The organism is Quadrisphaera sp. RL12-1S (assembly GCF_014270065.1).
Lineage (GTDB): Bacteria > Actinomycetota > Actinomycetes > Actinomycetales > Quadrisphaeraceae > Quadrisphaera.
The window spans coordinates 1-57,671 of sequence record NZ_JACNME010000002.1; the positions used below are offsets into that span (position 1 = coordinate 1).

A 57,671-nucleotide genomic window follows, 5' to 3' on the forward strand; every position below is an offset into this window, starting at 1 on the left:
GCCTCGTGGTGTCGCGGGGTGGGCACCGGTGGGCGACCACGGGACGTCTCGGCAGCCTGACCGGCGGCCTGGTCGGTGGGGTGGGGAGGGGGCTGTGCAGTTGTGGGGCGGGGTCGTTCTCGTGGTGGGCAGGGTGGAGCGCTGCTCGGTGGGGTCCCAGAGGTGTCAGAGGTCCCGGCGGTGTCAGAGGTCTCGGTGGTGTCGGCCAGCGGCGGGCTCGGGCTGCTCGGGCCCGGCGGCGGGTCTTCACCGCCTGGGCCGTCCCCTGGGCCGTCATCTGGACCGCTGCTCGGCCCGTCGGGGCCGTCTGGGTCCTCTGGGCCCCCGGGATCCTCGGGGCTTTCGGGGCCGTCGGGGTCGTCGAGGTCGGCGAGGTCATCGGCCAGGACCACGATGTGCACCTCCGAGAGCCGGGCCCGCTGCTCAGGGGTGGGGATGGCCACCGGCTTGCGGGTGTCCGGGACCAGACCGCTCACCGGCGCCGGCGGCTGGACTCCACCGCCGAGACCATCGGAGTCCTCGTCGCCGTCGTCGCCGTCCTCGTCGTCCTCGACCTCGTCGCCGTCCTCGTCGTCAGCGGCGTCGTTGTTGTTGTCGATGGGGTGGGAGGTGAACAGGTCATCCGCACCGGTGGGCCCGCCGGTCCTTGCGCTGGGCGGGGCGGGCTCACCCACGACCTCGGCCAGGACCTGCGGGGTCAGGCTGAAGTCACCGACGACCAAGCTCACCAGCACGTCCGCGCGCAGCTGCCCCAGCGACCGCTGCTCCTTCTCCTGGTCCTGCTGGGCCTGCTGGCCCTGGTCGCCGGCAGCACCAGCATCAGCGCTGGGCTCGGCGTGGGTGTAGGTGTCTCCGTCCTTGGCGTTGGCGGCCACCTGCTGCAGCACCTGCCACACCCGCGCCGCATCAGAAGCTTCCAGCGTGGCCACCACCTGCCGGCACCCCGGCACCGCAGAACGGCGCAGCACCACATCGCGCTCTTGGATCCCGGCGGCCATCGCCCGGGCCGCGTACCCGGGGTCAGCAGCCAACGCTGCTTCCTCCAGCACCCCTGCTAACCGGGCCCGGCTCAAGGTGGCCGCTGCGGCCACCGCCGCGGCCTCCACCTGCGCCCGGGCTGCCTGCCCGGCTGGGCCCTCAGGTAGGCGGCGGCAGACCTCGGCGAGCACGTCCAGCTGGGTGGGGGTCATCACTCCCCGGGTCAGTGCTTCCTCGGCTGCTGGGAGCTGGGTGAGCTGGCGGGCCAGGCCCACCAGTGCGGTGGCGGTGCGTCCGGCGATGCGCAGCACCGGGGCCAGTTCATCAGAGGCTGGGCGGCGGGTGTCCTTGGCTGCAGCGCGGGTGGGGTTCTCGGCGAGCTTGGCTGCGTCCAGGCCGTTGATGAGGTTCAGGTGCAGGGCGTGCAGGTAGGAGGTGCAGCGGGCGGAGGCGGCGACCACCTCGGTCCACTCCCGGCTGGACAGTCCCAGCCCCGTCACCGGCGCCTGCTCACCACGCCCACCACCGGTCCCGCCGCCGGTCTCGCCGTCGCTGGCGTCGTCGTCGAGGCACCCTTCCCCGGCGGTGACGGCGGCCAGCAGCGCGTCCAGGGCCGCCATCTGGGCCGGGCCGGGCTCATCGGCCAGTGCGGCGGCGATGGCGGGGCGGATGCGGCGCCGCTCGGCGATGGAGCCGGTCAAGGGATCGCTCAGCAGCTGCTGGGTCCACCAGGGGCGGCTGAAGCGGACCGGACCCCCGCCGTCGCCCTCGGGGTCGGCGTCCAGGTCGGCGTCGGGGTCGGCGTCCAGGTCGAAGGTGTGCGCGTCCCCGGTGCCGGGCTGGTCGGCGTCATCGCCGACCGCCCAGTCCGGGGGTGCGCTGGTGGTCATGGCGATGACGTTAGGGGTCACCACCGACAGTCCGGTGGTCCTCGTCCCCGCAGGTCAAGACCGTGATCACAGTCTCACGGAACGTGATGCTGAGGCCCGTGGGCCTCAGCACCACCGATCTCAGGCGGGGCCGTAGACGAGGTGCGCCACGCCGTTCTCGAACGGCGTCGCCCGCTGCAGCGACAGCTCCACGCGGGCACCGTCGGCGAAGAGGCGCAGACCCTCGCCGAGGGCCAGCGGGTAGGTGAGCAGGTGCAGCTCGTCGACCAGCCGGTCCGCCAGCAGCGCACGCACCAGCTGCACGCTGCCGCTGACGTAGAGGTCGCCGGCCGCCTCGTCCTTGATGCGCTGGACGGCGTCCGCGGAGTACTCCACCGCCGTCGACGGGCCCCAGCCCAGGCCGTCCGGGCGCGAGGTCACCACGTGCTTGGGGGAGCCGTTGAAGAACGGGGCGCCCGGGTCCTCCTCGGCGGTCCGCGTCGACCACGCGGGCGCGAACATCTCGTAGGTCGTGCGCCCCAGGAGGATGTCGCTGCACCCGGCGGTGATGCTGCCGACCGCGGCCATCATCGGCTCGGTCCACGGGTAGGCGGCCGTCCAGGACGGCGTCTCCACCACCCCGTCCAGCGACATGAACTCGTGCACCCTGATCCTGCCCACGCTCGTGCTCCGTCCGTCCGGGAAGGCTGTCGTGCTGGTGGGACCGCCGCGGCGGCCGGGAGTCATCGGTCCGGCGTCAGAAGCCGAGGGTGAGGCCGTCGTCGTCGTCGCCACGGGCCGCGGCGCGGTCGGCGGCGACGCGGGCGCGGTACTCCTGGGCCAGCGACGGTGCGTGCTGGGACAGCCACAGCTCGAGCTGCTGGCGGCAGCCGTTCTTGCGGCACCACCGCTCCCACCGCTCGGGGGTGGCGTCCTCGTGCTCGAACGTCGACAGGCGCCGGTCGCACAGGGACCTGCCCGTCAGGCGCGGGTCGGGCCAGTGCACGCGGCGGTCCGCGCCGTCACCGGCGCCCCAGGTCAGCCTGACGACCCGGTCGGCGGAGGGGCCCGTGGTGGTCACCGGGCCATCTCAGCACGCGCTCAGCACAGGCAGGTGCCGCTGGCCGACCTCACCGTGAAGCAGTCGGGGCAGATGCTCGGCGGGGCCGCCGGGAGGGGAGCCGCCTTCTTCGGCGCGGCGGCGCGGGTGGTGCTCGCACGCGGTGCGGCAGCGGCGCGCGGCGCCTTCGGCTCCCGGGGAGCGCTGGGTGCGCTGGGAGCGCGGGGGGTTCGGGAGGCCCCCGCGTGACGGGTGAGGCGCTCGACCACGTCGACCTCGTCCTGGGCGCCGGACTCGACGGCGGCCTGGCCGCCGAAGTGCATCCACACCCGGCGGCGCGCGCCACCCCCGGTGTCGGTGCCGTCCACGAGGGTGGACTCGCGCACCACCAGCGCCCCCAGGTCGGGCTCGCCGCGACGCGCGCAGTCGGCGCTGATCACCTCGAGCGCCTTGCCGAGGCCGCGGGAGGTCACCGCACCGTCGGTGGCCTCGGAGGCCTCCGACGGAGGCACGACCCGCCCCTCCTCAGCGGCGGCCAGCAGGGCCTCGCGCAGCTGGGGGATGGCCTTGAACAACCGCGCGGGGAGGGCTTCGGATCCGAGCGACGTCACGGACCCACTGTCGCACCTCAGACGGGCGCTGAGACACCCGCCGCGGGTGACTCCTCGGTGTACTCCTCGGTGGACTCCTCGGTGGACGGGGAGGGTCGCTCGTCCAGCGCGGCGTGCACCACCCGGTCGCGCCCGGCGGCCTTCGCCTCGTATAGGGCGCCGTCGGCCTGGTCGACCAGCGCGCTGACGAGCTCGCGCAGCTCCTCGTCGGAGGCCCGGGCACCGGGACCGATCCCGCCCGCGGGCACCCAGCACCGGTCCGTGCCGATGCTCACCGTGACCGGCGGCAGCCCCTCGACCCGCAGCCTGGCCACCGCGGCGCGGAGCCGCTCGCCGACGACGACGAGGTCGGAGTCGTCGTCGACGGCCGTGACCACGAGGAGCTCCTCCCCGCCCCACCGGGCGACGAGGTCGTGGGAGCGCAGCCCGTCGCGCACGCAGCCCGCGACCGCCTGCAGCACGCGGTCGCCGGTGCTGTGCCCCCAGGTGTCGTTGACGGCCTTGAAGTGGTCGACGTCCAGCAGCAGCACCGCCAGGGCGCAGCCGGGCCGCGCGGTGGACCGCACCAGGGGCGGGATGGCCTGCGCGGCTCCGTGCCGGTTGAGCAGCCCGGTGAGGGGGTCGGTGCGGGCGGCGGCCTCCGAGGTCGCACGAGCCCGTTCCAGGGCTCCCGCCAGCGCGGACACCACCACCGCCGGGGTGGCGGTGAGGACCAGCACCACCGCGGCGACGAGCAGCAGGTACGGCGTCGCGAGGTCCAGCTGGGCCAGCAGCCCGACCGCCGTGGCCGAGGCCCCGGTCACGAGGCCGACGAGCTTCCAGCCCCGGTGGTGCACCGTGGCCACCGCCGCCACGAGCGGCAGGGTCGAGACGGACAGCCAGCGCCAGTGGACGTCGGGCACCAGCGTGCCGCACACGCCCACCAGCGCGATCGCGAGCACGACGGCGGCCGTGGCCTCGCGCGGGCGGGCGTCGCGGCGCGCCGCGAAGGCGAGCCCCAGGGCGGCCCACACCGCGGCCAGCACCAGCAGCTCACCGCGGCGGGCGCCGAAGGCGGGGGCGGCCGACGCGGGCAGGGTGGTCACAGCCACCAGCGCGGCGGCGTCCAGCAGCATCAGCACCGCCATGAGCGCCGTGCGCCACTCGACCACGGCGCGGAGCTGGTCCACGGCTCGGCTCCACGTCACGGCTCTCCATCGGTGGGCCGTCCTCGGGGGCTTGAGCCCCCGCGCGGGTCATCGCCCGATCGCCGCCGGGCGCTCTGGGTCGCGCGACCACTGGGACCAGGAGCCCGGCCACAGCCGCGCCCCCGCCAGACCGAGGTGCTCCAGCACCAGCAGCCGGTGGCAGGCGGTCACGCCTGACCCGCAGGAGGAGACCACGTCCTGCGGGCGGGAGCCGTCGACGACGACGCCGGCCGCCGCCAGCCGCTCGCGCAGCACGTCGTCGGGCAGCAGGCGACCGCGGGCGTCGACGTCGTCGCGCACGGGCAGGCCCACCGCCCCCGGCACGTGCCCCGCGCGGGGGTCGAGCGCGTCGGGTCCGCCCGCGAAGCGCTCCGCGGGGCGGCCGTCGAGCAGCACGGCGCCCGGGTCGGCGGCGGCGCGGGCGGCGTCGTCGACGTCGGCGAGCAGCTGCGGTGGCCAGGCCGTGGGCACCGGCCCGGCCACGGGCAGCGGCGTGCGGGGAGGGCCGTCGCCGGTCTCCAGCGGCCGGCCGGCCTCGCGCCAGGCCAGCAGGCCGCCGTCCAGCAGCGCCGCGGGACGGCCCAGGGCGCGGAGCATCCACACCAGGCGCGCGGCGATGACGCCGCCGGCGTCGTCGTAGGCGACCACCACACCGTCGTCGTCCCCGTCGTCCCCGTCGTCCCCGTCGTCCCCGTCGTCCTCGCCGGTGGGGAGCCCGAGCTCGGCGAGGGCGCGCAGGAACGCGTCCGGCGCGGGCAGGGGGTGGCGTCCCTCGGCGTCCGAGGGCGGCCCGGCGAGCACGCGGTCCACGTCCACCCGCACGGCGCCCGGCAGGTGGCCGGCGGCGAACGCCTCCGCCGGCGCCCGGCCGTCGGGGTACCAGCGGACGTCGGCGAGGGCGGCGCGACCGCCGGGGAGGTGGGCGTCGAGCCACGCGGCGTCGACGAACGGCGGGACGAGCGGGTGGACCGGGTGGAGCGGGGGAGCGGCGGGCACCGTCCGATCCTGCCCGTCGGCCCTCCCGGGTCGGCACCCCCGGCCGGTACGGTCTGGTCCTCCCTGTCGCCCGGAGGCCACCGTGTCGGACCCGACGTCCCGCTACCCCGAGCAGCCCGACCAGCGCCCGCAGCCGGAGCAGCCGCCCGCCTACGTGCCACCGCCGGGCTACGAGGAGTACGCACCGCGCCAGCAGGCCCCCCACACCGGTGACCAGCAGCCGTACCAGCAGCCGTACCAGCAGGGCTACCAGCAGGGCTACCAGCAGCAGCCGTACCAGCAGGGCTACCCGCCGCCGGGCGCACCCGCGCGGCCGACGTCCGTGGTCGCGGTGGTCGGGCTGGTGCTCGCGTTCCTGCTGAGCCCGGTCGGCGTCATCGTCTCCGCGATCGGCATCAGCGACACCCGCGGCGGCCGCAAGGCCGGGCGGGGGCTGGCGATCGCCGGCGTCGTCGTCGGGCTCGTCTTCACCGTGCTCTGGGTGGTGGTGATCATCGCCGCGACCCTCCTCCTGCAGCGGACCGCCGAGTCGGCCTCCGACGTCGCGTCGGCCCTGTCGACCGCCACCGAGCTGCCCAGCGGCCTCCCGTCGGACCTCCCGACCGACCTGCCGAGCGACCTCCCGAGCGACCTTCCGACCGACCTTCCGACCGACCTGCCCAGCGACCTCCCGAGCAGCCTCACGGACCTGCCGGGCGCCGAGGACGGCGCCGCCGACGTCACCGTGGACAGCTGCCGGGCGGTCTTCGGAGGTGCGGCCACTGGCCGGGTGACCATCACCAACAGCACCGACACCACTGCCTCGTACGTGGTGAACATGGACGCCCTCGACGCCAGCGGCCAGAAGGTCGGTGAGCTCTACGCCGTGCAGGGCTCGGTGGAGCCCGGCCAGAGCGCGCAGGCCGAGGCGTTCGGCTACGCGGACTCCGGGGCCGACATCGCCTCCTGCGAGGTCACCCAGGCCGCGCGCACCGCCGGCTGACGGCCGGGAGGGGCCCACCTGCACGACGGTGCCGGTCAGCAGCACCGCACCGGCGCGCGTGGGCAGCCGTCCCACCGGACTCCGTCGACAGCGTCTCCCCACCGCGTGACGGCCGTCAGAGCGGTGTCGCGGTCTGGACGGAGCACGACGCCGCGACCGCCTCAAGCAGGACCCCGCGCGGTGCCGAAGCCGCGGCGTGGTGACTGGACTGACCGCGCGGCACGTCCACCCGAGCCTGCAGACTCGGCGTGCTCGGCGGGTGCTGGTGCTGGTGGCGTGCGCCGCCGTCGTCCTCGGGCCCCTGGTGCTCGTCGTGGTGGTCGGCGCGCTGCTCGTCCGGTCGTGGCGGGCCCGGCCGGAGCCCAGCCAGGTCGTCAGCCCGGTCGTCAGCCCGGTCATCAGCCCGGCCGTCAGCCCGGGACCGACGCAGAACTACACCGACCCCGACGTGGTGCCGCGGCGCGCCCGGCCGGGGCTGGCGCTGGCGGTGCGCACCGCCGTCGTCGTCGGACCCCTGGTCCTGGCCCTGGTGGTCGGGGCCGTCGCCGCGGTGGTCCTGCCTCCGGCACAGGTGGGGCTGCCCGTGTGGCTGTGGCTCGTCAGCGTGGTGGTGGTCACCTCGGTGGTCCTGTTCGCCTGCTCGCGGCTGCTGCGCCGCCTGGCCCCGCTGTCGGCGCTGCTCCGCCTGAGCCTGGTGCTGCCCGACGACGTGCCCCACCGCTTCGCGCTGGCGCGACGCCGATGGTCGCCCGAGGCCCTGGAGGGGTCCGAGCGCGGGGGCGAGGGCTCCGGCCAGCGGGTGCTGGCCCTGGTCGCGACGCTGGCCGCCCACGACGGCAGGACCCGCGCCCACGCCGAACGGGTGCAGGCCTACGCCGCCCTCATCGGCCAGGAGATGGGCCTGTCCGCAGCCGACGTCGACAGGCTCAGCTGGGCCGCGCTGCTGCACGACGTCGGGAAGGTCCACGTCCCCGTGGAGGTCATCAACAAGGCCGGCCGCCCCAGCGAGGCCGAGTGGGCCCAGCTGCAGACCCACCCCCACCACGGCGGCGAGCTCGTCGAGCCGCTGCGCGGCTGGCTGGGGGACTGGCTGGACGGGGTCGAGCAGCACCACGAGCGCTTCGACGGCACGGGGTACCCCCGCGCGCTGGCGGGTGAGGACATCCACCTCGCCGCGCGGATCATCGCGGTCGCCGACACCTACGACGTCATCACCTCCGCGAGGTCGTACAAGAAGCCGATGTCGGCCGAGCAGGCCCGCGCGGAGATCACCCGGTGCGCCGGGGCCCAGTTCGACCCGGTGGTGGTGCGGGCGCTGCTCGGCGTCGGCATCGCCAAGCTGCGCCGCGTCGCCGGTCCGGCGACGCTCCTGGCCGCTCTGCCGGTGGTCGTCGCCGCCCCCGCCCAGGCCGCCCCCTCGGTGGGAGCTGCGCTGCAGGTCGCCGGTGGACACGCGGCGACGGCGGTCCTGGCCGCCGGGGTGGGGGTGACCGGAGGGGTGGCCACCGCCGACGTCATCGCCGCGCCGCCGGGTGCGGCCGTGCTCGTGGTCCAGGAGGCCCCGGCCCCTCCCGCCGCCGTGAGAGACGCCGCCCCTCCTGGCGGGGAGGCCCGTCCTGGTGCGGAGGGGTCTGCTGGGGCCACGGGCACCACCACGCCGTCCGGACCGCCTGCGGCACCGGGTGCTCCATCGGGCGACCCGAGCGCGCTGCCCACGGCGGACGGGTCCGCAACGACCTCGACGGCCCCCGTGGACCTGCCGTCCCCGACACCCCCGCTCGATGCGGCCCCGGTCGCCTCCGACCCCCTGCTGCCTGCCGGTCCCTCGCGTCCCGCCAGCGGCCCCTCGTCACCAGCAGCAGTCACCCCGCCCTCGGTCGCGGCGCCGCGCGGGCCCTCCCGGCCGGTCCCGGCGCCGAGCGCGTCTCGCTCCGCGGGCGAGGGAAGGTCGAGGGGCCCCGCCGCCCCCACCGCTCCGGCGAGGAAGGCCGACGAGGCAGTTCAGAAGGCGACCCAGGAGGCTGCCCGCAAGGCGGCCGAGCAGGCCGCCAAGGACAGGGCGGACCAGGCGAAGGCCGCTGTCGACGCGGCGGACAAGGCGGACAAGGCGGCCAAGGCGGCCAAGCAGGCCGCCGAGTCAGCCGGCAGGCTCACCGGGGCGATGCCGGGTGGCCGGACGCTGGCCCCGTCGCCCGCCGCGCCGCCGGTGCCAGCCGCCCCGCCGCCAGGCCCCCGCGGCGGTGGGTCCGTCGCCGGCCCGGGCGGCAAGAACCGCTGAGCCAGCCGGCGCCGGCGACGCCGGAGGGTCAGCGGGTGCCCAGGAGCCCCGCCTCCCGCAGGTGGTGGAGCAGCACGTGCCCGTCCGGCCCGCGCAGCACCGGGACCACGAGCCCGTCGTCCTCGTCCGGCGCTGGCCCGTCCGCCGTCCCCGCCGCGTCCCCGCCGCCACCCCCGCCGACCTGGCGCAGGGCGATGGCCAGGACGTGCTGCGGGTGCGCGCGGGCGAAGTCACCGTAGACCGCCGGGTCGTGCTCGCCGTCGTCACCGACGAGGAGCCACCGCACCCCGGGGAAGTCCGACCGCAGCCGCTCCAGGCTGCGCCTCTTGTGGGCGCGGCCGTCGCGGAAGACCCCCTCGGCGCTGGGGCTCCACTGGGTCAGCAGCAGCGGGCCGGCGGGGAAGCCGCAGCGCGACAGGAAGCGGGACAGCGGTCCGGTGAAGTTCCAGGGGCCGTTGCTCAGGTAGACCACCGGGCTGTCGTCACCGGCCTGGCCGGCGCGGGCAGCGGTGAGCAGGTCCGCCATGCCGTCGACCGGGAGCCGCCGGGCGAAGGCCTGGCTCAGGGTCGTCCACGCCGCCCGCAGCGGGTGCCGCAGACCCGTCAGGAGGGCGGTGTCGTCGATGTCGCAGACGATGCCCGTCGAGGCTCTCGGGTCGGCGACGTGCACCACCGCCTCCACCGGCAGGCGGTCGCCCACCTGGAGGGTCACGGCGTTCGGCCCCGGCTCGAGCTCCCACGGCACGGTGGCGTCGACGAACCCGCCCGGGCCGCTGCGCACCCTGTGGGCCGCGCCAGCGCCGGGCGGTGCGACGTCCACGGTGACCCCTGACCGCTGCAGGGTCACCAGGCGCCGCCAGGCGGCGACGCCCCTGACCGCGCTCGGCTCCCGTCCCGGTGGGGCCAGCACCACGCGCGCCAGCAGCCTGACCCGCCCGTCGGCGCCGTACCCCGGGTACGGCAGGACGGCGCAGCTCCACCCGCGCCGCTGCAGGAGTGCGGCCAGCACGTCGCGGCGGGCTCGACCCAGGCGGAAGAGGACCCGTCCGGCCGGTGAGCCCGGAGCCGCTGCCGCCCGCCCGTCTCCGCTGGTGGTGCCGCTGCTGCCGGTGGTGCTGCCGAGCACGGTGACCGCCTAGGGGTGCCGAGGACGTGCCCGGAGGACGCTAGGGCCGCTCCGTCACCGGAGCGACTCGATCAGTGGTCGCGTCCTCGAGCAGGGCCTTCTCGTCGTCGGTCAGCGCCGTGGTGCGCAGGAGGTCGGCTGCGAGGTGCACGCCGCCGCTGTCCCGGTCCTCGCGGGCTCGGTGGTGGCTGGTGCGCGGGAGCTGCTCAGCGCGCTCGGCCGGTACCGTCACGCGGCCGGCGGCAGCCGTCCGCTCCACCAGGGTCCGCACGACGGCGTCGACGGTGTCCGAGGCGCTGCGCGCGCCGCCCGTCCTCCGTGACGAGCGAGGACGTGCGCGCCACATGGGGCAGGGTGGGCGGATGGCTGCACCGGACCTGCGCACCGTCGAGCTGCACCTGCCCGGGCTGCGGGTGCTCGAGCACGAGCTCGACGTCCCGCTCGACCACTCAGCGCCCGACGGTCCCGCCGCCGCGTCGCTCACGCTGTTCGCCCGGGAGGTGTCCGCGGTCGGCAGCGGCCCCGACGGGCCGGCGCTGCTGTTCCTCCAGGGCGGTCCCGGCCAGGAGGCCACCCGCCCCGCCGGTGCTCCGCTGACGTCCGGCTGGATGGCGCGGGCGCTGCGCGACTTCCGCCTGGTGCTGCTCGACCAGCGCGGCACCGGCCGCTCCACGCCCGTCGGCGACCTGCCCGGCACGACCCCGCAGCAGCAGGCCGACCACCTCGCGCACTTTCGCGCCGACAGCATCGTCCGCGACGCCGAGGTCCTCCGCGAGGCCCTGGGCGTCGACCGCTGGAGCCTGCTCGGGCAGAGCTTCGGCGGGTTCTGCGCCCTCACCTACCTCTCCCTGGCGCCGCAGTCGCTGAGATCGGTGCACGTCACCGGCGGGCTCCCGCCCGTGGGCCTGCACCCCGACGAGGTCTACGCCGCCACGTGGGCGCAGATGCGCGCGCTCTCGGCCCGGTACCACGAGCGCTACCCGCACGACCTCGAGCGGCTGCGCCAGCTGCACGCGCACCTTGTCGACCGCGACCTGAGGACGACGACGGGGGACCGCGTCACCTCCCGCACGCTGCGCGCCTCCGGCCACTCCCTGGGCATGAGCGACGGCGCCGACGCCCTGCACGCCCTGCTCGAGCGGCCCGCGGGTTCCCCGGCGTTCCGCGCGGACGCCGCCGACCCCCTCGGCCTGGCCCGCAACCCGCTCTACCTGCTCGTCCACGAGGCCTGCTACGCCGACGGGGCCACCACGGCGTGGTCGGCGGAGCGCACCCGGCCCGACGACTTCCGCGACCCCGCTGAGGGCGGTGACCCGGCGCTGCTGTCCGGGGAGCACGTCGGTGACTGGCTGCTCGACCCCGAGCGCGGTGGCGTCGGGGCGCTGGCGCCGGTGGCCGGGGCGGCGCGCCTGCTGGCGGAGAGGGAGTGGCCCCGCCTGTACGACCCCTCGGTGCTGGACGGCGTCGCCCGCGGGTCCGACGGCGTCCCGGTGGCGGCGGCGATCTACGTGGACGACCCGTACGTGCTCGTCGACCACTCCCGCGCCACCGCGTCGCTGCTCGGCGCTCGCACGTGGGTGACCGACGAGCTGCTCCACAACGGCCTGCGCTCCGACGGCGACCGCGTGCTCTCACGCCTCCTCGACATGACCGCCGGCCGCCTCTGACCGCTCACGACGGGGCATGGTGGCGCGCAGGCGTGTGATCGTCGCGGAGGGGGGAGGGGTCCCCCTCCGCGACGATCATGCGCGTGAGCGCCAGATCCGGCGCGGGTGCCGGGTCAGAGGGGAGCGCCCTCGCGGGGGAGCTCGACGACCTGGTGCTGCTGCTCCACCACCTGCTCCTCGGCGGGGAGCATCTCGTCGAAGACGCGGAGCCTGTCGAAGCGCAGCGCGTGCTCACGGGCGCGCTGCTCCATCTCCAGGCGCTCCACCTCGCCCATGTCGAGCACGGCCCGGTCGAGCATCGCGGTGATCCCCGGCACGTCACCCGCCTCGATGATGAGCGCGGTGTCGCCGACGGCCTCGCCCGTGCCCCCGACCAGCGTGGTGATGACGGGCCCGCCGCCGGCCAGCATCTTCTCCGTCAGGGCGATGCCGAAGGTCTCCACGAACTCCGGCACCGGCTTGGTGGGCAGCGCGTAGGCGGCGCACCCCCGCATGAGCAGCGGCTTCTCCGCGTCGGAGACGTCGGTGAGCAGGAGGATGCGCTCGTCGTCCCCGGGGACCTCGGCGATCTGCGCCCGCACCGTGTCGACGGCGTTGCCGGCGCCGGCGATGACGAGCTTCTTGGTGGCCTGCGTGCGCGATGCGCGGTAGGCGTTGATGAGGTCGTCCACGCCCTTGGCGCGGGTGATCCGCGAGAGGAACAGCACGTAGCCGTCGCGCTCGAGGCCCCGGGCGGCCAGCGCGGCGTCCACCGCGGACGGGTCGAGGTCGAGGAAGGCGGAGGTGTCGATCGGCGGGTAGCTGATGCGGACCCGCGCGGTGAGCTCCTCGGCGAAGCGGGTGCCGGTGCGGGCGTCGACCTGCTCGGCCCAGCGCACCACCTCCTCCTTGGTGAACTCCGACACCGCGAGCAGGTCGTCGTTCTGCAGGTAGGTGGACAGCACCATCGCCGCGGCCCCCCACGCCCCGGTGCGCAGGGCGTTGGAGACCACGTTGGTGATGTCGGAGCCCACGGCCTTGGCCAGCGTGCGCACCTCGGGGGCGAAGCCCGCCACGCGCGCCCCGGCCACCGCCTGGACGACGACGTCGGTGTGCGGCGTCAGGTACATCGACAGCACCACGGTCGGCACGCCCTCGGCGAGCAGCTCCACCAGGCGCCCGGTCATCCCGGCGATGTACCGGCCGTCCGGCACGCGGTTGTCGCCGATCGGGTCCGGCCGCTCCACGGTGATGCCGGGCGAGTAGGGCAGCAGCGCGTCGAGGGGCTTGAGCGGCAGCCCCGCCGCCTGCAGCGCCTCGAGCGGCCAGGTGAGGATCCGCACGTCGTCGAACCCGCGCAGCAGCGCGGCCTCGGCGAGGTTGCGGGCCTCCCCGGAGTGGCCGCAGATGACCGGGTCGGCGCGGACCAGGATGACGAGACGGCGCTCGGGCTTGCTCATGCCGGTCATGAGGTCCTCCTCGGGTGTGGGTGCTGCCGCGGCCGGGACCGGCCGCGGGGTGGAGCGGGTGGAGACGGTGGAGCGGGTGGGGCGCGAGGGTCAGCGGTGGCGCGCGGCCGGCGAGGGCGGCCGCACCGCGCGCCCGTAGCCGTTCGGTTCCTCACCGAGGTGGAGCACCAGCCGGCCGCCGCGGTGCACCCGCGCCATCGACAGGTGCGGTCCGGGGAGCGGCTCGCCGTCGAGCGTCGCCGAGAGCAGGTGCTGCGGCCGGGTCTGCGCCGGGGAGCCGTCGAAGCCGTCGTCGGAGCTGATCGGCTGCTCGCGGTGCCCGACCGCCTCGACCACCAGCTCGCCGTCGGGCACGGCGAGCACGGAGCGCTCGAAGGCCGGCGCCGAGAGCAGGAACGTGTCGAGCCCGGCCACGGGGAACAGCCCCAGCGAGGCCCACACGTACCAGGAGGACAGGCCGCCGGAGTCGTCGTTGCCCGGCAGCCCGCCGCGGCCGGTGCCGAACTGGTGGGTGAGCGCCGCGTGCACCACCTGCGCGGTGCGGTCGGGCCGGCCGGCCCAGTGGTAGGCCCACGGGGCCTCCATGTCGGGCTCGTTGTTGAGGCCCTCGAACCGGTTGAGGGCATACCCGGCGGCCATCTCGGCGGCGTTCGGGCGCAGCCCGGGCTGGCGCACCGGCGGCGCCCCGAACCCGAAGAAGCCGTCCAGCATCTGCGTGAACGCCGCGTCCCCGCCGGCCAGCGCGATCCGGCCCGCCATGTCGTGCAGCAGCCGGAACGAGTAGTTCCACTTGCCGCCCTCGTAGAACTCCGAGTCGCGCAGGAGCCCGGTGGTGGTGTCGAAGGCGTTCACCCAGCGCAGCGAGCGCTCCGCCAGGTCCTCCGCGAGCCGGTGGTCTCCCACGGCCCGCGCCACCTGCGCGGTGCAGTGGTGGGCGAAGGCCAGGTCGAGGGTGTGGGAGATCGGGTGGACGACGCCGTTGTCGATGAACATCTCGCCGTAGCCGCGGCGCAGGTCGTCGTCCATGTGCACCAGCGCCCACGACCAGTCGATCGGGGCCAGGTCCACCGCGTGCGCGTCCGCCAGGGCCGTGTGCGCCAGCGCGCTGGCCTGCCGGAAGAACCGGTCCGCACCGCGCGCCATCCGGTAGCCGATGGGGAAGTTGCCCTCCTCCTCGCTGACCCTGATGAGCGACTCCAGCAGGTCCGCCGCGCGCCCGGGCGCGATCGCCGCGAGGAGCGGGACCTGGGTCTTGTAGATGTCCCACATCGTGGAGATGTCGAACGCGAACGGGCCGTCCGAGGGCCAGAACGGGCTCTCGTCATCCGCGATGCACGGCTTGATGAGCGAGTGGTAGGTCGCCGTCGCCAGGACGGTGCGGCGCGCGGGGGTGCCGCCCTCCACCGCCACCCGGCCCACGTGGTCGGCCCAGCGGGCGCGCGTGCGGTCGCGGACGGCGTCGAACACCGGCTCCCCGGGCGCCCCCGGCAGCCGCGAGGCCCGCTCGGCCTCGAGGTTGGCCCGCGCCTGCTCGACCCCGCGCAGCGAGAAGCCGATCCGCACCTCCACGGTCTGGCCGGCGCGGGCCGGACCCATGAAGAGCAGGCCGAACGGGCGCAGCGTGGTCTGGCGGATCCTGTCGAAGTCCAGCCGGGTGCCGCCCTCGATGAGGCGCCGGTCGTGCCAGAGCATCGGCCGCCACGGCGCCGAGTGGCGCGGCGGGCCCGACGGCCCCGGAACGTCGGTGTCCACCTCCAGCGCGAAGGACAGCGGCACGCCCTCCACCACGAGGGTGCCCTGCGCGCGGCCCTGCCCGAGGTTCTCCACCTGCGCCCGCAGCGGCACGGTCCGCCCGTGCTCGATGGCCAGGCCGCCGCAGGAGGCGTCGACGACGACGCGCGCCGAGCGGTGCGCGGGGAACGTGTACCGGTGCACGGCCGTCTTGGGGCCCACCGTCAGCTCGCAGCGGATGCCCGAGTCGAGCGTGGCGGCGTAGTAGCCGGCCTCGGCGACCTCCTCGGACAGGTCCCAGCTCTGCCCGAGGTCGTCCAGGGGCGCGACCATCGGCGTGACGCGCAGGTAGTTGTAGTACTTGCGGATGGCGCCGGTGCCGGACTGCTGGAAGTGCGTGAAGCCGGACGCCTGGAGCGTGTCGAAGACCTCCTGCGGGAGCCCCTCGAGCGACTTGTCGTACTGGCCGTACCCGGTGGGGTACGCCCCCGAGTAGGCGCAGGCGCTGACCATGCCCAGCGGGCTCGTGGCGCCGGGGTGGGTGTTGCCCACCTGCGGCTTGGGCCACCACCACGCAGCAGCGAGACCGCGCGGCGCCGGCAACCGGGTCGCTGCGGTCCCGACGAAGGGATCGATCTCGCTGAGGATGGCGCGAACCTAGCGGCATCCGCGGGTCGCGCGGGTTACCTCCACGTGAACTGTGGACAGGGACGCCGGCCGGCCCGTCGACCAGCCGTCCTCAGCCCGCGGGACCGCCGCGCAGGGTGAGGCTGATCTCGTCGGCGTCCACCACGTCCAGGGCGTGCGAGAGCGCCTCGGCGTCGAAGGAGCCCTCGTCGCGGGCGTCGAGCAGCGCGTCGCGCTGGGCGTGCAGCTGCGCCAGCCGGACCTGCCGGCGGGAGGCCTCCTCGGGGACCTGCGCGGCCCTGCCCGCGTCCACCACCAGCTGGAGCAGCGCCGCGCGCTGCTCCGCCACCTCCACCTCACCCCGCTCGCGGGTGGACCCGACCGCCAGCACCACCCGGCGCAGGGTCAGGCCCTGCAGCAGCAGCGACCCTGCGGCCACGAGGTAGGCCACCAGCACGAGCAGCTCGCGCTGCGGGGCGTCCTCGGGGAGGGTCTGCGCCGCGGCCACGGTCACCGCGCCGCGCATGCCCGCCCAGACCACCACCACGCCCTCGCGCCAGCCCAGCGGCTCGTCGAGGAGGTAGTCGAGGTCGGCGCGCACCCGCCGCAGGCGGGTGCTGATCCTCGCCACGGCCTCCTCGGTGACCGGCCGCCGCTGCGCGGCGCGCCACGCCCCGCGCAGCCCTCCGCGCCGCAGGCCGCCCCGCACCCGTCCCGCCGGTCCGTCCAGCGCGCGGCGCGCGGTGATGGCGGCTGCCACCTGGGCCGGCGTGCGCTCCTCGAAGCGCTGGGCCACGGCGCTGAAGCGCTCGCGCGCCCGCTGCCGGTGGTCGCGGCGCCGGTGCGACAGCCCCAGCAGACCCGCCACGAACAGGGCGCGCACCGCCAGCACGGCCGCGAGCGCGGCTGCCGCCACCAGGGCCGCCGGGCCCAGGCCGACCCGGCCCACGCCACCGCCCACCTCGGGGTCGGCGGCCACCGCCGCGAGCACCGCGGGCAGCTCCAGCCCCATGAGCAGGAACACCCCGCCCTCCAGCAGCAGCGACGCGGAGCGCCACGTCTGGGCGTCCGACAGCCGCGCCTGCGGTGGCAGCACGCGCGGGGCGTGGTGGTTGGTGACCAGTCCCGCCACCACGGCCGCCACGAGCCCCGAGCCGCCCAGGTGCTCCACCGGCAGGGAGGCGGCGAACGGCACCGCGAACGACAGCAGGGTGCCGGCGGCGGGGTCGTCCACGCGGCGGCGCACCGCCAGGTCGAGGTGGCCCACCACCAGGCCGACGACGACGGCGAGGGCCACCGCCCACGCGAAGTCGCCGACGGCGGAGCCGACGGACGGGCCGGGCGCCCCCGAGCCCGCGGCGGCTCCGGCCGCGGCGACGGCGACGGCGGTGCGCAGCAGCACCAGGGCCGTCGCGTCGTTGAGCAGCCCCTCGCCCTCCAGCAGCGCCACCGCCCGGGGAGAGGCGCCGAGCCCCTTGACGATGGAGGTGGCCACGGCGTCGGTGGGGGAGACCACGGCGCCCAGCGCCACGCCCCACCAGAAGCCCACCCCGAGCAGCCAGCTCAGCAGCGCGCCCACCGACACGGCGCTGACCAGCACGAGCACCACGGACAGCCCGGAGATCGCGGACGCGTCGCGCCGGAAGCCCATGGCGGGCAGCTGCACCGCCGCCGCGTAGAGCAGCGGCGGGAGGATGCCGGAGAGCACCAGCTCCGGCGCCACCTCCACCGACGGCACCCCCGGCAGCGCCGCCAGGGCCGCGCCGAGCGCCACGAGCAGCAGCGGCGCGGCCACGCGCAGCCGCGCGGACAGCACCGCCGACAGGCCCACCACCAGCAGCAGGCCGAGGACGACCACCTCGGGCTCCACCGGCAGCGTCACGAGCACAGCAGCCTAGGCGCGCTCTGCGGCGGCGCACCCGGGCCGGTCCGGCTGGGAGGATCGGGCCGTGACCGCCCTCCTCCCCGACGCGCCGGTGCAGCGGGCGGCCGCCCGGCGAGCCCGCTGGCGCGCCCGCGCCGGCTGGCTGCCGGTGCTGCTGCCCGCGCTGCTGGCCGCCGCGCTGACCGCCTACCGGTACGACGCCAAGCCGCTGTGGCGCGACGAGGTCTACACGCTGAGCACCGCCGGGCGCGGGGTCGGCGACATGCTGGGCCTGCTGGCCGAGCGGGACGCCGGCCTGGTCGGCTACTACCTGCTCATGCACCCGTGGCTCGCGGTCAGCGAGGCCTCGTGGTGGATCCGGCTGCCGGGCGCGGTGGCCACCGTGGTCCTCGTGGCGCTGGTGGCGGTGCTGGGGCGGCGCTTCGCGGGCCCCTGGGGCGCCCTTGTGGCCGGGACGGTCACGGCGCTGGCACCGGCCCTGTACCTGCACGGCCAGGAGGCCCGCCCGTACCCGCTGGCCCTGACGTGCGTGGTGGTGGTGGTGCTCCTGCTGCTGCGCTCCACCCACCGCCCGCGCGCCTGGCTGTGGCCGGTGCTCGCGGTCACCGCGCTGCTCGCCGTCCTCCTGCACCCGCTGGTGACGCTGCCCTCGGTGGGGGCGGTGTTCTTCGCGGTCTGGTGCCGTCCGGGGCGGGCGCGCCGCTGGGCGCTGGTGGCGAGCGCGCTGCCCGCCGCCGCCGTGGGGGCGGGCCTGGTGGCCGCGGGGTCGCTGCAGGCCGTCGAGCGCCCGCCGGCGCCCGCCACGCTGCCGGAGTACTCCACCTTCTGGCGCCTCGCCAGCGACGTCCCCCAGCTGGGCTGGCCGGTGCTGGCGCTCGCGGTGGTGGGGGCGGTGCTGCTGCTGCGCCACCGAGCGGACGGGCAGCAGGAGCACGCGCTGGTGCTGGTGCTGTGGGCGCCGACGCCCCTGCTGGCGGTCAGCGCTCTGGGGCTCGTCGGCGGCTACTTCAACCAGCGCTACGCCAGCGCGGCCCTGCCCGCCGTCGCCGTGCTGGCGGCCGTCGCGCTGACCGCCATGCCCGCCGGCGCCCGGCGGCTGGCCGGCGGGCGCCGCTGGGCGGGCTGGGGCGCGGCGGGCGCCGTCGTCGTCCTCCTGGCCTGCCTGGTGCCGGCGGGGGTGCACTTCCGCCAGGCCGGCGCGGGCTTCGACGACCCGGCCGGCGCCGCCCGGCAGATCGCGGCGCAGGCCGAGCCCGGCGACGCGGTGGTCTACGTCGGCAACGTGGTCCGGCCCATGCTGGAGGCCTACTACCCGCCCGGGCTGGCCGGCAGCGCCCGCCTGTCCGACCCGCTGCTCGTGGCCTCGCCCGAGGCCAGCGACACCCTGGGCGGGCTGGAGGTGCGTCGCGTCGGGGACAAGGTCACCGCGCTGGCCCCGCACCGGCGGGTGTGGCTGGTCGGGTCGGTGGCCACCGCCACCGGAGACCTGGGCCGCACCACCGGCAACGCGCGCGCCGTCGCGCAGGGGCGCCGGATGGTCTCCCGCACCGACCACCGGTGGCTGCGGGTGGAGCTGTGGGAGACCACCGGGGCCGGTGCCACCGCGGCCGCGGAGCCCTCGGGCGCGGCGCCGTGACGGAGCCGTACTCTTCTGCGATGCCCTCCAGCGACCACCCGGCCGCTCAGCAGCCGGCTCAGCACCCGGCACCGTCCCCGTCGGCCCGGCCCGGCGCCGCGCCCGGCGAGCCGCGGCGGTACAACGCCAGCTACGACGAGCAGCCCGAGGTCTACGAGACGCTGCGCGCCGAGGGCCACATGACCCGGCGCCGCGTGCAGTACTTCGAGGAGGTGCTGCGCCGCGTGCCCGGCCGCGTGCTCGAGGTCGGCTCCGGCACCGGCACGCTGCTGCGCCGCCTGGCCGGCACCCACCCCGAGCGGCGCTTCACCGGGGTGGAGCCGCTGCCCAACTACGTCGACTTCGCCAACGGCCGCTCCCGGGACCTGGGGCTGGACAACGTGGTCTTCGAGGTCGGCACCGGCGAGGTGCTCCCGGCGGGGGTCGCCGACTCATCGGTGGACCTCATCATCAGCGTCGACGCGCTCCACCACGTGGAGGACCTCGACGCCGTCATCGCCGAGGCCTCCCGCGTCGCCGCTCCCGGCGCGCGGTGGCGGGCCATGGAGCCGAACCGGTTGCACCCCTACGTGTTCCTGTGGCACACCGTCACCGCGGGGGAGCGGACCTTCGACGCCGGAGACTTCCTGCGCCGCGCCCAGGCCGCCGGGTGGCGCCTGGTGGGCAAGGACCGGCTCTACATCTTCCCCAGCACCGTCCAGCAGGTGCCGGCCTGGGCCGAGCGCCTCGAGCGGCGCCTGGAGCGGGTGCCGTTCCTGTCCGGCGGACTGGCCCTGGACCTCGTCAAGGACTGACGCGGCCCCGGCGCCGCCGGCTCACAGCTCCGTCTCACAGCTCCGTGTGCTTGGCGGCGCTGCCGCGGGCGAGGTGCACGGGGTACTTCTCGGCGTTGGCGGCGAGCTTGGCCGTGAAGGCGCGCTCCACGTCCACGCCGAGGGAGTCCGCCAGCAGCAGCAGGTAGGCCAGGACGTCGGAGACCTCCTCCCCGGCGCGCTCGCGCAGCCGGGCGGCCTCCCCGTCGGCAGCGGTCGCGACGGCGGCGGCCTCCTCCTCGGTCAGCCACTGCAGCAGCTCGGCCACCTCCCCCACTTCGCCGACGAGGGCCAGGGCGAGGTTGCGCGGGGTGTTGAACCGCTGCCACTCGCGCTCGGCGGAGAAGTCGCGCAGCGCCTGCTGCAGCTCGCTCACGTGCACCGGGCCATTATCGGGCCACCGCCGGGCCACCACCGGCTCAGATGCCCGAGCGGTCGCACACCGGGCCCTGCAGCGAGCCCTCGCACTCCACCACCCGCGCCGCCCACCGCACCCGGGCGGGGGCGGAGACGTCCACCCGCACGGGGCCGCCGTCACCGGTGAACCGCCGGAACGCCGGCGTGGTGGAGCAGTCGAGGCGCTGCTCGTCGCCGTCCACGGCCAGGCCCACCGTCGGGTCGGCGGCCAGCCCGCCACCGGCGGCCGCGCCCACGCCCGGCCCGGCGTCGGGGGAGCCCACGCAGGCCACCACCACCGCGTAGGTGGCGGCGTCCCGCGTGAGGAACACCGGCAGCCGCCCGCCACCGGCCTGCGCCTGCGCGGGCACCACCGGCCGGGCCGCCACGGCGTCCACCGCGTCGGAGGTGACCTGCCGCGCGGTCCGCTCGTCCAGCCACAGGCCGTCGGCCAGCTGCGCGTACCCCTGCTCCACCAGCGGGCGCGTGTCGAAGCCCTCCGGCACGAGGGTGGCGCCCACCCCCTGGCCCTCCGCCAGCGAGATCCCGCGGGAGGCGGCCTGCGCGGCCGGGGTGCACCGCCCACCCAGCCGCGGGGGCTCCTCCGCGGCCCCGACGGACCCGGCGGCCCGCACCACCAGGCAGACCCCGCCGTCGGCGCCCTGCGCCACCCAGAAGAGCAGGCCCGGGGTGGCGGTGACGAGGTGCGCCGTGCCCGGCAGCACTCCCAGGCCCGCCGCGGCCTGCTGCGTGGGGAAGGCACCACCCGCGCCGTCCTCCCCGGCCTCGCGCAGCGCGGGGAACAGCTCCAGCGCCGAGGCCGAGCCGTCCAGCGGCGGCCCCTGCGCGTCCCGCGCCACGGCCTGGCGCACCAGTCCCGCGGTCACCAGGGCGACGACGGCGACGCCGGCCGCGAGGAGGCGGCGCCGCCGGCGCCGGGCCGCCGGACGGTCGGGACGCTCGGGCGGGCCGGGCCGGGCCGGGGGGTCGGCGTCGAGGTCCGTGTCGAGGTCGGTGTCGAGCGCCTCGACGTCGTCCACGACCGCCATCCTCACCCCGCGCGGGTCGCCGTGCCGACCGGGGCGACGGTGGTCTTGCCGCACCCCATGAGGCCCACGAGGAAGACGGGCCTCATCGGCGGCCTCCCGCGAGGTCCTCCAGGACCTGGACGACGCCGCTGTGGTCCTCCTCGCCGCGCCCGGTCCAGCGCATCGCGCCGAACAGCTGGTCCACCAGGGCCGTCACGGGCGTGGCGACCCCCGCTGCCCGGGCCTGCGCGAGGGCGAAGCCGAGGTCGTGGTGCTGGTTCGCGGACAGGCCGCCCGGGGTGAAGTCCCGGCTGAGCAGCTTCTCGCGCTTGACCTCCAGCGCCCGGCTGCCGGCCAGGCCGCTGCCCAGCACGTCGAGCAGGGCCTCCACGTCGAGCCCGGACCGCTCGGCGAGCACCACCGCCTCCCCGAGCACGGCGAGGGTGGTGGCGACGACGGCCTGGTTGCAGGCCTTCGCCACCTGCCCGGACCCGACCGGCCCGAGGTGGCGCACGACCGACCCGAGCACCCCGAGCAGCGGGAGGAGCCGGGCCACGGCGTCGTCGTCGCCCCCCACCATGACCGAGAGCCGGCCGGTGGCCGCACCGACGTCACCGCCGCTGACGGGGGCGTCGACGACGGCGGCGCCGCGCTCGGCGACGCGCGCCGCCCAGGCGCGCAGGTCGGTCGGCGACGTGGTCCCCATGACGACGACGGTCAGGCCCGGGCGCAGCAGCGGCTCGACCACCTGCACCACCGGCGCCAGGCCCGGCAGCACCGTGATCACGGTGTCGACGCCGGCGGAGGCGTCGCACGCCTCCTCGGCGGTGGCGTGCAGCGACCAGCCCTCGACGTCGAGCGGCTGCGCGGGGGAGCGGTTCCAGGCGCGCACGCGCACGCCGGCCTCGGCCAGGCGCCGCGACATCGGCCGGCCCATGAGGCCGAGCCCGAGGACGGCGACGGTCCTGCCGCGCAGGTCGCCGGGTGCGGCCGCGTCCGCGGGCGTCACCGCGGGGCCCGCACGGCGACCGACCGGTCAGCGAGGAAGTCGGGGGTGCGGCCCTCGCGGACGGCGAGGATCGCCCGCACGCAGCTGTCCCCGTTGCTGCGGGCCATCTCCGTGGTCCACGCGATGGCGTGCGGGGTGAGCACCACGCGGGGCAGCTGCGTCAGCGGGTGGTCGGCCGGCAGCGGCTCCACCTCGAAGACGTCCAGTCCGGCGCCCCCGAGGTGACCGGAGCGGAGCGCCTCCACGAGCGCGTCGGTCTCGACGATGGGCCCGCGGGCGACGTTGACGACCACCGCGCCCCGGGGCAGCAGGGCGAGGCGGGCGGCGTCGAGCAGGTGGTGCGTCTCGGGCGTCAGCGCCGCCGTCACGACGACGACGTCGGCGCGCCGCAGCCCGTCCTCGAGGTCGACGAGGGTCACGTCGAGGTCGCCGAGGGTGTGCGGCGGCCGGTGCGGGTCGAAGGCGAGGTTGGTGGTGCCGAAGGGGGCCAGCAGGCCGAAGAGCTCGCCCGCGACGTTGCCCAGGCCGATGGTCATGACGGTCAGGCCGGTCAGGCCGCGGCCCATGAGGGAGAGCCGGTCCGACCAGTCGCCGTGGCGCACGACGGCGTCCTTGGCGGCGACGTTCTGCAGCACCGACAGCACCAGCGTCAGCGCGGCGGTGGCCACGGCGCGGCGGGCGCCGTCGGGGGTGATGGTCACCGCGACGCCGGCGCGGGTGCAGGCCTCGACGTCCACGGCGTCCAGGCCCACGCCGAAGCGCGCCAGGTGCCGCGGGGGGTTCGGGCCCGAGACCGTCTCGGCGGTGATGCCGGGGGCGGCGAAGAGCACCGCGTCGTACCCGTCCACGTGGGCGGCGGTGAGCACGCCGTCGTCGGGCTCGAGGAAGGTCAGCTCCGCGCCGGCGGCCACCAGGGCGTCCAGGCCGATGTCGCCCCAGGAGGTCGGCAGGTCCGAGCCCGCTGGGGGGCGCAGGTCAGCGGACAGCCCCACCCGGAAGGTGCACGCCCGCGAGGCGGCGGCGGCCGAGGGGGAGGTCGTCGTCGTCATCACAGCACCGCCAGGGGGTTGACCGGGGAGCCCGTGCCGCCGCGCACGACGAGCGGGGCCACGAGCAGGGCGAAGGTGCGCCGGCCGAGCTCGGCGCAGGCGTCGGCGAGGGCCTCGAGGTCGAGGTTGTCCAGCAGGGGCGTGCCGGTGGCCGTCAGGGACAGCGCGTGCACGGGGGAGTGGAGCTCGGCGACGGGGGAGGGGCGCACGTCCGTGTCGCCGTCGGAGCCGAGCAGCACCGCGCCGGCGTCCAGGAGCGGGCGGACGGCGTCGACGTGGAGGCCCGCGCTGGCGGCGCCGGAGTCCCAGGCGCCGAGGCGGCGCCGCCGGCGCGCGTGGCCGGTGTGGACGAGGACGGCGTCGCCGGGCTGCACCTCGACCCCGAGCGCGCGGGTGGCCCGCGCGACCTCGTCGGCGTGGACGGCGGTGCCCGGCTCGAGCCAGTCGACGCCGCGGACGGCGGGCAGGTCGAGGAGCACGCCGCGCAGCACGACGCCGTGGGCGAGGGCGTCGACGGAGGCCCACGACGAGCCGGCGGCGCTCATCGCCGAGCGCGCCGGCACCCCGCCGTAGAGGCGGCCGCGGTAGCCGATGTGGCAGGCGGCGTCGAGGTGGGTGGTGGCCTTGCCGTGGTAGTCGATCCCGAGGAAGTCCTTGTGGCAGCTGGGCTCCGGCTCCTCGACGTCACCGAGGTCGGTCATGTGGTGCAGGGCCGGCTTGGCGTTGTCGGGGCCGGCGTGGGTGTCCAGCGGCCAGGCGAGGCTGATGGACCGCCCGGTCTGCGCGGCGGCCAGCGCTCGCAGCCGGGCGGCGTCGTCGACGCGGGCCAGGGCGCCGCGCGGGTCGTCGGTCCCGGCGCGGGAGGCGGCGAGGGCGTCGAAGAGCGCGTCGTACTCGGCCAGGGGGACCGGCGTGCGCGTGTGCTCGGTGTTCTGCAGCCACTGCTGCAGCTGCTGCTCCGGGGTCGGTCGCGGGGAGGGGCTGGGGTCGTCGTCGCTCACGCTGGCGTCCTCGTCGTCGGGGCTGACAGTCCTGTCACAGTACCAACATGCTGGTCCATGTCCAGCTCCTTGGACGGCTGACAGGGCGGGGGGCCGTCCAATATGCTGGACGGGCTGCGGTGGGGTGGTCCGCCGAGCACGCCCACCCGGAGGTCGCCCGATGTCGGAGCAGGTCAACAGCCAGGGATCACCCGTCCCCGCCGTCGCGCGGGCCGCAGCACTGCTCGACGTGCTCGCCGCGGCCGGGGGCGCCCCCCTGTCGGTCAGCGAGCTCGCGCGGCAGCTGGGCCTGCCCAAGTCCTCCACGGCCAACCTGTGCCTGGCGCTGGAGTCGGAGCGGCTCGTGGTCCGCGGCGACACCGGCTACACCCTGGGCCGGCGCCTGGTGGAGCTCGGCGGCGCGTACCTGAGCACCGTCGACCAGGTGCGCGAGTTCTACGCCGCGTGCAAGCGCGCCCCGCTGATCTCGCGCCTGACCGCGCGCGTCGCGGTGCTGGAGGGGCTCGACGTCCTCTACCTCGCGCGGTACGACGGTGCGCAGCCGATCCGGCTCACGGCCAACATCGGTGACAGGTTCCCGGCGCACTGCACGGCCACGGGCAAGGTCCTCATGGCCGCCATGCCCCCGGCGGCCCTCGACGAGCGGCTGCGCGGGCGCACGCTCGCGGCGCTCACCGAGAGGTCCATCACCGACCACGCCCAGCTGCGCGCCGAGCTGGACCGGGTGCGCGAGCTGGGGTACGGCCTCGACGACGAGGAGACCACCCCGGGCGTGGTCTGCGTGGCCATCGCGGTGCCGGGCGCCCGCACGGACAGCGACACCTTCGCCATCAGCGCCACGACGGTGACCGCCGGCCTCGGGGGCGCCGACTCCGTCGACCTCGAGGCGGTCCGGGCCGACCTCGAGGTGATCGCCCAGTCCCTGGGCAACCCGCTGGTCGTCGCCCGCTGAGGGGGTGCGTCCCACTGCTCCCCGGCGTGATGACTTGCCAATCTGCTGAACGGCGTCCATCATCGTGGACGCCGGGTGATGGAGCCCGGCCGCCGGTCACCGGCGCGACGTGCTGGAGGACTCCATGGCCGAACCGCAGGAGGGCCGACTGCCCGGCGGCAGCGCGGCTCTGACCCTCGGTGCGCCGCCCCTGGTGGCGGTGCGCGGCGCCAGCAAGCGCTTCGGCGCCACCCAGGCCCTGGGCGGTGTCGACCTCGACGTCCACGCCGGCTCCGTGGTGGCCCTCCTGGGGCAGAACGGCGCCGGCAAGTCGACCCTCATCAAGGCCCTGGCGGGCGTCTACACCCTCGACGAGGGCACCGCCGAGATCGTCGGGGAGCCGGTGGGCACCCCCGCCGCCGCGGCCCGCATCTCCTTCATCCACCAGGACCTCGGCCTGGTGGACGGCCTCACCGTCGCCGAGAACGTCGCCCTCGGGACGGGGTACCCGCGCCGTGGCCGGGCCGGTCGAGGCGGACCCTGGGCGCCGATCGACTGGCGCGCCGTCCGCCGCCGCGCCGACCGCGCCCTGGAGCTCATCGGCACCGAGGTCGACCCCCGCACCCAGGTGGCCGACCTGTCCCGCACCGAGCGCTCGCTCGTGGCCATCGGCCGCGCGCTGGTGGTCGACGCGAAGGTGCTCGTCCTGGACGAGCCGACCGCGAGCCTGCCCGTGGACGAGACCCACCGGCTGCTCTCGGTGGTGCGCGGACTGCGCGACGAGGGCCTGGGCATCATCTACGTCACCCACCGCCTCGACGAGGTCTTCGCCATCGCCGACGAGGTGGTGGTCATGCGCGACGGCCGCGTGGTGGCCACCACGCCCCTGGCGCAGACCTCGCCCGAGGAGGTGGTCCGCCAGATCGTCGGGCGCAAGCCCGTCCCGCCGCCGCCCCCGGCGCCGCGGGAGTCCTCCGGCACCGCCCTGGAGCTCGACGCCGTGGTCGGCGAGCGCGTCGGCCCGGTGAGCATGTCCGTGCGCCGCGGCGAGGTGGTCGGCCTGGTGGGCCTGGCCGGTGCCGGGCACGTCGAGCTGGGCCGCACCGTCCTCGGCGACTCCACCTTCTACTCCGGCGCCATCCAGCTGGACGGCGAGCCGTACACCCCCACCGACGTCGCCACCGCGGTCCGCCGGGGCCTGGGGCTGGTCACCAGCGACCGCGCCGCCGAGGGCCTGGCCATGCCGCTGACCCTCACCGAGAACCTCCTGCCCAACCCGGCCCTCTCCGGTGACAAGCCGTGGTCGTGGCGGCGCCAGGGCGCCGAGCGCCAGCGCGCCGCCGAGCTGGTCCGCACCTTCGGCGTCCGCCCGGACGACCCCGACCTGCCCGTCGGAGGCCTGTCCGGCGGCAACCAGCAGAAGATCATCCTCGGTCGCTGGCTGTCGACCGACGCCTCGGTCCTCGTGCTCGAGGAGCCCACCGCCGGCGTCGACGTCGGGGCCAAGCACGAGATCTACACCCTCCTGGACGTCGCGCTCGAGCGCGGGCTCGCCGTCCTGCTCATCTCCACCGACTTCGAGGAGGTCGCCCAGGTGTCCCACCGAGCGCTCGTGTTCAAGGACGGCGAGATCGTCCGTGAGATCGGCCGGGAAGACCTCAGCGTCGCCACCCTGGTCGCCCTGGCCTCCGGAGCGCAGTCGTGAGCGCCGCCACCGAGGGCCGGTCCCCCCAGCAGCCCCCCCAGCAGCCCGCCGGCCAGGCCCCGGGGCGGTCGCCGCAGGCGGGGCCCCGCCCGGCCCGCCACCGCACCCCCCTGGTCGGCACCTGGGGCCTGCCGGTGCTCACCGTGCTGCTCTTCGCCGTGTTCGCCCTGGTCCTGCCCGACACCTTCCCCACCGCCACCAACCTGCGGGCCATCCTCACCAACCAGTCGATCCCGGCGCTGCTGGCGCTGGGCGCGATGATCCCCATCGTCACCGGCCGCTTCGACCTGTCGATCGGCTACGGCATCGGCCTGGCGCACGTGGTGACCATGTGGCTGCTGGTCAACACCGGCCTGTCCTGGCCGGTGGTCTTCCTGCTCGTCCTGGTCGGCGGCGTGGTCGTCGGCCTGGTCAACGGCCTGCTGGTGGAGGCCGCGCAGATCGACAGCTTCATCGCCACCCTCGGCACCGGCAGCGTGCTCTACGCCCTCACCGGCTGGATCACCGGCGGAGGCCGCATCGTGCCGGGCACGGCGGGCCTGCCGCCCGCGTTCACCGACCTCACCAACAGCTCCTTCCTCTTCCTGCCGGTGACGTTCTGGTACGTCGTCGTCCTGGGGGTGCTGCTGTGGGTGGCCCTGGAGCACCTGCCCATCGGCCGCTACCTCTACGTGGTGGGCGCCAACCCGCGCGCCGCCGCCCTGGTCGGCATCCGCAGCAGCCGCACCGTCGTCCTGGCCTTCGTCGGCTCGGCCGTGGTCACCGCGCTGGCCGGCGTGCTGCTGGCCGCCCAGCAGCAGATCGGCGACCCGAGCGCCGGCCAGTCGTACCTGCTGCCCGCCTTCGTCGGCGCGCTGCTCGGCTCGACCACCATCAAGCCCGGGCGGGCCAACGCGGTCGGCACCCTCGTGGCCGTCGCCGTGCTCGCCGTCGGCCTGTCGGGCCTGCAGCAGCTGGGCGCCGCGTTCTGGACCACGCCCCTGTTCAACGGCCTGACCCTGCTGGCCGCCGTCGGCCTGGCCGGGTACGCCGCCCGCCGCCGCCAGCGGGCCGGTGCCGCAGCCGGCGCCGCCGGTCGCTCCAGCGGCGCCGCGCCCGGCTCCGCGTCCCCCGCCCCGTCGGGCCCGTCGGGTCCGTCGAGCCCGGCGAGCTGACCCACCACCCCGTCCCGCACGCACCCCGCTGCACCGTCATCGAAGGAGACGACATGCGCACCAGCACCTCCCCCCGCTCCACCCCCTCCCTGGCGTCCCGCACCCGGCTGGCCTGGCGCCTGGCCGCCGTCGGCGGCGTGGCCGCCCTGGCGCTCACCGGCTGCTCGAAGGGCTCCGACCAGACGTCCGCCGCCGCCACCGCCACCGGGCAGGGCTCCTGCCCCGACGTCGTCGCCACCGCCCAGACCGCGGTCAAGGCAGCCACCGCCACCGACGCCCCCTGGGACGGCCCCACCACGGGTGCCACCGCGCAGTCGGGCAAGACCATCGCCTACGTCGCCCAGACCATGACCAACCCCGGCGTCGCCGGGGTGGCCAAGGGCATCCAGGAGGCGGCCGCCAAGATCGGCTGGGACGTCCGCATCCTCGACGGCCAGGGGGACCAGGCCGGCATCCAGAACGCGTTCGGCCAGGCGCTCGCGCTGAACCCGGCGGGCATCGTCGTCGGCGGGTTCGACCCGAAGTCCACCCAGGCGCAGATGGACCAGGCGAAGGCCGCGAACATCCCCGTCATCGGCTGGCACGCCGTGGGCACCCCCGGGCCCAGCACCGACCCGGCCCTGTTCACCAACGTCACCACCAAGGTGGAGGACGTCGCCAAGATCAGCGCGCAGTACATCATCGCCCAGTCCAACGGCACGGCCGGCGTGGTCGTCTTCACCGACGACTCCATCCCCTTCGCCGCCGGCAAGGCGCAGATGATCGAGCAGGAGCTCGGCACCTGCAGCAGCGTCAAGGTGCTCAACAAGTCGAACATCCCGATCCCGGACGCCGGCACCCGCACGCCGCAGGAGTTCTCCTCCCTGGCCTCCCGCCTCGGGGACTCCTGGACCTACTCGGTGGCCATCAACGACCTGTACTTCGACAACGCCGCCACCCCGCTGCGCGCCGCCGGCAAGCAGGGCAACGGCGCCCCGTACAACGTCGGCGCCGGTGACGGCTCCGAGGCGGCCTTCCAGCGCATCGCCAGCGGCCAGTACCAGGCCGCCACCGTGCCCGAGCCGCTGAACCAGGAGGGCTGGCAGATCGTCGACGAGTTCAACCGCGCCTTCGCCGGCCAGCAGGCCAGCGGGTACGTCCCGGCGATCCACATCACCGACAAGGACAACGTCGGCACCACCACCACGTGGGACCCGGCCGGGTACCGCGAGGCCTACGCGAAGATCTGGGGCAAGTGAGCCGCCCGCTGCAGGTCCTCGTCGCGGCGCCGCTGTCCTGCGACCCGACCCCCGTCGTCGAGGCCGCGCTGGCCGCGGCCTCGACGACGGGGGAGGGCGCCGACGGCGATGACCGCGAGGTGGTCCTGCACCACCGCCCCGACCTGCTGCCGCCGCAGCGCTGGGTGGCCGACCACCGCGGCCCCGACGGGTGGCGGCGCAGCGACGACGCCGAGCGCGAGTGGCAGGCGCTGCTCGCCGAGGCCGACGTGCTGCTGGGCGTGCCCGGCGACGGCCCCGCGGGCCTGGCCGACGCCGTCGCCCGCGCCCCCCGGCTCACCTGGGTGCAGGGCACCGCCGCCGGCGCCGGCGAGCAGCTCGTCGGCGCGGGTCTGCCCGCTGCGGACCTCGAGCGGCTCACCGTCACCAGCGCCGCGGGCGTGCACGCCCGACCGCTGGCCGAGTTCGCCCTCTTCGGGCTGCTGGCCATGGCCAAGGACGCCGACCGGCTCCGCGCCCACCAGGCCTCCCACCGCTGGGCGCCGCGCTGGCCGCTGCGTCCGCTCGCGGGCCAGCGGGTGCTGGTGCTCGGGCTGGGAGGCATCGGCCGCGAGCTCGCCCGGATGCTCGGCGCGCTCGGGGTGGAGGTGGTGGGCACCCGCCGCTCGACCGGAAGCGTGCCCGAGGGCGTGGCGCGGGTGGTGCAGGACGACGACGGCGACGCGGTCGAGGCCGAGCTGGCCGGGGCCGACGCCGTGGTCTCGTGCCTGCCGGGCACGGGGAGCACCCGCGGCTGGCTCGACGCGCGCCGCCTGGCGCTGCTGCCGCCGCACGCCGTGGTGGTCAACGTGGGCCGCGGCACCGTGGTCGACACCGGCGCGCTGCTCGCGGCGCTCGAGGCCGGCGCCCTGCGCGGCGCGGTCCTGGACGTCACCGACCCGGAGCCGCTGCCTGCGGACCACCCCCTGTGGGACCGCACGGACGTGGTGATCAGCCCGCACACCGCCGCCCTCGCCGTCGACGAGGACGACTCGATCGTCGCGCTGTTCGCCGACAACCTCGTCCGCCACCTGCGCGGCGAGCCGCTGCTCAACACCGTCTCGGCCGACCGCGGCTACTGAGCGGCTCCTGAGCGGCTCCTGAGAGGAGAGGCACCTGATGACGTCCCACCCCCTGTTCGACATCTCCGGCACCACGGCGCTGGTCACCGGCTCCAGCCGGGGCATCGGCCTCGCGCTGGCCCACGGCCTGCTCGAGGCCGGGTGCACCGTGGTGCTCAACGCCCGCGACCCGCAGCGCCTGGAGGCCGCGCGCGAGCAGCTCGAGACCTCCGAGGCGGGCCGCCGGGCCGCCGACGCGGGCGGTCGCGTGCTGGCCGTGCCGTTCGACGGCACCGACGCCGGTGCCGTCCGCGAGGGCGTGGCCCGGGTGGAGGAGGAGGCCGGCCCGATCGGCGTCCTGGTCAACAACACGGGGATGCAGCACCGCCAGCCGCTGCTGGAGTTCCCGGACGAGAAGTGGCACCAGCTGCTGGCCACCAACCTCACCAGCGCCTTCTTCGTGGGGCGCGAGGTGGCCCGGCGCATGGCGCCGCGCGGCCGGGGCAAGATCATCAACATCGCCTCGCTGCAGTCGGAGGTGACGCGCCCCGGCATCACGCCGTACGCCGCCACCAAGGGCGGCCTGAAGATGCTCACCAAGGGCATGTGCGCCGACCTCGCCCCCTCCGGCATCTGCGTCAACGCCATCGGGCCGGGCTACTTCGACACCGAGCTGACGCAGGCCCTGGTGGCGGACGAGCAGTTCAGCGCCTGGGTGCGCGGACGCACGCCCGCCGGCCGGTGGGGCGACGTGAGGGACCTCGTGGGGGCCCTGCTGTTCCTGGCCAGCCCCGCCTCCGACTTCGTCAACGGCCAGGTCGTCTACGTGGACGGAGGCATGACGTGCGTGCTGTGACCACCCGCGCCGCGGGGGACCTGCGCGTCGAGGAGCTGCCCACCCCCGCCCCCGGCCACGGCCAGGTCGCGGTGCGCATCGCCTACGGCGGCATCTGCGGCTCCGACCTGCACTACTACCACCGCGGCGGGGTGGGCGACTTCCTCGTCCGGGAGCCCCTCGTGCTCGGCCACGAGGTCTCCGGCACCGTCGAGGCGCTCGGCGACGGCGTCACCGCGGGCGTGGACGCCCCGGCGGTCGGCACCGCGGTCACCGTGCACCCGGCCACCCCGTGCGGGCAGTGCCGCCAGTGCCGGGCGGGGCGCCCCAACACCTGCCCCCGCACCCGCTACCTCGGCAGCGCCGCGCACCTGCCGCACGTGCAGGGGGGCTTCACCGATGTGCTCGTGGTGCCCGCCGAGCAGGTGGTGGGCCTGCCCGAGCAGCTCTCCGCCGGTCACGGCCTGCAGCGCGCGGCGCTCGCGGAGCCGCTCGCGGTGGCTCTGCACGCGCTGCACCGCGCCGGCGACCTCGACGGCCGCCGGGTGCTGGTCACCGGCGCCGGCCCGATCGGCGCGCTCGTGGCCGCGGCGGCCCGGCACGCCGGCGCGGCCGAGGTGGTGGTCAGCGACCTGGTCGACGAGGCCCTGCAGGTCGCACTCGCCGTCGGGGCGACCCGGGTGGAGAGGGCCGACGCGCTGTCGGCCTCGCTGACCAGCGACGGGCCGCTCGACGTCGACGTCGCCATCGAGGCCTCGGGCGCCCCTCCGGCGCTCACCACCTGCGTCGAGCACGTCGTGCGCGGCGGGGTGGTGGTGCAGCTGGGGCTCCTGCCGCCCGGGTCCGTGCCCTTCCCCGGCAACCTCACCGTGACCCACGAGGTGGACGTGCGCGGCGCGTTCCGCTTCACCACGGAGATCCACGACGCCGTCGCGCTCCTGGCGGACGGACTCCCCGTCGACGCCGTGCTCACGCAGACCTACCCCGTGGCCGACGCCAGGGCGGCGTTCGACCTCGCCGGGGACCGGACGCGCGCCAGCAAGGTGCTGCTCGACCTCACCGCCTGACCGACCCGCGGAGGCCGCTGTGGCGAGGGGCACCGACGACGAGCTGCAGCGGGAGCACCTGCTGCAGCTCGTCGCGCGCCGGTACTGGCTGGAGGGGCGCACGCAGCAGGAGGTCGCCGACGAGCTCTCCTTCAGCCGGGTCAGCGTCTCGCGCCTGCTCGACGAGGGCCGGCGCCGCGGGGTGGTGCGCATCACCGTCGGCGAGCCCGTCGACCGCGACCGCGAGCTGGAGCGCCTCCTGACCGCCCTGCTGCGCCGTCGGGGTGGCGGCCGCGCGCTGCGCACGTGCCGCGTGGTGCAGTCGCTCGGGCGCTCCCAGCAGGCCGACCAGCGCCTGGCGGGACGCGAGGCGGCCCGCGTGCTGGCGGGGGTGCTGGAGCCGGCGAGCCGGTTCGGCATCGCGTCGAGCCGCACGATGGCGCCCGTCCTGGGCTTCACCGCGCTGCTGCCCCGCCCCGCGGTGGTGGTCGAGCTGCTCGGGTCGGGCAGGCCCGGGCGCCGCGGTGGCGGGGGAGCGGGGGTGGGGGCGGAGGCCGCCCACCTGCTGGGAGCCCGGCACGTCGACGTGCCGACGCCCTTCGTCCACCGCACCGCGGAGCGGGCCGCGGTGGCGCGCCGCCGCCACGTCGTCCAGGAGGCGCTCGAGGTGGGCTGCCGCGCTGACGTCGCGCTCTTCGGGGCCGGGTCCCTGCAGCGCTTCGACGGCACCGGGGCGCACGCCCCCGTGGCCGCCCAGGCCCTGGCCGAGGCGGCGCAGGACGGGGCCGTCGGTCACCTGCTGGGCTTCTTCGTGGACCGCGCCGGCCGTCACGTGCCCACCGGCGTGGACGCGCTGCGCGTGGGGATCGGGCTGGACCAGCTGCGCGGGGTGCCCCGCCGGGTGCTGCTGGCGCGCGGCCCGGAGCGGGCCGCCGTCATCGGGGGCGCGGTGGCCGCCGGCCTCGTGACGGACCTGGTCACGGACACCGCGGCGGCGGCGGCCGTGCTGGCCGCCGCCGCCCGGCCCTGAGGCCTCAGGCCGTCATGGGCACGGTGAACCACAGCACCGTGGTCAGCGCCATGCAGACCACACCCATGATCGTCACGCCGACGGTCCAGGTGCGCAGCATCGTCATCTCGCTGATGGTGAAGTAGCGCGAGAGGACCCAGAAGCCGGCGTCGTTGACGTGCGAGAGGCACACCCCGCCCGCGCAGACGCCCACGGCGAGCAGCGCCACGTGCGCCGCCCCCATCGAGCTGACGTCCACGGAGCCCGCGAGCAGCGTCGCCACGGTGGTGACGGCCGCCGTCGTCGTCCCCAGCGAGGCCCGCAGGAGCACCGACAGCAGGAAGCCGAACGCCACCAGCGGCAGCCCCGCAGACTGCAGGCCGTGCACCAGCGCCGGGCCGACGCCCGCCGCGGCGATGACGCCGCCGAGGGCGATGCCACCACCGGTGGACAGCACGATCTCGCCGACCGGGCGCAGGCCCACCCGTCCCACCTCGGACATGCCCGTGACGCGGCGCTGCTCGCGGGGGGTCAGCACCAGCCACGCCACCACGGTGGTCAGCGGGAGCGCCACCTCGGCGGTGCCGAGGAACTGCAGCACGTGGAGCACCCCGAGCGCCGAGGAGTCCCACAGCACGGAGGCGAGGGTCGCAACGAGGATGAGGACCACGGGGAGCACGAGGACGACGACGAGACGCCCCAGCAGGTGCGGCACCTGCCGCGTGGCCGGCGGGCGGTCGGTCGTGGTGAGGGACGGCGCCGGGCGGAGGGCGGTGGTGGCACCGGAGCCACCGGAGCCACCGGAGCCACCGGGGCGGGGCGCGGCGGCGCCGGAGCTCTCCGGGTCGTCCTCGTCGTCAGGGCTGATGAGCAGCCCGCGCGCCTCCAGGCGGCTGGCGGTGCGGTAGGCGCACCAGCAGCCGAGCGCAGCGCCGGGCAGCATCGTGGCCAGGCCGAACGCGATGAGCAGCCCGTCGTCGGCCCCGAGGGCGCTGGCCACGGCCACGGCGCCCGGGTGCGGCGGGATGACGGAGTGCACCGCCAGCACGGCGACGGCCATCGGCACCGCCAGCACGGCGGCGTTGCGGTGCACCTGGCGGGCCACCGCGATGACCACCGGGGCCAGCAGGATGACGGCGGTGTCGAAGAAGATCGTGCTGCCCACCAGCAGGCCGGCCAGGCACACGGCCAGCACGGCGCGCCGGCCTCCGGTGATCTCCACGAGCTTGCGGCCGAGCAGCTCGCCGCCCCCGGACCGGGAGATGATCTCACCGATGATGCAGCCGAACCCGACGAGGACGAGCACGTGGGGAACGCTCTTGCCCATCGCCGTGAGCAGCACGGCCACCAGGCCGTCCGTGGTCTTCCCGCCCGTGGTGCCGCTGACCAGGGGGATCCCGCACGCGAGTCCGAGGACGACGGCGACACCGGCCATCGCCACGAACGGATGCACCTTCCACCGGACGATGAGCACGAGCAGGACGGCCACGCTGGCGGCGACGGCCAGCAGTGCGGTGGTGAACGACATGAGCGCTCCTTCGCGGTCAGTGGTGCCGGCAGTGAAGTGCGCGAGCGGCATCCAGCAGCGGGCCTGCGTCGGAAGCGCCCCGAAGACGCACAGGGGTTCGCCCTGAGCGCTCGTCCGGCGCAGGCGTCGACCGCTGCGCAGGCGCCGGTGCACGATCCTCAGGACCGCTCACCGACGAGAGGACCCTCATGAGCACCGGTGCCGCAGCCCCCGCCGTCGTCCTGCACCACGTGTGCCTGGTGGTGGCCGACCTCGAGCGCACCCGCTCCTTCTACGTGGACGTGCTGGGCTGCGAGGAGGAGGTCCGGCCCACCGACTTCGTCTTCCGCGGCGCCTACTTCCGCCTCGGCCTGGCCGAGATCCACGTCGTGCAGGAGCACCGCGAGGGCCGGCTGGCCGAGAACTCCCCGCACTGGGAGCCCGACGAGCTGCGCACGGGCCTCGTCAACCACCTCGCGCTCCTGGTCGACTCGATCCCGCCGTACGTCCAGCGCCTGCGCGAGCGCGGCCAGGAGCGCGTGGGCGGGTACCGCGTGCGGGACGACTACGTGGAGCAGGTCTACATCGCCGACCCGGACGGCAACGTCATCGAGCTGCTGCAGCAGCACGACGAGGCGAGCGGGCGCCGACGCCGCCAGGAGATCTTCGACGACGGCACCGCGGTCCCCGTGGCCCCCGGCTACCCGGTGGTCGACCCGCGGGTGAAGCACGGCTGCTGCTGACCCGGCCTGCTCCGGCGAGGGACCTGTAACGACCACGGCCCTGCCGGACAGTCCCCGGGTGTGACCGAGGACGAGTTCGGCCAGCTCTTCGCCGACCACTACGGCGCGGTGCTCGGCTACGGCCTGCGCCGGGTCGACGCGGCGACCGCGCACGACGTGGCCGCCGAGGTCTTCGTCGTCGCCTGGCGCCGGCTCGCCGCACCGCCCGAGCACCCGCGGGGGTGGCTGCTCGCGGTCGCCCGGCGCGTGCTGGCCAACGAGCTGCGGCGGCGCCAGCGCCTGGACCGGCTGCACCAGCGCCTCGCCGACGCGCAGGGCGACCCGCCGGTCGTGGTCGGCGCGCCCGCGGACGACCGGCTCGCCGAAGCCCTCGCCCGGCTCAGCGCGCCGGACCGCGAGGTGCTGCGCCTCGTCGGCTGGGAGGAGCTGGACGCCGGGGAGGCCGCCGAGGTGCTCGGCTGCTCCCGCGCCGCGTTCCGGGTACGGCTCCACCGGGCCCGGCGCCGTCTGGAGGCGCAGCTGCGCGACCCCGCCCCCGGCGCACCTGGCCCGGGGACCGGACCTCCCCGGGCCCTGGCCACCCCTCGCCACCCCGTCCAGCAGAGGAGCCCGAGATGAGCACGCCCGACGCGCGCGTCCTCCAGGCCCGGCAGGTGCTGCGCCACAGCAACCCCGTGCCCCCCGCCGCCCTGCGCGGGGCCGCTGCGGACCCCGCGGCGCAGGCCCTGCTGCGCGACATCACCTCCGGGCGGCGGGGGCCGCTGCTCACCGCTGCGCCCGCCGGGACCGGGGCCGCGCGGGCGACCGGGCCCGCGCGGCGGTGGGTGCTGGCCGGTGGGACCGTCGCCGCGCTCACCGCGGCGGGCGTGCTGGTGCGCCTGCCCAGCAGCGGCACCGCCGTGGCCGACGTCCCGCCGGTGCTGCCGTACGCGCTGCCGCAGGGCCAGCCGGCCGCGCCAGCGCTCGAGCGCATCGCAGCCGCCGCCGCGGCGCTGCCAGCACCCGACCACGCGCGGTTCGCGTACGTCCGCACCGACGGCTGGTACCTCAGCACCGCGGTGGCCGGCGGCACGTCCTCGTCAGCGCTGGCAGCCACCCAGTCCGAGACCTGGACGGCCCCGGACGGCAGCGGCCGCTCCCGCCAGGTGCGGGGTCCCGTGCAGGTGGCCCGGGCCGGCAGCCAGGAGACCCTCGACGCCGCCCTCGGCCCGCCGGACCGCGGCGGCGACGGCGTCAGCGAGCAGGTGTTCGGACAGGACGGCCTCGTCCTGTTCCCGCCGGTGGACGTCGCGACCCTCCCGTGGGACGACCCGCAGGCCTGGGCCGACGCCGTCCACCGCCACCACGGCACGGGCATCCCGGTGCCGGTGGACGTCGTCGAGGGGGTGGCGGCGCTCTTCGCGGAGCAGCCGCTCGACCCTGTCGACCGCGCACGGGTCTGGCGGCTGGTGGCCGGCCTGCCCGGAGCCACCGACCGGGGCCCCCTCGCCGACCGGCTCGGCCGCCCGGGGCGAGCGATCACGCTGGACGACGACGGCAGCGCGCACGGCCTGCCGCTGCAGCTGCTGCTCGTGGTCGACGAGGGGACGGGCGAGCTGCTCGAGGCCGACCAGGTGCTCACCACGGACCCGGGGGCGCTGGGCGTGCGGGTCCCCGCGGTCCAGGAGCTCACCGTGATCGTGGCGTCGGGCTGGGTGGACGACGACGACGAGCGCCCGGCCGGTGCGGCGTGAGGGGCGTCGCCGGGGTGCTCACGCCCAGCGCCGACGCCGTCGTCCTCCCCGAGCTGTCCCGGGCGGCGACCGCGCGGACCGCCGCGGTGACCGGGCTGGTGGCGGGGGTGGTCAGCTTCGCCGCCTACGACGCGCTGCCGGCCCCGTGGGACCGGCTCGGCGGCTCCGCCGGTCTGTGGTGCCTGCTCACCTGGTGGGCGGGCCGACGCGTCCGGCCGCCGTCGCTGCCCTGGGCAGCGCTGGCCGGGCTGGTCACCCAGCTGTGCCTGCTGGCCGGCTTCTACGGAGCGCTCGTGGTGCTCGCGGGACGCGGTGAGGACCCCCGTCGCGTGCTGGCCTGGGCGGTGCTGGCGCTCCTCGCCGGGCCCCTGTTCGGCGCGCTCGGGACCCTCCGCTGGGTCCGCGGCTGGCCGGCGTCGGCCTCGGCGGCGCTCGCGGGGGCTGCCGTGGCCCTGGAGCCGCTGGTCGGCGTGGCTGAGAGCACCGGCCCGGCCGACGAGGACCTGTGGTGGTGCGCCGCGGCCACGGTGACGGGGCTCGTGGTGGCCGCCGCCGGCGCACCGCGGGGCCGGTGGCTGCAGGCCGTGGCGCTCGCCGTCGTGGTGGTGGCCGTGGGCGCTGGCGCCGTGGCGGTCCTGGCCGGCCGGCAGCTCGGCCTGCTGTGACCTCACGAGTGGGGGCGCGGGCGTTGCCCGCCGGGTCCACCGGCGAGACGATCAGCCCGTGAGCGACGACCAGCCCCGTGACGTCGACGACGGCGCCGCGGCCCGGAGGGCGCGCTTCGGGACGCTGCCCGAGCACGCCGACCCCAGCACGTGGACCACGGCGCAGCCGGTCGAGCACGGCCCCGAGCCGGAGCCGGACCGCTTCGAGGAGCTGCGCCGCAACCTGCTGCTCGGCGGCGCCTGAGACCTCAGAGGATCTGGAGGAGCCGCTCACCAGGGTCGGATGCCGGCCCTCGGCGGTGGTGTTCCGCCGCCTCGGAGGATCGGCCCCTTGGGCGTGGTCGGCTGGTCACGCTGAAGGGGCACATCCTCCGAGGTGCCCGACCGCGGCGCCCGCGGCTGGCCGCGACCGGTTGCCGCGGGGATCCTCGACGCGCTCTCAGCCGCAGGTCAGCGCCACCTGCCGGGCCGCCCAGGCGGTGCGCCGCCACGGCGTCCGGCGGCAGGCCTCAGCGGGTGGGGGTCGCGCCGCCCACCACGAGCGCCTCGCCCACACCGTGCCCGGTGAGCCAGGCGGTGGTCGCGGTGCCCCAGCCGCTGGGGCGGACCAGCAGCACCACCTGGCCGGCGGCGCCGGAGACCAGCGCGTCGGCCAGGCGCGCGTCGTCACCGGAGGCCACCAGCACGCGCTTCGTGGCGACGCCCCGGGCCACCGCGTGGTCGGCCACGGCGGCGGCGGTGCCGTAGCGGTCGTTCCCGGCGAGCCGCTCGTCGGCGCCGAGGGCCGTGGCCACGTCGGCGGGCACCGAGGTGGTCCCGCCGACCACCACCACGGTGCGCCCGCTGGTCGCGGCCGCCAGGGCCGTGGTCACGTCCGCGGCGCGCGGCGGGGCCAGCAGCACGGGCGCGCCGAGAGCCGCGGCGGTGCCGCCCACCGCCACGGCGTCGGCCAGCGACCCGCTGCCGCGCGCCACGTACGCCACCGAGCTGCCGGCGAGCTCCGGCCGGGCGGCCACGGCCAGGGCCGTGCCGTAGCGGTCGGCGCCGGCCACGCGGGTCACGGTCAGCCCGAGCGCCTGCAGGTCCGCCACCACGGCCGGGGAGACGCTGGCCTCCCCGCCGACCACCACCACCGAGCGGATGGACGGCGTGGCCCGCAGCAGGTCCGCCGCGGCCGGTGACAGCCCACCGGTGGTGGTGAGCAGCAGGGGGCCGCCGAGCTTCCGGGCCAGCGGCGCCGCCGGCACGCTGTCCACCAGCTTCTCCCCGGACACGACCACCGCGGTCGTCGGCGCGCTGGCCACCTCCGCGGCCAGAGCGGCGCCGGTGCGGTAGCGGTCCTCGCCCTTGACCACCCGCGTGGGCACCGCCGGAGCCGGCGTCGCCGCAGGGGAGGACGAGGGGGAGGAGGACGGGGACGACGACGGCGTGGCGGTGCCCGCCCACGGGCCGGCGTAGTAGTCGCCGAAGACCACGGTGCCCCACATGCGGCCGGCGCGGTCGTAGGAGATGCCGTAGCCGACCGTGTCGAAGGCGCCGTTGTCGATGTTGGCGCGGTGGCCGGCGGAGTCCATCCACATCTGCTGCATCTGCGGGCCCGAGCCGGAGTTGTAGGCGATGTTCTCCGCGGCGCCGCGCCACCCCCCGGGCATCGTCCTGGTGTAGTCGTAGGCGGGCTCAGCGGGGGAGTGGACCAGCGCGGAGCTGCCCGCACCGCCGTCGGCCTTGGCGGCCATCCGGTCCGACCACTTCTGCGCCACCGCGTCCAGCGCCGCGTCGCGGTGCAGGGCGTCCAGGCCCTTCGCAGTGCGCTCGGCGTCGGTGCCCTGCTGGATCGCGGCGATGGCCGCCTTCTGGGCCGGTGCCTGCGCAGCGCTGACGTCCGCCAGCACCGCCGAGTGCGCGGGCGGCGCGGACAGGACGGCCCCTGCGGCCACGGCGCACAGCGCACCGGCCAGCACCACCACCGTCAGGCGCGTGGACCGGGGCCGGGGGTCCGACGGGGGCTCGGGGAAGACCTGCACGTGCCGGAACCTAGGCCCGGCGGGGCCGCCCCGGGAGGCTTTTGGGATCACCGGCGGCCGCGGCCCGCCGTGGCGCGCCGTGACGCGCAGTGAGGGGAGGCGCAGTGAGGGGAGGCGCAGATCCGCTCCCCGGCCGGAGGGCCCCGGGCGACCGGGGCGATGATCGGACCCCCGCTCGCGCCAGGAGGTCCGCCCGTGTCCGTCGTCATCATCAACGCCCTCGACGTCCCCGACGGCGCCGGTCCCGAGGTGGAGCGGCGCTTCGCCGCGCGCCGGCACGCCGTGGACGGCGCCGAGGGCTTCGAGGGCTTCCAGCTGCTGCGCCCGGTGGCCGGGGAGAGCCGGTACTTCGTGGTGACGCAGTGGGCCAGCCGCGAGGCCTTCGAGGCCTGGCGCGACGGCAGCGCCCGGGTGGCCCACAGCGACGGCGACGGCGGACCCGCCCCGCGCCGCCCGGTGGCCACCGGCTCGGCGCTGCTGGAGTTCGAGGTGGTGGACCTGTGACGGGCCCGATCGGGCGAGAGCGCGCCACAGCTTGTTCAGCCTGGTCAAGGTGAGGTGAGAACGCGTCGATGCACCCTCACCGGTCGAGCGCTCGGGCGGTCAGCACCACGTTCGGAGCCGTCATGACCGCCGTCGAGCCGCACGCAGACCTGGTCGGCCTGCTCGCAGACCACTCCTCAGACGTCGAGGGCGACCCCCGTGACGGCGGGGACGAGCTGCGGCGCCTGCTGCGCGAGCAGCGGCTGGTCAGCTGGTTCCAGCCGATCGTGGACCTGTCCACCGGGGCCGTCGTCGCGCACGAGGCCCTGGTGCGCGGTCCCCTCGACTCCCCGCTGCACCTGCCGGACGCCCTGTTCGGCACGGCCCGCCGCCACGGCCTGCTCTCCGAGCTGGACGCCGCCTGCCGCGCCGCCGCCTTCCGCGGCGCCGCGGTGCACGGCCTGGTGGAGCCGCTGTCGCTGTTCGTCAACGTGGAGCCGGAGGTGCTCGACAGCGCCCCGCTCGACGTGCTCCTGGAGATCGCCGCCAGCGCCCCCGGCCACCTGCGGGTGGTGGTGGAGCTGACCGAGCGGGCCCTCGCCAAGCGCCCGGCGGAGCTGCTGCGCACCGTGGAGCGGGTCCGCGAGGCCGGGTGGGCGGTGGCCCTGGACGACGTCGGTGCCGAGGAGCTCTCGCTGGCGTTCATGCCGCTGCTGCGCCCCGACGTGGTGAAGCTGGACCTGCGCCTCGTGCAGGACGCGCCCGGCCCCGACGTCGCGCAGGTGATGAACGCCGTCAACGCCTACGCCGAGGACAGCGGCGCCCTGGTGCTGGCCGAGGGCATCGAGCACGCCGACCACCTGCGCCTGGCGCAGGCGCTCGGCGCCGGGCTGGGCCAGGGCTGGCTCTTCGGCCGGCCCCAGGCGGTGCCCGCCGACCACCCGCCCACCGGGTCCCTGCAGCTGCCGCGCCGCGGCACGGGCGCCGGTCCGGACCCGCTGACCTCCAGCCCGTTCGCCCTCCTGCCCGAGGGCGTGGAGCTGCGTCGCGCGCCCAAGAAGCTGCTCGTGGAGCTCAGCAAGCAGCTGGAGCGGGAGGCGCTGCGCCAGGGAAGCACCTGCGTGGTGGCCTCCACCTTCCAGGAGGCGCGGCACTTCACGCCCGCCACCACCGGCCGCTACCGCGACCTCGCCGAGCGCACCGCCTTCGTGTGCGCCCTCGGGGAGGACCTGCCCGCCGAGCCGATGCCCGGCGTGCGCGGCGCCACCCTGTCCGCGGACGACCCGGTGCGCGGGGAGTGGGACGTGGTGGTGATCGCCCCGCACTTCGCCGCGGCGCTCCTGGCCCGCGACCTCGGCGACGACGGACCCGACCCGGCCCGCCGCTTCGAGTACGCCCTCACCTACGAGCGCTCCACCGTGGCCGCCGCCGGGCGAGCGCTGCTCGCGCGGGTGGCGGCCCAGGACGAGGCGCGGCCCGTCGTCGTCCCCCAGCAGGCGGTGGTGCCGGCGGCCGAGGTGGGCGGCTCCCGCCGCGCCTCGCGCCCGGCGAGGCCGGGGGACGTCCCGAGCGGCCCCACCGGCAGCGGCGTCCTGGGCGGCGAGGTGACCGACGCGCTGCTGCGCCGTGCGCTGGCCGCCTCCACCAGCGGCGTCTGCATCGCCGAGCTGCGCCGCCCCGACCAGCCGCTGGTGTACGTCAACCCCGCCTTCGAGCGGCTGAGCGGCCTGCCCGCCGAGCAGGTGCTCGGCCGCAACTGCCGCTTCCTGCAGGGCCCGGAGACCGACCCGGGGGTGGTCGCCTCCATCCGCTCGGCCATCCGCGCCGGCCGCGAGTGGACCGGCGTGGTCCTCAACCACCGCGGCGCCGACCGCGAGCCGTGGTGGAACGAGATCCACCTGTCTCCGGTGCGCGACGACGACGGCGTGCTCGCGCAGTACATCGGCGTGCAGACCGACGTCACCGAGCACGTCCTCGCCCAGCGCGAGCTGGCCGCCGAGCGCGACCGCAGCGCCGCGCACCTGGCGCGCATCGAGCAGCTGGCGTTCACCGACCCGCTCACGGGCCTAGACAACCGCCGCCGCTTCGAGACGCGCCTGGAGACCGCCCTGTGGGACGCCCGCGCCGGGGGCAGCGCGCTGGCGGTGGTGCTGCTGGACCTGGACGGGTTCAAGGCCGTCAACGACACCCACGGCCACGCCGCCGGTGACGAGCTGCTGGTGGCCCTGGCCGCCCGGCTGCGCCGGCGCCTGCGCCGCGCGGACCTGGTCTGCCGCCTCGGCGGGGACGAGTTCCTGCTGGCCCTGCCCGGTCTGGACCCGGTGGTCGCCGCCGAGCAGGTGGCCGCGGTGGTGGCCCAGGTCTGCCAGGACGTCACCGAGCCGGTGCCCACAGGCTTCGGCGAGGTCGCCGTGGGCGTCAGCGCCGGGGTGGCGCTGCACCCGGCCGACGGTGACGCCGTCACCGCCCTCGTGCACGTGGCCGACCAGCGGATGTTCGCCCAGAAGCGGGCCCACCGCCGCCGCTGACCGGCGGGTCAGGGTGCTGCGGTGGCGCCCCGGTCGAGGGCCTCGGTGGCGCGCCGCAGGAAGGCGAGCACCACCTCCCGCTCGTCGGGAGGCAGCTCGCGGCTGACCGCGTCGAGGCCGGCGATGGGGGCCGACCACGCGGCGTCGTTCGCCGCGCGGGCGCCCTCGTCGAGGACGACGAGCGTGCGCCGGCGGTCGGTGGGGTGCGGGTGCCGGTGCACATGGCCGGCGGCGGCGAGCCGGTCCACCAGCACCGTGGCCGAGGCGGTGCGGATGCCGAGCCGCTCGGACAGGTCAGCCACCCCCAGCGGGCCGTGGTTCCCGAGCAGGTAGAGCGCGGTGACGTCGGTGGTGCCCAGGCCCTGCTGCCGCGAGACCCGCGCCAGCAGCTCGCGGCTGGCGTCGGTGAAGGCCTGCAGGGCCCGCGTCACGTCGTCCGGCTCGAAGTGCACCGGTCACCCCTGTTCGCTAGATTGTCTATCTACTAGGCAGTCTAGCGACGAGGAGTGGCCGTGGCCATCTCGAAGGTCCTCATCAGCGGCGCCAGCATCGCCGGCCCGGCGCTGGCGCACTGGCTGGCCCGCGCCGGCACGTCGGTCACGGTGGTGGAGCGCGCACCCGAGCTGCGCGCGGGCGGCCACAACGTGGACGTCCGCGGCGCCGGCCGCGAGGTGCTGCGCCGGATGGGCCTGGAGCAGCGCGTGCTCGCGCACACCACCGGCGAGGAGGGCACCCGCTTCCTCGACGAGCGCGGCCGCGTGCTCGGGGAGTTCCCCGCCTCCACCTCCCAGACCGGCGGACCGACCGCCGAGGTGGAGGTGCTCCGGGGGCGCCTGAGCCGCCTGCTGGTGGACAGCTGCGACGGGCTGCCCGGTCGCGTCGAGTGGCGCTTCGGGGACCAGGTCGCCGAGGTCGACGACACCGGCGACGACACCGGCGGCGGGGTCGACGTCACCTTCGCCTCCGGCGCGCGCGAGCGCTTCGACGTCGTCGTCGTCGCGGAGGGCCTGCGCTCGCGCACCCGACGGCGCGTGTTCGGCGAGGGCCACGTCCGCGAGCTCGGCGCCTACTGCGCCTACCTCACCGTCCCCCGCGAGCCCGGCGACGACCGCTACTGGACCTGGCAGGTGCTCGGCCGGGGCCGCAGCGCCCACCTGCGCCCCGACGACGAGGGCACCACGCGGGGGCTGCTGACGTTCCTGTCCGACGTGCCGGGCCTGGACGAGCTCGAGCCCCGGGCCACGGCGCACGTGCTGCAGCGCCTCTACGCCGGCACCGGCCCCGTCGGCGAGCGGCTCACCGCCGCGCTCGACACCCAGCCGTACTACGTCGAGGCGCTCGGCCAGGCGGTGCTGCCGCGCTGGTCGAGGGGCCGGGTGGTGCTCGCCGGCGACGCCGCGCACTGCGCGTCGCCGATCTCGGGCATGTCCACCACGCTCGCCCTGGTCGGCGCCCACGTGCTGGCCGGTGAGCTGACGCGGCCGGGTGCCTCGCCCGCCGCGGCGCTGGACGCCTACGAGCGGGTCCTGCGGCCCCTGGTCGACGCCGCGCAGAAGCTGCCGCCGGGCACCCCGCGGATCGGCAACCCGCGCCGCACCGCCGAGATCCGGGTGCTGGGCGCGCTGGTGGGGCTCGCCTCCAGCCGGGCCGTGCGACGCCTGAAGCTGGGGGAGAAGCTCATCGCGCCGCCGGCTGACGCCGTCGACCTGCCCGTCTACGCCCACCTGGCCTGAGGCGCGCCGAGGGACCGCTCTCAGCAGAGCGCCGCACCGGCGGGGCCGCCGGTGCAGGTCACCACCTCGGCGGCCCACACCAGGCCCTCGGGCGCCTGCAGGCCCACCTGCACCGGCTGGCCGTCCCCGGTGAACGGCCGCACGAGCACGTCGTCGGGGCAGCGCTGCGCGGGGGCGTCCTCGCCGTCCAGGCTGAGGCGCACCGGCACGGGGCGCAGGCACGCCAGCACCACCGCGTACGGGCGCCCCGGGGCGGTGAGCAGCACGGGCAGCCACCCGGTGCCGCGGCGCACCGTCAGCGGCACCGCGGGCAGCCGGGTGGACGTGCCGAGCACCGCCGCCCGCACCACCCCGGACGCCGTCTCGGTGTCCACCCACAGCCCCGGCACCAGCTCGGCGTCACCGGCGGCCAGCACCTCTCGCGTGCTCGCCCCGGCGGGCAGCAGCGTCCCGCCCGGCCCGCCGCCCGGCGGCAGCGCGATCCCGGTCGCCGCGTCCGCAGCGGACGTGCACAGCCCGCCGCGGCCCAGCACGTCCTCGGTCGGGCGCACCACCAGGCACACCGTGCCCGGGGTCGTCCCCAGCGCCACCCAGTACGACGCCGCGGGCGCCACCGCCAGCAGCCGCTCGGTCCCCCGCCGCACGCCCACGTCCTCCGCGAGGCCGTCGTCAGGGAGGGCCGTGCCGGCGCGGGCGGGCTCGTCGAGCACCGGGACAGCTCCTGGGCGCTCGCCGACCCGTCCAGCCGGGTGGGGCCGCGGTCCGCGGCGCGCCGCTGCGCCACCACGCCCACCCCCAGCGCCACCAGCACGACGACGACGGCCGCGGCCACCACCCGCCGCCTGCGGCGCGGCGCGTCCGTCCCGGCGCGCACAGCAGGCCGTCGGCCGCCGCCGTCAGCGTCGTCGCGGTCGCCGTCGTCGTCGTCGCCGTCGAGGTCGAGCTCGTCACCACCCCCGGCGGACCCCCTCACCGCGGCCCCCACGACGGCACCGTCTCACGGCCGCAGCCGTCGGCACCCATGACGTCTTGTGCTCAGGGCGTAGCGCTGCGTCGCGTATGGTCACAAACTGTGCAGATGCGCGACGACGTGACGCCGGGCGGCTGCGGATGACGACGGTGAACGTCGTCGACCTGCGGGCGCACGACGACCTCGACGGCCTGTCCGAGTTCGAGCTGCTGGACCTGTACCTGCGGGTGCGGCGCCTGCTGGCCGAGCGGCTCTCCAGGCACGAGGGGTCGGAGTCGCTGGAGATGTTCTTCTCCCGCATGGCCGAGGTGGTCGAGCCCGCCGCGCCGGCGCACCCGGTGCCCAAGGCCCGGATCTCGCCGCGCGAGCGGGAGGTGCTGCACTTCCTGGCTCAGCAGAAGACCAACGCCGAGATCGCCGCCACGCTGTTCATCAGCGAGAACACGGTCAAGAACCACGTGTCGAGCATCCTCGCCAAGTACGAGGTGGGCACCCGGCACGGCGCGGTGATGGCCGCCATCCGCGAGGGCACCCTCACCGTCGACTGACCAGCAGGCGCTGCTGGGTGCGGAGGTGGTGCTCAGGGCGCCGGGACGACGACCTCCACTCGTGCCTCGGCGAGCGCACGGGCCATGTCAGCTGGGGGCGGGGCGTCCGAGACCAGGTAGTCGACGCCGCCCAGCTCTGCAACCTGCGCGAACATCCGGCGCCCGAACTTGGAGCTGTCCACCAGCATCGCCACCTCGGTGGCGCGGTCCATCATCTCCCGCATCATCGCGGCCTCGGACAGGTTGGACCCGGAGTAGCCGCCCTCGAGAGACGCGGCGCCCACGGCGATGAGCGCCAGGTCGCACTGCACGTCCACCTCACCGCCCGTGAGGCCGCTGCGGAACACCACGGGTCCGACGGTGGTCTGCGAGCTGTGGCGCACCGTGCCGCCGAACAGGCACAGGTCACGCACCGCAGCCGGATTCAGCTCGGAGGAGAGCAGCAGGTTGTTGGTGGCGACGGTGAGGTCGCGGTGGTCGCGCAGCGCGCGCCCGACCGCAAGCACGGTGGTGCCGCCGTTCAGCATCACCGCCGACCCGTCGGCGACCAGGCCGGCCGCCAGCTCGCCGATGACGTCCTTCGCGCTCGCCTGCATGCGCCGCCGCACGTCGACGGCGGTCTCGATGCGCGGCACCGCCGACGGGCTCATCGCACCACCGTGCGTGCGGATGACCACGCCCTCGGTGCCGAGCTGGTCAAGGTCTCGGCGGATGGTGTCCAGGGACACCTGGAAGTGCTTGGCCAGCTGGGTCACGCTCACCTGGCCGTGCTCCGTGACGTAGGACGCCAGCTCGACCTTGCGACCTGCGGGGATCCGGCGAGGCCCTTGCGGAGATTCGACAGCGTTTGCAGCAGACACCTGCAAAAAGTAGCATGAAATTGCAAGAGTCGTCTAGGTTCCGACGAGCGCGTCCGCCACTGCTGGTGCTGCGCGAAGCCTTGGCCAGTGCGCTTCGTCGCGCGTCAAGGCTGGTTTGTTGACCTCGGGACGCGCAGGCTTCTGCGGCTCGCTGCTTGACCTTGCGTAAAAGCCGCACTAACTTGCAGCCATCCCGCTGGGAGAGCGCACTGAGGCGCAGCAAGCGGAAGCAGATGGAGGACTACACATGGGCAAGGGTGCTCGGATGCGGCGCGCGCTCGCGGCGGCCGTTGGCGTCTCGGCGCTGGCGCTGGTCAGCGCGTGCGGCGGTGGCTCCAGCGCGGACACGGGGTCCGGCGGGAGCAGCGGCGGCGACGTGACGCTCGAGTTCTCGCAGTGGTGGGAGCCGGAGCTGCCGGCCGGGGAGCTGCGAGGTCTCATGGACGACTTCGAGGCCAAGAACCCCGGCATCAAGGTCAAGCTGCTCTCGGGGCCCTACGCGTCCACCAAGGAGCAGGTCACCGCCGGCGCCGCCTCGGGGACCATGAGCGACGTCGTCGGGCTCGACGGGGCCTGGGTCAACGAGTTCCACGACCAGAACGCCCTGGCCGACCTGTCGGGGCTCATGAAGGACGCCGGCTACGACGACAGCCAGCTGGCGAGCCAGGTCAAGGTGGACGGGTCCACCTACATGATCCCCGTCGTGAACTTCGCCTACATGATGTTCACCAACGACGACCTGCTGGCACAGGCGGGCGTCGCCGAGCCGCCGAGCACCCGCACGGAGTTCGCGGCTGACGCCAAGGCCATCACGGCCGGCGGCAAGGCGAGCGGCTGGATCCTTCCACTCTCGCTCGACGCCCCCAACGGCGTGCAGAACGACGTCATGTCGTGGAACTGGGCGTCCGGCGGGTCGATGCTCAAGGACGGCAAGCCCGACCTCACCAACGCCGACGTGACCAGCACCATCGACTACGTCAACGAGCTCAACAAGGCGGGGGTGCTCGCCCCGGGCACCGCCACCCTCAAGGAGCAGGACAAGGTCGAGGAGTTCACCAACGGCCGCGTCGGCATGATGATCGACTCCCTGGCGCACATCAACACCATCCGCAAGGACGCGCCGAACCTGAAGTTCACCGTCTCGGCCATTCCCGCCAAGGACGGCTACACCGGCAAGCGCGGTGTGCCGTACGCCTCGTGGGGCATCGGCGTCGCTGAGAACAGCAAGCACAAGGCGCAGGCCTTCAAGCTGGTCGAGTACCTCCTCAGCGCCGAGACCAACGGCAAGCTCGCCACCGCTGCGAACGCCTTCCCCGGCAACAAGACCGCCGTCCCGGACTACGTCAAGAACGACGCATCCTTCAAGCAGGCGTTCGACGTCTGGAGCGCGGGCACCCCCGCCAACGAGTTCGTGGGGCTGCCGGTGGCGGAGACCCTCATGCGCGACCTCGGTGAGCAGCTGCAGCTCGAGCTGCAGGGCAGCCAGGACACGGCAACCACGCTCAAGAACGCGCAGGCGGCCTGGATGAAGGAGTTCTGAGCCGGACCCCGACCGGCCAGCCCACCCCCTGGTCGCGCCCACTGCGGTGCGACCGGGGGCGGTCCACTACCGAACCAGGAGATCTCGTTGTGGCAACCCCCACCCTGCCGAGGGCGCTGGACCCGTCCGGTGCTGCCTCGGACCCGGCCGCGCCCCCGCCCGGCCACGCCGCCCGTGCCTGGCGCCGCAGGCTGACGCCGTACGGCTTCCTGTCCCCAACGCTGGTGCTCCTGGCGGTCCTCATGGCCACCCCGATCGCCATGGTGGTCTGGTACTCGCTGTTCAACCGCGTCATCACCGCCCGCAGGTCGACCTTCATCGGCTTCGACAACTACGCCCAGGTCCTCACCGACCCGGTCTTCTACACCGCCGTCAAGAACACCGCAGTCTTCACAGGGACGAGCGTGGTGGCCCACTTCGCCATCGGGCTGGCCTTCGCGCTCCTGCTCAACACCCCGCTGCTCAGCCAGCGGGTGCGAGCGGTGTTCCGCGTCTTCTACATCCTCCCGTGGCTCTTCACCATCGCCATCACCGCGGTGCTGTGGCGCATGCTGCTGAACCCCCACGGCGTGGTGAACTACCTGCTGGGCACCCTCGGCGCGACGGACGGGCGCACGGAGTGGCTCAGCTCGCCGCACACCGCGCTGTGGGCGGTGACCTTCATCAACATCTGGTCCGGCTACCCGTTCTTCATGGTCTCGCTGCTCGCGGGCCTGCAGGGCATCTCGGCGGACCTCTACGAGGCCGCCCGCGTGGACGGCGCCGGACCCGTGCAGCGGTTCTTCAGCGTGACGCTGCCGCAGCTGCAGCCGATCATCGTCTCGATGGCCCTGCTGGACGTCATCTGGACCACCCAGCAGTTCGCGCTGATCTGGATGACCACCGGCGGTGGTCCCGTCTCGGCCACCGAGGTGCTCAGCACCTACACGTACAAGCTGGCCTTCGCAGACTTCGACTTCGCGGTGGCCTCGGCGGCCGCCGTCGTCGTCTTCCTCTTGTCGATGGTGCTGGCTGTCCTGTACGTCCGACACCAGAAGGCGAGGGACTGATCGTGACCACGACGATCCCCACGCGGCAGCTCCCCGCGGGGCTGAGGCGCCAGAGGGCGCTGCAGAAGACCGCCTTGGTCGTGGCGCTGTTGCTGGGCGCCTGCTTCGCGGCGCTCCCGGTGCTGTGGATGCTGTCGACCTCGTTCAAGGCCAACAGTGAGATCTTCGAGTTCCCGCCGCGGCTGGTGACCGAGAGCTTCTCGTTCCACGCCTATGCGACCATTCTCACCGACCCCGCGAAGGTGCGGTTCTTCGTCAACAGCTACGTCGTGGCGGGCGCCGTCACGGTGCTCACGCTCTTCGTCTCGGTGCTCGCGGCCTACGCGTTCAGCCGCTACGAGTTCCCCGGGAAGCGCGCCGTCAACGTGGTCATCATCAGCGTGCAGGCGGTACCGCCGATAACCCTGCTCATCCCGTACTTCGGTCTGGTGGTCGGCCTCGGCCTCTACAACACCTACCCGGGGCTGATCTTGACCTACATGGTGTTCACGCTGCCCTACGCGATCATCATGATGACGGGCTACTTCAATACCCTCCCGCGCGAGCTGGACGAAGCTGTGAAGGTCGATGGCGCCGGGCCGCTGACCGCTCTCTTCAAGATCCTCGTGCCCATCTCGGTGCCCGGCCTCGTCTCGGTGGGCGTGTACACCTTCATGATCGCCTGGAACGAGTACCTGTTCGCGCTGACGCTCACCCGCACCCCCGACATGCGGACCGTGCCGATCGGCATCCAGCTGCTCATGGGACAGCACTCCTACGAGTGGAACGAAATGATGGCGATGAGCGTCCTCGGGTGCGTCCCTGTGCTCGTCCTCTTCGCCTTCTTCCAGCGCTACTTCATGGGCGGCATGACCGCCGGCGCCGTCAAGGTCTGACGAGCCCCTTACGCCACCCCCTTCCCAGACCCCCAACGACCCCCTGGTCGTCGAAGAGAACCGAGGAGACCGCTGTGCTCATCAACGGGACCGACCTGCTGTCCGTGGCCAACAAGAACAACTTCGCCGTGCCGGCGTTCAACATCTCTGACTGGAACATGGCCCAGGGCGTCTTCGCCATCAGCGAGGAGAAGAAGGCGCCGGTCATCATCGCCATCCACCCCGACGAGCTGTCGCACACCGGTGACGAGCTCATGGCTGCCATCACCCAGCGCGCGCACCGCTCCTCGGTGCCGGTGACCATCCACTTCGACCACGGTGGCACCTACGAGCAGATCATCCACGCCATCCAGGCCGGCTTCACCTCGGTGATGTTCGACGGCTCCACCCTGCCGTTCGAGGAGAACGTCCGCCTCACCAGGCAGGCGGTCGACGCCGCGCACGCAGTGGGTGTCTCCGTGGAGGGGGAGCTGGGGACCATCGGCAAGACGGACTCCGAGGCCGAGGCGGGCACCGCCCAGATCATCTACACCGACCCCGAGGATGCGGTGTCGTTCGTCGCCCAGACCGGCGTGGACAGCCTCGCCATCGCCATCGGGACCTGCCACGGCATCTACCCCTCGTGGATGAAGGCCGAGCTCAAGCTCGACCTCTTGACGGAGATCAAGGGGAAGGTCGGCGTGCCGCTGGTCCTTCACGGCGGGTCGAACAACCCCGATGCCGAGATCGGGGAGTCGGTGCGACTCGGAGTCAACAAGATCAACATCTCTAGTGACATCAAGGTCGCCTACCACGCCAAGATGCGCGAGGTGCTGGCCGACGGCGGGCTGCGTGAGCCCAACTCCATCCAGCCGCCGTGCATCGCTGCCATGAAGGTCACCGCGGCCCAGAAGATCGACCTCTTCGACGCCGCCGGCAAGGCCTCCCTGTACTGACCCGCCCCACCTGACCCGAGCACCTCGGCGGAGCCGCCTGATGAGTCGCACCCCCCTCGACGAGGTCCCCCCGGTCGGAGACGCTCGCCGCGTGGTCCTCGGCCTCGGGGGGTGCCTCGACTACGAGGTCAGCTGGGACTCCAGCGTCCTGGCCGACCTCGTGGCCGAGCATCGGATCACCTCTGCCGACCTCGACGCCACCGCTGGACGCGCCTTCGCGGTGGTCACCGAGCGCGACCTGGTCTGCTCGATCCTCGGGTTCGTCCGGGCCGACAGCGGCGGCGAGCGCTTCGTGGACTCCTCAGCGGTCCTCGAGGCGTTCGCCGCCCGGAGCGAGCGGCGCACCACGGTCGGGGGGACCTGCGTGCGGGCCGCCCTCGCCATGGCAGTCCTCGGCGTTCCCAGCACGGTGCACCTGGTCTCGATCGACGACCAGGTCCGTAGCCTCATCCCGCCCAGCGTGCGTTGGATCTGCAGCGCTTCGGAGGACACCGTAGACCCGCACGTCATCATCCAGGTGCCGCCAGGAGCGAGCGTGCCGCTGGCGGACGGTGGCGTTGTCGCCGCCCGGCGGGCCAACCGGCAGATCTACGCCAATGACCCGCCCAACCGGTCGATGCTCCTCAGTCCCCGGCTGGGTGAGGAGCTCACGGGCGCACGCGTCTTCGGCGTCTCCAACTTCAACTCCATGCAGGACGAGGCCTTGCTGCGCTCCCGCCTGGACGACCTGCTCGCCCACATGACCTCGTTGCCCGCCGACGCACTCGTCCTCTTCGAGGACGCCGGGTACCACCGTCCGGCGCTGCGTCGGGTGGTGCACGAAAGGCTGCTCCCGTTCGTCGACGTGCTGAGCATGAACGAGGACGAGCTCCAGCAGCTGGTCGGCCACCCCGTCGACCTGCTCGACCCTCCCGCAGTGCTCGCCGCGCTGCGCCAGCTGTCCGCCGCGCTCCCTGAGCGCACCACGCTGGTGGTGCACACGGGGCACTGGGCCGCCGCTCACGGGAGGCATGCCGAGCGTCTCCGTCCGGCACTGTCGACGGCGAACGCCCTCGCCGGCACCCGCTACCTGCGCGGTGACGAGTTCACCGCCGCAGACGTGGCCGCGGTGCGCGAGCTGCCTCGCCAACCGCGCGCCGCCGAGCTGGCCACAGCGCTGGAGGCGGCCTCCAGACCCTGCGGTAGAGCGATCAGCTGCGTGGCCGCGGCGCACCTCGACGCGGCCATGCCGACGACGATCGGCCTCGGCGACACGTTCGTCGGCGGGCTCGCCATGTCCCTGGCCGATCTCGACCCCACCACACGCCCCAGCCCTCGGCCGAGGTGTGGCTGAGCAGCCACCGCAGGACGCCTCGGCGCGTCGTGGTCACTGAAGGTGATCACCTCCCTACCGTGTGACGCGACTGCGGGCGGACGTCCTCCCGCTGCCAGCACTCACCCCGGGAGGCCGTGTGGCCAGACGCTCCAGCACGCCCGTCGCGCGGACCGTCGCGTTCACCGCCGCCACCACCGGCCTCGCGGCCGTGGTGGTGGCCCTGTCCGGCGCCGCCGGGGCGGCGCCGCCGGTGTCCGCCGCGTCGTCGACCTCCACCACCCGCCCGGTGGTCGCCGCGACCGCCACCGCCACTGCCACCGCGACCGCCGCGTCGTCGTCGTCAGCGGGTGTCCAGACCGCGCTGGGAGCCCTGGCCTCGGTGACCGTGAAGGGCCGCGCGCCCAAGACCGGCTACACCCGCGACCAGTTCGGCGCTGCCTGGGCCGACGTCGACAAGAACGGCTGCGACACGCGCGACGACGTGCTCAAGCGGGACCTCACGGCCGTCACCTTCGTGCCCGGCACCCGCAGCTGCGTGGTGGCCACCGGCACCCTGGCCGACCTGTACTCCGGCCGCACCATCGCCTTCAGGCGCGGCCCCAGCACCAGCGCCGCGGTGCAGATCGACCACGTGGTGCCGCTGTCGGACGCCTGGCAGAAGGGCGCGCAGAGCTGGACCGCGGCCCGCCGCACGGCGTTCGCCAACGACCCGCTCAACCTCCTCGCCGCCGACGGACCGCTCAACGGCGCCAAGGGAGACAGCGACGCCGCCACGTGGCTGCCGCCCAACACCGCGTTTCGCTGCGCGTACGTGGCGCGGCAGGTGGCCGTGAAGCTCAAGTACGGCGTGTGGATGACCGCGGCGGAGCGCGACGCCAGCAGGGCCGTCCTCACGACGTGCCCGAAGGAGCCGCTGCCCACCAGCGCCGCCGCGCCCCGGCCCAGCTCCCCGACGGCCACCCCCAAGCCGACGACGACGGCGACGACGGCGACCGTCAAGCCCGCCGCGAAGCCCACCAGCACGCCGACCAGCAAGCCGACCAGCAAGCCGACCAGCAAGGTCAGCTACAAGAACTGCACCGCGGTGCGCGCCGCCGGCAAGGCGCCCATCCACCGCGGCGACCCCGGCTGGGACCCGAAGTTCGACCGCGACGGAGACGGCACCGGCTGCGACCGCTGACCGGGCGCCCGGGGTGGCCGGGGCGCAGGATGGTTGCTCATGGCGACCACCGAGCGACCCGGCCACCCGAGCTCGACGACGCGCCGACCGTCGCTCCTGGCCCTCGCGCTCGTGACGGGCATCGGCCCGTTCGCCACCGACACCTACCTCGCCGCGCTCCCGCAGGTCCGTGAGGCGCTCGCGACCAGCTCCACGGGCGCCCAGCTGACCATCACCGGCTTCATCGTGGGGCTGGCCGTCGGCCAGCTGGTGGCCGGGCCCGTCAGCGACGGGCGGGGGCGGCGCGGCGTCGTCGTCCTCAGCGCCACGGCCTTCACCCTGGTGTCGCTGCTGTGCGCCCTGGCGCCGAGCGCCCCGCTGCTCGTGCTCCTGCGCGTCCTGCAGGGACTCGTCGCCGGAGCGGGCGTGGCCGTGGGGCGGGCCGTGGTCAGCGACTCCCACGAGGGACCGGCGGCTGCGAAGGCGTTCGGCACCCTGGCCGCGATCACCCTGCTGGCTCCGGTCGTCGCCCCGGCCGTCGGCGGGCTGGTCCTCGAGGTGGCCGACTGGCGGGCGGTCTTCGGTCTCATGGCCGCGCTGGGGGCGCTCATGCTCGGCGCGGCGCTGGTCGGCGTCCCGGAGACGCTGCCGCGCGAGCACCGCCAGCGCGGCGGGGTCCGGGCGCTGGGCGCGCGCGTCAGCGACCTGGCTCACGACCGCGCCTTCGTCCACCCCGTCGCGGTGCAGTGCCTGGCCACGGCGGGCTTCTTCGTCTACATCGGCGGCTCGTCGATCGTGCTGCAGGGCGCCCTCGGGATCAGCAGCGGCACGTACTCCCTGGTGTTCGCCACCAACGCCGCCGCGATGGCGCTCACCAGCCTGGTCTTCCGCCTCACCGTGGTGCGCCTCGGCGCGAGGGCCCTGCGGCGCGCCGGCCTGCTGCTGTCGACGGCGGGTGCGCTCGTCCTGCTCGTCACCGCGGCAGCGGCCGCCCAGGGCGGCGGCTCCGCCGCCCTGGGCGCGGTGTGGCCGCTGCTCACCGTCGTCGTCGCCGGCATGGGGTTCACGCTGCCGGCGAGCACCGTGCTCGCGCAGGAGGCGGGCCGGCGCTCGGCGGGCACCGCCAGCTCGCTGCTCGGCGGCTCGGGCTTCCTCGTGGGGGCGGCCGTCACGCCGCTGACCGGGGTCGTCGGGGACGAGACCGTGCTCGCGATGGCCGCGCTCATGGTCCCCGGCTTCGTCGCGGCGACGGCCGTGGCGCTCACCGGCGGTCCGCTCCGGCGGGGCGCTCGCTGCGAGAGCACCTGACCGGGACCCCCGGAGATCCTCCGAAGTCCCTGGGGGAGCGCGCGTCACCCTGCGGAGCGCGTCGCCTGCTGCGACCGTTGACCTCTCAGACCGGCATCAGGGGCGGGGGGTGGCGTGAGCAGGTCTCCGCGCGCGCGCACGCTCGCCGCCCTCTCCGCCGCGGCAGTGCTGCTGGCGGTGGGTGCCGCTCCCGCGCAGGCCGGCGGCAGCGCCCCCGGCAGCGACCGCTGGTGGGGCGCCGACAGGTTCGGCACCGCCGCCTCCGTCAGCGACAACGCCTTCCCGGACCCGGCGGTCGACGTCGTCGTCGTCAACGGGGACAGCTACGCCGACGCCCTGGCCGCCGCCCCGCTGGCGGCCTCCCTCGGCGGTCCGGTGCTCACCGTCACGGCCACGGGCATCCCGTCGTCCACGCTCGCGGAGCTGCAGCAGGTCGGTCCCGGGGTGATCTGGGTGGTCGGTGGCCCGGCGGCGGTCAGCGACGACGTGGTGGCCCAGCTCCAGCGGCACGCGGCCTGGGGCGTGCACCGCCTCGCCGGCGACGACCGGTACGCCACCGCCGCGGCGGTCGCCACCAGCGAGTTCACCGGGCAGAGCCACGAGGTCTTCATCGCCTCCGGCGAGGGCTACGCCGACGCGCTGTCCGCCGGGGCCGCCGCCGCCCACGACGGCGCCCCGCTGCTCCTCACCACCGGCGGCGCACTGCCGGACGCCACCCTCGCGGCCCTGCAGGCGCTCGACCCGCGGCGCATCACCGTGGTCGGCGGGGGGTCGGTGGTGTCCTCCGACGTCACCGACGCCCTCGAGCAGCAGCACCCCGGCGAGGTCACGCGCATCGCCGGCAGCGACCGCTACGAGACGGCCGCCCGGGTGGCCGAGGCCGTCGACAAGACCGGCGACGAGGTGGTGCTGGCCAGCGGCGAGGACTTCCCCGACGCCCTCGCCGGCGCCGCCCTCGGCCTGCCCCTGCTGCTGTCCCGGCAGCAGTGCCTCCCGCGGGCCACCGCCGACGCGTACACCGCGCTGCGCACCACGTGGGTCGACGGCCTCGGCGGCACGAACGCGCTCAGCGACGCCGCGCTCGCCGGCACCACCTGCTGATCCCATGCTGGGGGCGTGCGCCGCCCCGGGGTCGAGAGGTCCGCCCGCCACCTGATCGCCCGCGGCGGAGCCGTCCTCCACCGCCCCGTGCACCCCGGCGGCGGCCCGACGTTCCCCCTCACCCACCTGCGCGGCACCCCGCCGGCCCGGCGGCGCGGACTGCCGGTGCTCGTGGTCCCCGGTGGGCCCGGCCTGGCCTCCGCCGTCCCGTACCGCACCTGGCGGCGGCGCGCCGCAGCCCTCGGCATCGACGCGCTCATGATCGAGCACCGCGGCGTCGGCCTGTCCCGCCGTGACGCCGCGGGCCGCGACCTCCCGGTGTCCGCGGTGACGGTGGAGTCCGTGGTGGACGACCTGGTCGCGGTGCTGGACGACGACGACGTCGAGCGCGCCGTGCTCTACGGCGCGTCCTACGGCACGTACGTCGCGCAGGCGTTCGCGGTGCGCCACCCCGACCGCGTGGCGGCGCTCGTGCTCGACTCGCCGATGCTGTCGGTGGTGGACGACGTCGCCGCGGTCCGCGCGCACCGCCGCCGCCTGCTCTGGGACGGGGAGGACCCCGCGCTGGCCGGTGTGGCCGCCGCGGTGCGCGAGCTGGGCTCGGGCGCGGCGGGGCGCGACCGCCAGCAGCAGGCGGAGATGGCGCGGGAGCTCACCGCCGTCGTCACCCTCGTCCACGAGTTCGCCGGGCCCGCCGCCCTCGAACGGCTGCTGAGGGCCCGCGCGCGGGGCCGGCTGCGGTGGCTGTGGTCCCGGCTGGCGGACCTCGGGGCGTCCGAGGCGTCGGAGTCTGTGCAGCGTTTCGTCATGGAGCCGGACCTCGTGGCCGGCATCGCCTACGGCCAGCTCGGCTTCGGGCAGCCGCCGGACGGCGGGCCTCTCGACCCGCAGCTCATCCACGCCGAGGCCGCCACCCACCAGCCGGCGTTCGCCGGTGAGCCGTTCGACCTGGTGGCGGGCCTGCGCCGGGCGGCGTTCCCGGTGGTGGTGGTCTCGGGGGAGCGCGACCTCACCACCCCGCGCCCGGTGGCGGAGCGGGTGGTCTCCCTGGCGCCGCAGGGCCTGCTCGTGGCGCTGCCGGCGACCGGCCACAGCGCCCTGGAGGTGCACCGGGAGGCCTCGCTCTTCGTGGCCCGCGCGGTGGCCGACGGAGACCTCGACCGCCTGCGCGACCCGGTCTCCCTGCGCCACCTGCACCGCCTGCCCCGACGGGGCCTGTCAC

The 57,671-nt window shown here is 75.5% G+C and carries 51 protein-coding genes and 1 pseudogene (1 of these 52 running past the window's edge); 31 read left to right on the forward strand and 21 right to left on the reverse strand.

Annotation, left to right across the window (positions count from 1 at the left end; all coding sequences use genetic code 11):
• The 6 genes and pseudogenes from H7K62_RS03535 to H7K62_RS23480 all read right to left on the reverse strand — a co-directional run.
• Positions 1-1,868, reverse strand: a pseudogene (locus H7K62_RS03535) (hypothetical protein); the annotation flags it as partial.
• 120 nt (positions 1,869-1,988) lie between these two features.
• The gene (locus H7K62_RS03540) at positions 1,989-2,528 is read right to left on the reverse strand and encodes a dihydrofolate reductase family protein (RefSeq protein WP_186716577.1); all 540 of its coding nucleotides are present in this window, start codon (positions 2,526-2,528) and stop codon (positions 1,989-1,991) included.
• Positions 2,529-2,604: 76 nt separating this feature from the next.
• A complete protein-coding gene (locus tag H7K62_RS03545; RefSeq protein WP_186716578.1) occupies positions 2,605-2,928 on the reverse strand; it encodes a hypothetical protein in 324 nt (107 codons plus the stop codon).
• Between the two features lie 20 nt (positions 2,929-2,948).
• On the reverse strand, positions 2,949-3,518 hold the full coding sequence (locus H7K62_RS03550; RefSeq protein ID WP_186716579.1) for a hypothetical protein: 570 nt from the start codon (positions 3,516-3,518) through the stop codon (positions 2,949-2,951).
• A 17-nt stretch (positions 3,519-3,535) separates the two neighbouring features.
• On the reverse strand, positions 3,536-4,687 hold the full coding sequence (locus H7K62_RS03555; RefSeq protein ID WP_186716580.1) for a GGDEF domain-containing protein: 1,152 nt from the start codon (positions 4,685-4,687) through the stop codon (positions 3,536-3,538).
• A 66-nt stretch (positions 4,688-4,753) separates the two neighbouring features.
• Entirely contained in the window at positions 4,754-5,701 is a 948-nt protein-coding gene (locus H7K62_RS23480; RefSeq protein WP_186716581.1) for a sulfurtransferase, read from the reverse strand.
• Between the two features lie 82 nt (positions 5,702-5,783).
• On the opposite strand from H7K62_RS23480, the gene H7K62_RS23485 reads away from it, so the two are divergent.
• Both H7K62_RS23485 and H7K62_RS03570 read left to right on the forward strand, forming a co-directional pair.
• Positions 5,784-6,683 (forward strand): FxLYD domain-containing protein, encoded by a 900-nt coding sequence (locus tag H7K62_RS23485; RefSeq protein WP_186716582.1) that lies wholly within the window; start codon positions 5,784-5,786, stop codon positions 6,681-6,683.
• Positions 6,684-6,882: 199 nt separating this feature from the next.
• The gene (locus H7K62_RS03570) at positions 6,883-8,961 is read left to right on the forward strand and encodes an HD-GYP domain-containing protein (RefSeq protein WP_186716583.1); all 2,079 of its coding nucleotides are present in this window, start codon (positions 6,883-6,885) and stop codon (positions 8,959-8,961) included.
• A 28-nt stretch (positions 8,962-8,989) separates the two neighbouring features.
• Here H7K62_RS03570 and H7K62_RS23490 read toward each other — a convergent pair whose 3' ends face one another.
• Positions 8,990-10,087 carry an App1 family protein gene (locus H7K62_RS23490; protein ID WP_186716584.1) on the reverse strand — a complete coding sequence of 366 codons (1,098 nt, stop codon included), beginning with the start codon at positions 10,085-10,087 and terminating at the stop codon, positions 8,990-8,992.
• 40 nt (positions 10,088-10,127) lie between these two features.
• Entirely contained in the window at positions 10,128-10,358 is a 231-nt protein-coding gene (locus H7K62_RS03580; RefSeq protein ID WP_186716585.1) for a hypothetical protein, read from the reverse strand.
• Positions 10,359-10,449: 91 nt separating this feature from the next.
• On the opposite strand from H7K62_RS03580, the gene H7K62_RS03585 reads away from it, so the two are divergent.
• A complete protein-coding gene (locus tag H7K62_RS03585) occupies positions 10,450-11,754 on the forward strand; it encodes an alpha/beta fold hydrolase (protein ID WP_186716586.1) in 1,305 nt (434 codons plus the stop codon).
• A 113-nt stretch (positions 11,755-11,867) separates the two neighbouring features.
• Here the strand turns inward: H7K62_RS03585 and H7K62_RS03590 are convergent, their stop codons facing one another.
• The 3 genes from H7K62_RS03590 to H7K62_RS03600 form a co-directional block, all read right to left on the reverse strand.
• Entirely contained in the window at positions 11,868-13,202 is a 1,335-nt protein-coding gene (locus H7K62_RS03590) for a glycosyltransferase (RefSeq protein WP_222437051.1), read from the reverse strand.
• A 90-nt stretch (positions 13,203-13,292) separates the two neighbouring features.
• Positions 13,293-15,581, reverse strand: coding sequence for a glycoside hydrolase domain-containing protein (locus H7K62_RS03595; protein WP_186717018.1), 2,289 nt, complete (start codon positions 15,579-15,581; stop codon positions 13,293-13,295).
• A gap of 91 nt (positions 15,582-15,672) precedes the next feature.
• The gene (locus H7K62_RS03600; RefSeq protein ID WP_222437053.1) at positions 15,673-17,442 is read right to left on the reverse strand and encodes a cation:proton antiporter domain-containing protein; all 1,770 of its coding nucleotides are present in this window, start codon (positions 17,440-17,442) and stop codon (positions 15,673-15,675) included.
• A 67-nt stretch (positions 17,443-17,509) separates the two neighbouring features.
• Between H7K62_RS03600 and H7K62_RS03605 the strand changes: the two genes are divergently transcribed.
• Positions 17,510-19,081: a glycosyltransferase family 39 protein gene (locus H7K62_RS03605; protein ID WP_186716587.1), complete on the forward strand. Its 1,572-nt coding sequence runs from the start codon at positions 17,510-17,512 to the stop codon at positions 19,079-19,081.
• Positions 19,082-19,101: 20 nt separating this feature from the next.
• Positions 19,102-19,875 carry a class I SAM-dependent methyltransferase gene (locus H7K62_RS03610; protein ID WP_186716588.1) on the forward strand — a complete coding sequence of 258 codons (774 nt, stop codon included), beginning with the start codon at positions 19,102-19,104 and terminating at the stop codon, positions 19,873-19,875.
• A gap of 34 nt (positions 19,876-19,909) precedes the next feature.
• Here H7K62_RS03610 and H7K62_RS03615 read toward each other — a convergent pair whose 3' ends face one another.
• The 5 genes from H7K62_RS03615 to H7K62_RS03635 form a co-directional block, all read right to left on the reverse strand.
• The gene (locus H7K62_RS03615; RefSeq protein ID WP_186716589.1) at positions 19,910-20,275 is read right to left on the reverse strand and encodes a nucleotide pyrophosphohydrolase; all 366 of its coding nucleotides are present in this window, start codon (positions 20,273-20,275) and stop codon (positions 19,910-19,912) included.
• 37 nt (positions 20,276-20,312) lie between these two features.
• A complete protein-coding gene (locus H7K62_RS03620) occupies positions 20,313-21,329 on the reverse strand; it encodes a hypothetical protein (RefSeq protein ID WP_186716590.1) in 1,017 nt (338 codons plus the stop codon).
• 91 nt (positions 21,330-21,420) lie between these two features.
• On the reverse strand, positions 21,421-22,326 hold the full coding sequence (locus H7K62_RS03625; protein ID WP_222437054.1) for an NAD(P)-dependent oxidoreductase: 906 nt from the start codon (positions 22,324-22,326) through the stop codon (positions 21,421-21,423).
• Positions 22,323-23,375, reverse strand: a complete 1,053-nt coding sequence (locus tag H7K62_RS03630; RefSeq protein WP_186716591.1) for an NAD(P)-dependent oxidoreductase — start codon at positions 23,373-23,375, stop codon at positions 22,323-22,325. The genes H7K62_RS03625 and H7K62_RS03630 overlap by 4 nt, the downstream gene beginning before the upstream one ends.
• The gene (locus H7K62_RS03635; protein WP_222437055.1) at positions 23,375-24,376 is read right to left on the reverse strand and encodes a cyclase family protein; all 1,002 of its coding nucleotides are present in this window, start codon (positions 24,374-24,376) and stop codon (positions 23,375-23,377) included. Before H7K62_RS03635 ends, H7K62_RS03630 begins: the two co-directional genes overlap by 1 nt.
• A gap of 160 nt (positions 24,377-24,536) precedes the next feature.
• Here H7K62_RS03635 and H7K62_RS03640 point away from each other — a divergent pair, with 160 nt between their 5' ends.
• The 8 genes from H7K62_RS03640 to H7K62_RS03675 all read left to right on the forward strand — a co-directional run bounded on the left by H7K62_RS03640 (position 24,537) and on the right by H7K62_RS03675 (position 33,394).
• A complete protein-coding gene (locus tag H7K62_RS03640) occupies positions 24,537-25,328 on the forward strand; it encodes an IclR family transcriptional regulator (RefSeq protein WP_186716592.1) in 792 nt (263 codons plus the stop codon).
• 124 nt (positions 25,329-25,452) lie between these two features.
• Positions 25,453-27,012 carry a sugar ABC transporter ATP-binding protein gene (locus H7K62_RS03645; protein WP_186716593.1) on the forward strand — a complete coding sequence of 520 codons (1,560 nt, stop codon included), beginning with the start codon at positions 25,453-25,455 and terminating at the stop codon, positions 27,010-27,012.
• The gene (locus H7K62_RS03650) at positions 27,009-28,166 is read left to right on the forward strand and encodes an ABC transporter permease (protein WP_186716594.1); all 1,158 of its coding nucleotides are present in this window, start codon (positions 27,009-27,011) and stop codon (positions 28,164-28,166) included. Before H7K62_RS03645 ends, H7K62_RS03650 begins: the two co-directional genes overlap by 4 nt.
• A 53-nt stretch (positions 28,167-28,219) precedes the next feature.
• Positions 28,220-29,404 carry a substrate-binding domain-containing protein gene (locus tag H7K62_RS03655; RefSeq protein ID WP_186716595.1) on the forward strand — a complete coding sequence of 395 codons (1,185 nt, stop codon included), beginning with the start codon at positions 28,220-28,222 and terminating at the stop codon, positions 29,402-29,404.
• Between the two features lie 467 nt (positions 29,405-29,871).
• A complete protein-coding gene (locus H7K62_RS21945) occupies positions 29,872-30,504 on the forward strand; it encodes an NAD(P)-dependent oxidoreductase (RefSeq protein WP_255479573.1) in 633 nt (210 codons plus the stop codon).
• A gap of 37 nt (positions 30,505-30,541) precedes the next feature.
• A complete protein-coding gene (locus tag H7K62_RS03665) occupies positions 30,542-31,339 on the forward strand; it encodes an SDR family oxidoreductase (RefSeq protein ID WP_186716597.1) in 798 nt (265 codons plus the stop codon).
• Entirely contained in the window at positions 31,327-32,385 is a 1,059-nt protein-coding gene (locus H7K62_RS03670; RefSeq protein WP_186716598.1) for an L-idonate 5-dehydrogenase, read from the forward strand. Before H7K62_RS03665 ends, H7K62_RS03670 begins: the two co-directional genes overlap by 13 nt.
• 19 nt (positions 32,386-32,404) lie before the next feature.
• Positions 32,405-33,394 (forward strand): sugar-binding domain-containing protein, encoded by a 990-nt coding sequence (locus tag H7K62_RS03675; RefSeq protein ID WP_186716599.1) that lies wholly within the window; start codon positions 32,405-32,407, stop codon positions 33,392-33,394.
• 4 nt (positions 33,395-33,398) lie between these two features.
• On the opposite strand, the gene H7K62_RS03680 is transcribed toward H7K62_RS03675, so the two are convergent.
• Complete coding sequence (locus tag H7K62_RS03680) at positions 33,399-34,901, reverse strand: GntP family permease (protein ID WP_186716600.1); 1,503 nt, start codon at positions 34,899-34,901, stop codon at positions 33,399-33,401.
• Between the two features lie 188 nt (positions 34,902-35,089).
• On the opposite strand from H7K62_RS03680, the gene H7K62_RS03685 reads away from it, so the two are divergent.
• Genes H7K62_RS03685 through H7K62_RS03705 form a run of 5 tightly spaced genes read left to right on the forward strand, consistent with a single transcriptional unit; the run spans position 35,090 to position 38,265 of the window.
• Positions 35,090-35,623, forward strand: coding sequence for a VOC family protein (locus H7K62_RS03685; protein WP_186716601.1), 534 nt, complete (start codon positions 35,090-35,092; stop codon positions 35,621-35,623).
• A 60-nt stretch (positions 35,624-35,683) separates the two neighbouring features.
• Positions 35,684-36,241, forward strand: a complete 558-nt coding sequence (locus H7K62_RS03690; protein ID WP_186716602.1) for an RNA polymerase sigma factor — start codon at positions 35,684-35,686, stop codon at positions 36,239-36,241.
• Positions 36,238-37,356: a hypothetical protein gene (locus H7K62_RS03695; RefSeq protein ID WP_186716603.1), complete on the forward strand. Its 1,119-nt coding sequence runs from the start codon at positions 36,238-36,240 to the stop codon at positions 37,354-37,356. The genes H7K62_RS03690 and H7K62_RS03695 overlap by 4 nt, the downstream gene beginning before the upstream one ends.
• Positions 37,353-38,021: a DUF6518 family protein gene (locus H7K62_RS03700; RefSeq protein ID WP_186716604.1), complete on the forward strand. Its 669-nt coding sequence runs from the start codon at positions 37,353-37,355 to the stop codon at positions 38,019-38,021. The genes H7K62_RS03695 and H7K62_RS03700 overlap by 4 nt, the downstream gene beginning before the upstream one ends.
• 58 nt (positions 38,022-38,079) lie before the next feature.
• A complete protein-coding gene (locus H7K62_RS03705) occupies positions 38,080-38,265 on the forward strand; it encodes a hypothetical protein (protein ID WP_186716605.1) in 186 nt (61 codons plus the stop codon).
• A gap of 265 nt (positions 38,266-38,530) precedes the next feature.
• Here H7K62_RS03705 and H7K62_RS03710 read toward each other — a convergent pair whose 3' ends face one another.
• On the reverse strand, positions 38,531-40,045 hold the full coding sequence (locus H7K62_RS03710) for a cell wall-binding repeat-containing protein (protein ID WP_186716606.1): 1,515 nt from the start codon (positions 40,043-40,045) through the stop codon (positions 38,531-38,533).
• Between the two features lie 195 nt (positions 40,046-40,240).
• Here H7K62_RS03710 and H7K62_RS03715 point away from each other — a divergent pair, with 195 nt between their 5' ends.
• Positions 40,241-40,549, forward strand: a complete 309-nt coding sequence (locus tag H7K62_RS03715; protein WP_186716607.1) for an antibiotic biosynthesis monooxygenase family protein — start codon at positions 40,241-40,243, stop codon at positions 40,547-40,549.
• Positions 40,550-40,671: 122 nt separating this feature from the next.
• On the forward strand, positions 40,672-43,056 hold the full coding sequence (locus H7K62_RS03720; protein ID WP_186716608.1) for an EAL domain-containing protein: 2,385 nt from the start codon (positions 40,672-40,674) through the stop codon (positions 43,054-43,056).
• 8 nt (positions 43,057-43,064) lie between these two features.
• Here H7K62_RS03720 and H7K62_RS03725 read toward each other — a convergent pair whose 3' ends face one another.
• Complete coding sequence (locus tag H7K62_RS03725) at positions 43,065-43,508, reverse strand: MarR family winged helix-turn-helix transcriptional regulator (RefSeq protein WP_186716609.1); 444 nt, start codon at positions 43,506-43,508, stop codon at positions 43,065-43,067.
• Between the two features lie 60 nt (positions 43,509-43,568).
• On the opposite strand from H7K62_RS03725, the gene H7K62_RS03730 reads away from it, so the two are divergent.
• Positions 43,569-44,789, forward strand: a complete 1,221-nt coding sequence (locus tag H7K62_RS03730; protein WP_186716610.1) for an FAD-dependent monooxygenase — start codon at positions 43,569-43,571, stop codon at positions 44,787-44,789.
• A gap of 20 nt (positions 44,790-44,809) precedes the next feature.
• Here H7K62_RS03730 and H7K62_RS03735 read toward each other — a convergent pair whose 3' ends face one another.
• Entirely contained in the window at positions 44,810-45,499 is a 690-nt protein-coding gene (locus H7K62_RS03735; RefSeq protein ID WP_186716611.1) for a hypothetical protein, read from the reverse strand.
• Positions 45,500-45,908: 409 nt separating this feature from the next.
• Here H7K62_RS03735 and H7K62_RS23495 point away from each other — a divergent pair, with 409 nt between their 5' ends.
• Positions 45,909-46,307, forward strand: a complete 399-nt coding sequence (locus tag H7K62_RS23495; protein ID WP_222437057.1) for a helix-turn-helix domain-containing protein — start codon at positions 45,909-45,911, stop codon at positions 46,305-46,307.
• A 32-nt stretch (positions 46,308-46,339) separates the two neighbouring features.
• Here the strand turns inward: H7K62_RS23495 and H7K62_RS03745 are convergent, their stop codons facing one another.
• Entirely contained in the window at positions 46,340-47,167 is an 828-nt protein-coding gene (locus H7K62_RS03745) for a DeoR/GlpR family DNA-binding transcription regulator (protein WP_186716613.1), read from the reverse strand.
• A 265-nt stretch (positions 47,168-47,432) separates the two neighbouring features.
• Between H7K62_RS03745 and H7K62_RS03750 the strand changes: the two genes are divergently transcribed.
• The 9 genes from H7K62_RS03750 to H7K62_RS03790 all read left to right on the forward strand — a co-directional run.
• Positions 47,433-48,707 (forward strand): ABC transporter substrate-binding protein, encoded by a 1,275-nt coding sequence (locus tag H7K62_RS03750; RefSeq protein ID WP_222437058.1) that lies wholly within the window; start codon positions 47,433-47,435, stop codon positions 48,705-48,707.
• A gap of 89 nt (positions 48,708-48,796) precedes the next feature.
• Entirely contained in the window at positions 48,797-49,756 is a 960-nt protein-coding gene (locus H7K62_RS03755; protein ID WP_222437059.1) for a carbohydrate ABC transporter permease, read from the forward strand.
• Positions 49,757-49,815: 59 nt separating this feature from the next.
• Complete coding sequence (locus H7K62_RS03760; protein ID WP_370591629.1) at positions 49,816-50,631, forward strand: carbohydrate ABC transporter permease; 816 nt, start codon at positions 49,816-49,818, stop codon at positions 50,629-50,631.
• A gap of 74 nt (positions 50,632-50,705) precedes the next feature.
• Positions 50,706-51,566 carry a ketose-bisphosphate aldolase gene (locus H7K62_RS03765; protein ID WP_186716615.1) on the forward strand — a complete coding sequence of 287 codons (861 nt, stop codon included), beginning with the start codon at positions 50,706-50,708 and terminating at the stop codon, positions 51,564-51,566.
• Positions 51,567-51,606: 40 nt separating this feature from the next.
• Positions 51,607-52,899, forward strand: coding sequence for an ADP-dependent glucokinase/phosphofructokinase (locus tag H7K62_RS03770; protein WP_186716616.1), 1,293 nt, complete (start codon positions 51,607-51,609; stop codon positions 52,897-52,899).
• Between the two features lie 118 nt (positions 52,900-53,017).
• Positions 53,018-54,061: a GmrSD restriction endonuclease domain-containing protein gene (locus H7K62_RS03775; protein ID WP_370591601.1), complete on the forward strand. Its 1,044-nt coding sequence runs from the start codon at positions 53,018-53,020 to the stop codon at positions 54,059-54,061.
• A 39-nt stretch (positions 54,062-54,100) separates the two neighbouring features.
• Positions 54,101-55,348, forward strand: a complete 1,248-nt coding sequence (locus H7K62_RS03780) for a multidrug effflux MFS transporter (protein ID WP_186716618.1) — start codon at positions 54,101-54,103, stop codon at positions 55,346-55,348.
• Between the two features lie 114 nt (positions 55,349-55,462).
• On the forward strand, positions 55,463-56,449 hold the full coding sequence (locus H7K62_RS03785) for a cell wall-binding repeat-containing protein (RefSeq protein WP_186716619.1): 987 nt from the start codon (positions 55,463-55,465) through the stop codon (positions 56,447-56,449).
• A 15-nt stretch (positions 56,450-56,464) separates the two neighbouring features.
• Positions 56,465-57,671: the 5' portion of an alpha/beta hydrolase gene (locus H7K62_RS03790; RefSeq protein WP_186716620.1), read on the forward strand. Its footprint extends 47 nt past the window's final position; only the first 1,207 of its 1,254 coding nucleotides appear in the window; it begins with the start codon at positions 56,465-56,467; the stop codon falls past the right edge of the window.

Coding starts and splice junctions, on each gene's coding strand:
- H7K62_RS03585 (WP_186716586.1), top strand. CDS start 10,450: ATGGCTGCACCGGACCTGCGCACCGTCGAGCTGCACCTGCCCGGGCTG.
- H7K62_RS03590 (WP_222437051.1), bottom strand. CDS start 13,202: ATGACCGGCATGAGCAAGCCCGAGCGCCGTCTCGTCATCCTGGTCCGC.
- H7K62_RS03610 (WP_186716588.1), top strand. CDS start 19,102: ATGCCCTCCAGCGACCACCCGGCCGCTCAGCAGCCGGCTCAGCACCCG.
- H7K62_RS03630 (WP_186716591.1), bottom strand. CDS start 23,375: ATGACGACGACGACCTCCCCCTCGGCCGCCGCCGCCTCGCGGGCGTGC.
- H7K62_RS03640 (WP_186716592.1), top strand. CDS start 24,537: ATGTCGGAGCAGGTCAACAGCCAGGGATCACCCGTCCCCGCCGTCGCG.
- H7K62_RS03645 (WP_186716593.1), top strand. CDS start 25,453: ATGGCCGAACCGCAGGAGGGCCGACTGCCCGGCGGCAGCGCGGCTCTG.
- H7K62_RS03655 (WP_186716595.1), top strand. CDS start 28,220: ATGCGCACCAGCACCTCCCCCCGCTCCACCCCCTCCCTGGCGTCCCGC.
- H7K62_RS21945 (WP_255479573.1), top strand. CDS start 29,872: ATGGCCAAGGACGCCGACCGGCTCCGCGCCCACCAGGCCTCCCACCGC.
- H7K62_RS03665 (WP_186716597.1), top strand. CDS start 30,542: ATGACGTCCCACCCCCTGTTCGACATCTCCGGCACCACGGCGCTGGTC.
- H7K62_RS03680 (WP_186716600.1), bottom strand. CDS start 34,901: ATGTCGTTCACCACCGCACTGCTGGCCGTCGCCGCCAGCGTGGCCGTC.
- H7K62_RS03685 (WP_186716601.1), top strand. CDS start 35,090: ATGAGCACCGGTGCCGCAGCCCCCGCCGTCGTCCTGCACCACGTGTGC.
- H7K62_RS03695 (WP_186716603.1), top strand. CDS start 36,238: ATGAGCACGCCCGACGCGCGCGTCCTCCAGGCCCGGCAGGTGCTGCGC.
- H7K62_RS03720 (WP_186716608.1), top strand. CDS start 40,672: ATGACCGCCGTCGAGCCGCACGCAGACCTGGTCGGCCTGCTCGCAGAC.
- H7K62_RS03750 (WP_222437058.1), top strand. CDS start 47,433: ATGCGGCGCGCGCTCGCGGCGGCCGTTGGCGTCTCGGCGCTGGCGCTG.
- H7K62_RS03770 (WP_186716616.1), top strand. CDS start 51,607: ATGAGTCGCACCCCCCTCGACGAGGTCCCCCCGGTCGGAGACGCTCGC.
- H7K62_RS03780 (WP_186716618.1), top strand. CDS start 54,101: ATGGCGACCACCGAGCGACCCGGCCACCCGAGCTCGACGACGCGCCGA.